Below are 56,839 nucleotides of genomic sequence, written 5' to 3' on the forward strand. Positions count from 1 at the left end.
CCTCGCGATGCTGCTGCTGGCCTTCGTGATGGGCGTCTTGATCATCATCCCGATCGGCGGCGCCGACATGCCGGTGGTGGTGTCGATGCTCAACAGCTACTCGGGCTGGGCCGCCGCGGGCATCGGCTTCAGCCTGAACAACGCGATGCTGATCGTGGCGGGCAGCCTGGTGGGCTCCTCGGGTGCGATCCTGAGCTACATCATGTGCAAGGCGATGAACCGCTCGTTCTTCAACGTGATCCTGGGCGGCTTCGGCGGCGAGGCGGCCACGGCCGGCGGCGCGGCCAAGGAGCAGCGCCCGGTCAAGAGCGGCAGCGCCGACGACGCGGCCTTCGTGCTCTCCAACGCCGAGACCGTGATCATCGTGCCGGGCTACGGCCTGGCGGTGGCGCGGGCCCAGCACGCGGTGAAGGAACTGGCGGCCAAGCTCACCGAGCACGGCGTGACGGTCAAGTACGCGATCCACCCGGTGGCCGGGCGCATGCCGGGCCACATGAACGTGCTCTTGGCCGAGGCCGAGGTGCCCTACGACCAGGTGTTCGAGATGGAGGACATCAACGGCGAGTTCGGCCAGGCCGACGTGGCGATCATCCTGGGCGCCAACGACGTGGTGAACCCGGCCGCGCTGCAGAAGGGCACGCCGATCTACGGCATGCCGATCCTGGAGGCCTACAAGGCCAAGACCGTGATCGTCAACAAGCGCTCGATGGCCGCGGGCTACGCCGGCCTGGACAACGAGCTGTTCTACATGGACAAGACCATGATGGTCTTCGGCGACGCCAAGAAGGCGGTCGAGGACATGGCCAAGGCAATCGATTGAATGTGATCTCGGAGTATGATGACCAATCGTAACTTTGAAATCTCGGAGCTTCCCATGAATGTGCGCGCCAAGAACGAGCGAAAGAGTCCTGACTCCTTCGCCGGGATCGCAGGCTCGGCAAAGTCCAGGGGAGCGAGTAACGAAGAAGCTGCCGACACGCCCCGCCGCGGCGAACTTCAAGATCGCATCGCCGAAGAACTACGCCGAGCATTGATGCGCGGGCAGTTTTTTCCCGGGCAGAAACTCTCGCTTCGCGGCCTTGCTGAACAGCTCGGTACCAGTGCGATGCCAGTTCGCGAGGTGCTCAGTCAGCTTACCGCCGCAGGCGTACTGGAAGCCCTTCCCAACAGGACAGTGCAGGTTCCGAGGATGACGGAACCGAAGTTCAAGGAACTGACACAGGTGAGGGCCCTGCTCGAGGGATATGCTGCCGAGCTGGCATGCGTGAACTGCACCCCTGCCTTGATCAAGAGCCTTCAGAAGATCGATGCGGACCTGACGAAGTTCAGCAAGGAACGCAACGTTCTCGGCATCCTGACGACCAATCAGGCGTTTCATTTTGGTATCTACGCTGCATCGCAGTCGGAGATCCTTCTTCCGCTGATCGAAGCCTTGTGGCTGCGCGCAGGGCCAGTCATGTACTTTTCGCTCAGTGAGCAGGCCCATATCTGGGATGCCGGCACCCATCAAGACATTCTTGATTGCATGCATGCAGGCGACGCCACCGGCACGCGTCGAGCAATTGAGCGAGACATTCATCGAACGTCGAAGTTGCTGATCACGAAGTCCGCGATATTCAACACTGGACTCGCCTCTGTCGCGAAGCTGCCGCAGGTTCAACGCGACAAGCGATCTACCGTCTAGGCCCGTCGCCTCCGCGAGAACCAAGCCGCCCCTCGGGGCGGCTTTTTTGTTTGCCGAGCAGTCGTAGGGCCGCGCCGATATGCAACGCAGTCGTGCGAAAGCTCACACCTCATTCCGGGCAACTGAGAGCTCCTGGACGCCCTCTCGATGCGCCCAAAGGCATCCATACTCTTGACATCAGGCATCTCGTAGATCACACTGTGTGATCACAACATAGGATGATCTTGATGCCAGCTATCCAGTCAGTTGAAACACTCGTCGTGCAACTACCTACTCGCCGAGAGCACAGATGGACGGGCCTGAACGAGCCTATCGGACGCTACCTTCTCGTCAAGCTCACTGACGACGCAGGCAATGTGGGATGGGGAGAGGCCCCGGCGCTCAAGGATTGGGGAGGCGAGTATCAGCGCTACTTCGGTGAATCCACGGCAACTACGGAGCTCGTTGTGAGCCGCTATCTCTCGAAGGCCATCATCGGCGTCGACGTACGCAACATAGTGGAAGTCCATGCCCGAATGGATAGCGTGCTCAAGGGCTATCCCTACGCCAAGGCAGCTGTCGAGTTCGCGGTCTACGACGCCGCCGCACGGAGCCTCAACGTACCCGTCTACACCCTTTTGGGCGGCAGCGTACGCAAACGCATTCCAGTCACGCACTCGCTGGGCCTCATCAGTGTGGCAGATGCTGAAGCCGAAGCAGCGAAAGTCGTGTCAGAAGGCATCAAGACGATCAAGATCAAGATCGGCGTGGATCCAAAGCGCGACGTAGAGGTTGTCCGCGCTGTGCGGTCTGCTGTCGGTTCGAAAGCCGAGATCTGTGTTGACGCGAATGAAGGGTACGAGACCGCAGGCCTTGCCATTCAAACGCTACGAAAGATGGAGCAGTATGAGCTGAAGTATGCGGAGCAGTTGGTCATGGGTATCGAGAAGCTCGCGCAGGTCGCGGCGGCGGTCGATGTACCAGTGATGGCCGACGAAAGCGCCTGGAACGCACACGATGTCATTCAGATCGTCGAGCGAAAAGCTGCGCAGATCGTTTCCATCTACACGACCAAGCCCGGTGGCCTCTATCGTGCGATGGAGGTTGCAGCTGTGGCGCGCGCAGCCGGCCTCATCTGCAACGTCAATGGCTCTGTCGAAACCGGTGTGGGCAACCGCGCGAATGTCCATCTGGCCGCCGCTGCTCCTGCAGTCACGCTCTCGTGCGTGGTTCCTGTGTCAACCAACGCAGTTGATCTTGATGGGCGTTCGGGAGGAATCTACTACACAGACGACCTTCTCAAGCAGTCCATGACCTTCAAGGACGGCGCGATCGAGGTCCCCGATGGCCCCGGGTTTGGCATCGACGTCGACGAAGCCAAGGTAGACAAGTACCGCATCAGCAACTAAGGAGTACGCATGTCCGCGAATTCACGCCTCGCCGAACTCGGCATTACCCTGCCCACGCCTGTCGCGCCCGCCGCCAGTTATGTGGCATACCTCCGCTCCGACGACTACCTCTTCATCGCTGGCCAGGTACCGATCACCGGTGGCGAGGTGAAGTACATCGGCCGCCTGGGTGAATCCCTCAGCCTTGAGGAAGGCGTCGCCGCAGCTCGACTTTGCGGCATCAACATCCTTTCGCAGGTGAGTGCTGCACTCGGTGGCGATCTCGATCGTGTTGTCTCCTGTATTCGCCTTGGCGGCTTCGTGAATGCAACACCCGCCTTCACAGAGCACCCCAAGGTCATCAACGGCGCCTCCGACTTGATGCTGGAGGTGTTTGGCCCGGTCGGAAAGCACGCACGTGCGGCCGTCGGGGTCGCCTCGCTTCCGCGAGGCGTGGGGGTCGAGGTCGACGCAATCTTCCGGGTGCGCTGACGCGTCGCTCAAAACCTGACAAGGACTTGTATGTCAACAGTAGCCGTACTTGGCGCTGGCGCCGGTGGCGCCGCGGCAGTTGCCGAACTTTCACAGCGCGGGCATAGCGTAAGACTTTGGAACCGCTCATCCGAAACCTTGAGGCCGTACAGAAGCATTGGTGGCGTTCGCTATGACGGGGTGCTTGGTACGGGCATTGCCATTCCGAAGCTGATCAGCGCGGACCTAGCGGAAGTCGTAGATGGCGCCGATGTGATTCTTATCTGTCTGCCAACCTTTTCGCATGCACCCATCGCGCGCGAACTGGCACGCATCAGATGCACCCTCCCCGTCGTTCTGAATCCCGGGCACACGGGTGGGGCTCTGGAATTCCGGCAGGCCTACGCAGCCATCCACGCCCAACCTCCTCCGATTGCGGAATTCTCGACCCTCACCTACGTCGCGAGGAAGTACGAAGCGGACAAGACATCAGTGACAGGGAAGGCAAACAGCGTACGCGTCGCATCGCTTCCAAACGGACAAGCAGCCCTGGAATACGCAAGGCAACTCTACCCTGGGGCCTCCGTCGTGTCCGACGTCTTGGCCAGCGATCTGGCCAACGTGAACATGGTCCTGCACTGCCCTGGCGCTGTGCTTGGTGCTGCCTGGGTCGAAGCAACCAGCGGGGACTTCACGTTCTACGTGCAGGGCATGACGAGCGGTGTCGCGCGGGTCATGTCGCAACTGGATGCAGAAAGAAGGTCGGTCGCAGCCGCTTTCGGTCACGACCTTCCCAGTCTCGTCGAAGAGATGCAAGCGATCGGGACCATTCCCAAATCGTGGAGCGATCCTCACGACATTGCAGGCGCTGTCTCTTCTGGAGAAGCCAACAGGAGAATCAAAGCGCCCGATTCCTTCGAGCATCGCTACTACTTGGAGGACTTTGGACATGGCCTTCTGCCTTTTCTGCAGTTCGCACAAGTCGCCGACGTGAAGACACCGGTGGCGCAGTCGCTCTATGAGCTTGCTACAGCCGCGACGGGCACCGATTTCGCTGCCACAGGACGAACCGCCGCGCGCATGGGCTTCGATGTCAACAGCTTTGATAGCCTGAGTCGCATCGTGCGTGGATGACAGAGCAACCTTTTTTTGTCAATGGAACCATACCCCATGAGAGAAGAAATCCGTACGAAGGTGGCCGCCGAGATCAAGCGCCGAGGGCTTGATGCGATCGTCACCACATCACCCGAGAACTTCGCGTACTTGAACGGCTTCACCGTTCCTTCGCAGTCGCTCCTGCGACACAGGCACGCGATCGCCATCCTGTCCGCCGACGGAGCGTTTTCCCTGCTCGTCGTCGACATGGAGGAGGCAACGGTCCGAGGCTTGGCGCCGAACACCCAGGTTGCTGTGTGGAAGGAATTCTCCGAGTCGGCGATGAAGCGCCTCACCGATGAACTCCGCACTCGAGGGCTTTCCAAGGCACGACTGGGCTTGGAGTTCAAGTATCTATCGGCTGGCGACCACCTGGAACTATCGAAGCTCTGTCCGTCTGCCACCTTCGAAACTTGCGACGAGTTGCTTCGCGATGCTCGGCAGATCAAGACCACTGGGGAGATTGATCTCATGCGACGTCTGGCGCGCATCTCGGACACGGCCATTCTCAGGGCCATGGAATCTGTCCGGGAAGGATCGTCAGAGTTCGACTTCGCGTCAGCACTCACCACGAATGTGTTCTCGCAGGGCGCCGAACAGTTCCGGCTCATGATCGTCGCGACCGGCGAGAGAAGTCAGCTTCCGAACGTGGGGCCCACGGGCCGGCGACTCCAAGCGCAAGATGTTTGTCGATTCGAGATCTTCTCCTTGATCTCGGGCTATCAGGTAGGGGTCTGCCGAACCGCCGTCGTCGGCACGCCACCGCCACATGCCGAGCGAATCTGGGCTCACTTGATCGACTGCAAATACATGGTCATGGACCTGGTCAAGCCAGGCGCAAGCTGCATCGAGATCTATCAGCGCTTCGCAGCGAAGCTCGCAGAGTTGGACCTCCCGCCGATCTCGTTCGTCGGGCACGGTGCCGGCCTGAGCCTTCATGAAGAACCTTACATGGGCCGCACTGCTGTGATCGGCAAGCAAAACGATGTGATCCTGCACGAGAACATGGTCTTGGGCATCGAGCCACTGTCGTACCGCACCGGCTATGGGTTCGGCATGCAGAACAAGGACGCCATCCTGATCACCGCCGACGGTTGCGAGCTGCTGTCGGATGTCACCGACACCGATCGGCTGTTCGTCATCAAGGCGGTCGACTAGGATCAGACCTGGCGTTCGAAGGCAGTCACCGCGAGGTGAGTAGCGAGAGGCGGTGGGGAGCGTCGATCCGCGCGAAGCTCCGGTCGCTCATGCCCGCTCGCAGAGCCAGGGCGGGTATCGACATATTTGCCCGCCATGTTCGCGAGGGCATGATCCTGCATCACGCGCACGCCTGAACGTTTGAACGTCTGCGCGGCCAGTGCGAGATGAATTGATGCTGGCCGCCCGGCCGGGCGCTTGGCGCATCGCGAGCTGGCGGGCCACGCGCAGCGCGAGTTCGCACCCATGATCCTCTTCCACCATCGCAATGGCGAGGTCCATGCCCACGGTAACCCCGCGGAAACGAGCCTTCACGTGGTTGGCGAGCGCTTCCACGCGGGCGCCCGGGTAGGACACTGCGAGGCGGGCAGCGGAATTCCAATGGGTGGCCATCCGCTTGCCCTCGAGGAAACCAGTGGCTCCGAGCACGAAAGTGCCGGTGCACACCGAGGCATAGCGCCGCAGGTGCGGGATTGGCGAAGCAAGTCGAGGCAGCTCGCTCCCACTGAGTCCAACGAATGAACTGATGAATACGGCTGAGCAGCGGTTGTCGTCCTCCTCTGCGCTTGATGAACTCACGCTGTGAGGCCGACTCCGGTCACTCCTTTAGCCCATCCGGGAGAATTCGGCATCGATGACCGGTTGCAAGGCAGTGCAGACATAGCCGTGTCAGGTGGCCCTGAAACGGCTAGGCAAGCGCCGGCGCCCATCGCGTGCTCTTTCGAAGGTCCGGTTCCATGGGTGTCGGAGCGGCGTTCCGAGCCCTATGGATGTCGTTGGGCGCGCCAAGCGCGGGACGTTGGCTTTGATAAGGAGTCTGCCGTTCGACGCGCGTGTCACTCGAAACAAGCCGTTGGGACATACGAGTGGATGTCAGGCTTCCCGGCCCCCGTCGTCGATCATCGCTCTGACCTTTCTGGACAACGCATCGACGTCAAACGGTTTCGTGATGACGGACATTCCGTGTTCCAAGTTTCCATTGCCCACAATGGCGTTTTCCGCGTAGCCGGTAACGAAGAGCACTTGCAGATCAGGTCTAAGCTGCCGGGCTCGGTCTGCCAACTGGCGACCGTTGATCCCACCAGGAAGACCAACATCGGTCAGAAGCAGTTTGACCTTGCGTTCCGAATCCAGGATGCGGTGGGCGTCTTCGGCGTTCGAGGCATGCAAGACAGCGTAACCTTGGCTCTTCAAGACTTCTACGACGAGATCACGGATGATGTCCTCGTCTTCGACGACCAGCACACACTCACCGTCGGAATGCGGCGCGTTGGAGTCGATGGGCACGCGCGCCGGATCTGCACCAGCCGCGCCGACCAGCCCTGGGACATACAGGCACATCGTCGTCCCGCGACCGACCTCCGAGTAGACTCGAACCTGCCCCCCCGACTGGCGAACGAATCCGTAGACCATGGATAGCCCCAAGCCGGTGCCTTGCCCCATCGGCTTCGTAGTGAAAAACGGATCAAACACCCGGGCAATCGTCTCCGGCGTCATGCCGCAACCGGTGTCCGAAACGCAGACGGATACATACTGTCCGGGCGGCAAGTCCCTCTCCGCGGCCGCTGCATCATCCAACCACTTGTTCGCCGTCTCGATCATGATTCGTCCGCCGTCAGGCGCCATCGCATCGCGGGCGTTGATACACAGATTGAGCAACGCGTTTTCCAACTGAGACGCATCGATCCTGGTCAGCCAGAGGCCGCCGGCGCCGACGACCTCGACACTCACGGACGGCCCCACGGTCCTGCGGATCAGGTCTTCGAGGTTGTTCACAAGACGATTGACATCCGTCGGCTTGGGATCAAGTGTCTGACGACGCGAAAAGGCCAGCAAACGCTGCGTCAGGGACGCCGCGCGCCTGACTGCGTCTTGGGTCATTCCGACATAGCGCAGCACGTTGTCGAAGCGCGCCTGCGATAGGCGCTTCTCCAGCACCTGCAAGCTCGTGCTCATGGCGGCCAAAAGATTGTTGAAGTCGTGGGCGATTCCGCCCGTCAGTTGACCAATGGCCTCCATCTTCTGGCTCTGACGATAGCGCTCTTCGACCTCCATCAACGCATCGGTGCGCTCCTTCACCTTTTGCTCGAGCGTCTCGTTGGCGGCGCGCAGGCGCAGCTCGCTGGCCTGAAGCTCGAGGATGCCGCGGGCTCGCTCCACTGCAAGCCTCGTACGCAGGGCGATCTCCCGCATGAAGGACGTCTCGGCCGCCGTCCACTCCCTGCGCTCGGCATGGTTGACGAACAGAACGGCGACAAGACGCCCTTGCTCGACCACCGGGACGTTCATGAAGGAACGCGCGCTTCGACTCTCCAGCGCCGCCGCGGCCGGCGCCGTTCGTGGATCTTCGCGGACATCCCCGATGTTGATGAATTCGTTCTTCTTGAGGCTGTCGATGAACGAGCCGTACTCACGCAGCGGCGTCACGCCCGCAAGCGTATCGACGCCTTCGGACGTCCAGTCGCGATCCACGTGCAATGTCTCGGTCGCCGGGTCGATCGTTCCGTAGCCTACCCGACTTACGCCGAGGGTCTCGCCGAGGACGCGACAGGCTGCAAAGCTGAAATCTTCAGCCTTGTCGAGCTCTTGAAATTCGTCGGTCAATCGGGCCAAGCCCAGGCGAAGAGAATCGGCATCCTTGCGTTCAGTGACGTCGTAGCCCTCGACAAAGATCCCAGTGATGGTGCCGTCCGCTTGCCTCAGCGGTTGATACACAAAGTCCACGAAACGATCGACGATGGGGCCGCCTTGGACGGCTTGAACGGCATACTTGGCGCCAAAGGCCGAGTACGGTCGACCTGAAACGTAGACCTCGTCAAGCAAGGCGCCATAGCCCTGCGCTTGCGCGTCAGGCAATGCTTCGGCAACTGTCTTGCCCAGGACCAGCCGATCGCCGACCAGGCGCAGGTAGTTGGGATTCGCCTGCACGATCACGTGAGTTGGCCCTTCCAGCAAGGCCATGAAACTGGGCGACTGTTCGAAGAGCATTCCCAGTCGCTCTGCGCGCGCCGCCCTTTGCGGGGCGGCTCGATCCGGGAAACCACCGACGCCTGATTTCGGTTCTGACATCCAAAGTGATCCTGGTCAGATGCGCTCTTATCGAGCGATTTGCCAGCACGGGCGGCCAGCACAGGTAGGCGGATCCGGGCGGATCCTCCTCAGCCATCCCATTTTGCACCGATCGGCAAGATTGGTGGCGGGCTGGACTTGCCTATGACTGCGAGCGCTTGCGTTGTGCATGCCCGTCTCTAGGGGCCCTGACTCAACCGACGCGCCCCCTGTTCCGGCAGGTGTTCGCAGCCTTGCCGATCAGATGCCACCAAGCCGCTAGACCTCAGTCGATGCGATCCGACAGGCGGTTGATTCCGAGGGCTCCTGTCGGGCTCGTTTGCCAGCCTCTGCAGCCTGCTCCACTGGTCATTGTTGAGCGGGAATTTCTGCGCCATATCGCGGGTTGAACCCGATGCGGTCGCCTTTGTCGATTCTGGGTGGTCGGTCCCATTCTCGTGCGCAACTTGACACGGGGCCGACGTTGGAGCGCGCAGAAGGTCGCAGGATGGAGCGGGGGCATGGGAAAGAGGTATGCCACGAGAGCCCGACAGGATTCGCGACAGTCACCGGCATCGAGGAACCTCCCTTGACGGGAGGGCGCCGAGGCAACCTCTACCAGCGCCGGATGACTGTCACTCCGCAGCATCGGGGCGATCGATGGGCCGCGTCTGTGCGCCAGCACACGGTTCTAGATCGAGTCACGACCATGGTCCACGCGCAGACCTGTTTGTGCGGTAGCGCACCACGTTGGCGAGTCAGGTGCCTATACTGGGTCATGGGCTGTGCGCGCACGAGCACGCCCCGGTCATCTCTCGAAACCAGCATCCGGAGGAAACGATGGCCCTTCACCCCGAACCTAGAAAGAACCGCCTGCTCGGCGCACTGCCCGATACCGAATGGCAGCGCTGGCTACCTCAGCTCGAAGCGGTCGAGATGCCGTTGGGCCAGGTGCTCTATGAGTCGGGCACCACGCTGAGCCACGTCTACTTTCCGACCACTGCCATCGTCTCGTTGTTGTACGTCATGGAAAACGGCGCCTCGGCGGAGATCGCCGTGGTCGGCAACGAGGGTGTCGTAGGCATCTCGCTGTTCATGGGGGGTGAGTCCACTCCCAGTCGTGCCGTGGTGCAAAGCGCAGGCCATGGTTTCAGGCTCAAGGCACAGGTGATCAAGGAGGAGTTCAACCGGGCCCCTGTCCTTCACCTCCTGCTGCGCTACACCCAGGCGCTGATCACGCAGATGGCGCAAACGGCGGTATGCAACCGGCACCACTCGCTGGACCAGCAACTGTGTCGCTGGCTGCTGCTGAGCCTGGATAGGCTGCAGGGCAATGAACTCGTGATGACACAGGAACTGATCGCCAACATGCTCGGCGTACGCCGCGAAGGCGTTACCGAAGGCGCACTCAAGCTGCAGAGGGCCGGGCTGATCAGCTATTCGCGGGGCCGCATTTCGGTGTTGGACCGGCAAGGGCTGGAGGGACGCTCCTGCGAGTGCTATGCGGTGGTCAAGAAGGAATACGACAGACTCCTTCCGGACAAGATCGCCATCTAGACGGGCAGAACGGGAGGGGTCGCGCATCAGCGACAAGCCTCAGCGTGAACGAGCATCATTCTTAGGACGCCGTCGCCAGTTGGTCTGTGCGCTGGCAGACAGTCGCACCGGACATTTGCGCGCAGAGTGGTTCGTCCCCATCACGGAGAGTTCCTTGGCCACGATCGAGAACCACCTCATCGAACTGCTCCCGCGCATCGACCGACGGCGTCTGCTGGACGTCTGCGAGCCGATCCAACTGGTCCTGGGCGACCGGATTCACGAGCCGGGGGCGGAGACCCGACACGTCTACTTTCCGGTCGACGGCTTCATCTCGTTGGTTGCACGGATCGACGAGCATCCCGGCCTTGAAGTCGGCATGGTGGGTCGCGAAGGGATGTTGGGCTCGAACCTAGCCCTGGGCGTCGCGATCGCGCCCTTGCGCGCGGTGGTGCAAGGCGCTGGCGCTGCCTGGCGTATCGCCGCATTGGACTTCCAGCGTGAACTGGCGCGCAACCAGCCACTGCAGAGGGTCTTGGCTCGCTACATTCAGGTCTCGATGTCGCAGCTGGCCACATCCGCTGCCTGCCTGCGTTTTCACCAGATCGGCCCGCGCCTGGCGCGTTGGCTTCTCATGAGCCATGACCGCGCCCACGCCGACAGCTTCCACGTCACGCATGAGTTTCTCGCCTACATGCTGGGCGTACGCCGGGTCGGAATCACCGAGGCGGCCGGTTCACTCCAGCGCGGCGGGCTGATCGAATACAACCGCGGCACCCTCAACGTTCTCGATCGCCCGGGACTCGAAGCCACGGCCTGCGCCTGCTACGCCGCGGACAAGAAGAGCTACGCGACACTGCTTTGACCCGATGCGGACATCCGGTGGTCGATGCTCGTGTCTGTGCGCTATCGAACCGACATGGGCGGTGCTGGGGCGTAGAAACGAGCATCGGGCTCAGGCCCTGTCACAGCAAGGTGCCATGGAATACGACCGCGACTCAAAGCGCCTCTTCTACCACGGGTGGGAGATTCGCAGCCACCTCACAAGCGCTTCCTTCGTCGGCACCGTGGCGGCCGGCGCGATGGTGTACTTCGAGGACGCATGCCAGTGCCACATCATCTCGTGCAGGCAGTTCTCCACCGGAGGCGATGCGATCCATGCGATCGAAATCAAGGCCTCGCTCTGGATCGACGAGCGCGAAAACCATCCCAGAACCTCCACCAGGATCTCCCATGTCGAACCCTCCCTTCTTTCATGACGCCTCGGGTGCCGTTCATTTCTGGGTGCCGATCGATGGCGCGCTCGTCGGCGCGAGCATCCGCAAGGAAACATTGCACTACTGCTATCGGTCGACCGCCGTCGACGACCAGCCGCTGGAGACCTACCAGCGCCACGCGCAGGAGATCGATGCGGCCGTGCGCCGGCGAGTCTCGGGTGGGTCTGTCGAACCCGTGATGGTGCGTGACTACGACCTCCACGAGGCAGTGGGCAAGGGGATCGAATAGTCCCCCGGGGCGCACGGCCACAGGTCCGAATCGACCCTTCAGTGACCGGACGCGCCCTCGGCACCTATGCCTGTCTCCGAGCGCACCTGCTGCGCCAGGAACCCCGCCCGGTCCTTGGCCGCGCGCGAGCTCTTGTCCAGAACGGAGAACAGCCAGATCCCGACGAAGCCGATGGTCATGGAAAACAGCGCGGGCGACTGGTAGGGGAACAGCGCGGAACCCTTGGCATTGCCCAGTGTCGCTTCCCACACGGCCGGCGACACGACGGTCAGCACCACCGACGAGACCAGGCCGAGAAATCCGCCGATGACGGCGCCGCGGGTGGTGCAGTCCTTCCACAATACCGACATCAGCAGCACAGGGAAGTTGGCAGAGGCGGCAATGGCGAAGGCCAGGCTCACCATGAACGCGATGTTCTGCTTCTCGAACACGATCCCCAGCACGACCGCGACGATGCCAAGCGCCACGGTGGTGATGCGCGACACCTTCAGCTCGGCCACGCTGTCGGCCTTGCCCTTCTTGAACACGGTGGCGTACAGGTCGTGCGACACCGCGGATGCGCCGGACAAAGTCAGCCCCGCCACCACGGCCAGGATCGTCGCGAAGGCCACCGCCGAGATGAAGCCGAGGAACACGTTGCCCCCCACCGCTTTCGCCAGGTGGACCGCGGCCATGTTGCCGCCGCCGAGCAGTCCCCCCTTGGCGTCGAGGAACTGCGGGTCGGTCAGCACGAAGGTGATGGCGCCGAAGCCGATGATGAAAGTCAGCACGTAGAAGTAGCCGATCCAGGTGGTGGCCCACAGGACGGACTTGCGAGCCTCCTTGGCATTGGGCACCGTGAAGAATCGCATCAGGATGTGCGGCAAGCCGGCAGTGCCGAACATCAGCGCCATGCCGAAGCTGATCGCAGAGATCGGGTCCTTGATGAAGCCTCCCGGCCCCATGATCGAGAAGCCCTCGGCGGCAGCGGCCTCGGGCGGCTTGCCCGCGGCGGTCGCGATGGCGGTCTTCACCTCGACTGCCTTCGCGAACATCGCCTCGGGGCTGAAGCCGAAGTTCCACAGCACCATGAAGGCCATGAAGGACGCCCCCGCGAGCAGCAGGCAGGCCTTGATGATCTGCACCCACGTGGTCGCTGTCATGCCGCCGAAGAGCACGTACACCATCATGAGTGCGCCGACGATGACCACGGCGATCCAGTACTCCAGGCCGAAGAGCAGTTTGATGAGTTGCCCGGCGCCCACCATCTGTGCGATCAGGTAGAAGGCGACGACCACCAGCGTGCCAGACGCAGCGAAGACACGCACCGGCGTCTGCTCGAAGCGGAAGGCCGCGACGTCGGCAAATGTGAACTTGCCGAGGTTGCGCAGCCGTTCAGCCAGCAGGAAGGTCACCACCGGCCAGCCGACCAGGAAGCCGATCGAGTAGATCAGGCCGTCGAAGCCGCCGACCATCACCGCCGCGGAAATGCCCAGGAAGGAGGCGGCCGACATGTAGTCGCCTGCGATCGCCATGCCGTTCTGGAAGCCGGTGATGCCACCGCCGGCGGTGTAGAAGTCGGCCGCGCTCTTGGTCTTGGCCGCGGCCCACTTGGTGATGAAGAGCGTGCCGACGACAAAGGCGGCAAACATTCCGATCGCCGTCCAGTTGGTGGGCTGCTTGTCCAGTTGGCCGAGATCGGCGCCGGCGGCCTGCGCAGTACCGGCCGCCAGCAGGAGCATCAGGCCCAGCGCCTTCGCAACGAGGGGGTGGCTCATTTCAGGGCCGCCTTGGCGATCTCGTCGGTCAGCCGGTCGTATTCACCGTTGGCGCGATGGACGTAGATGCCAGTGATGACGACGGTGAAGACGATGACGGCCAGCCCGAGCGGCATGCCGATCGTCGTGACGCCGCTGCCCAACCGTGTTGCGAGGAAGGGCTTGTCGAAAGCCACCAGCAGGATGAAGCCGTAGTACACGACCATCATCGCCGCGGTCAGCCACCAGCCGAAGCGCGAGCGTCTGGACTTCAGCGCCTGGTAGTTCGGGTCGCGCAGGATCCTCGACGTCAGATCGTTTTCCACGGGTCAGTTCCTTTCCATGAGCTGATCGAGGACGGCCGGGTTCTCCAGCGTCGAGATGTCCTGCGTGATCGCCTCGTCCTTGGCGATCGAGCGCAGCAAGCGGCGCATGATCTTTCCGCTGCGCGTCTTGGGCAGGTTGTCACCGAAGCGGATGTCCTTCGGCTTGGCGATGGGTCCGATCTCCTTCGCCACCCAGTTGCGCAACTCGGTCGCGATCTTCCTGGCGTCGTCACCGGTGGGACGCGGGCCTTTGAGGACGACGAAAGCGCAGATCGTCTCGCCCGTGGTCTCGTCGGGGCGCCCGACCACCGCGGCCTCGGCCACCAGGGCCGTGCACGACACCAGGGCCGATTCGATTTCCATCGTTCCCATGCGGTGGCCCGACACGTTGAGCACGTCGTCGATGCGCCCGGTGATGGTGAAATAGCCGGTCTCTGCGTCGCGGATGGCACCGTCACCGGCCAGGTAATAGCCTTGGAGTTCCGGTGGGAAGTAGCTGAGCTTGAAGCGCTCGGGATCGCCCCAGATGTTGCGGATCATGCCGGGCCAGGGTTTCTTTACCACGAGGAGCCCGCCTTGGCCGTTGGGCACGTCGTTGCCCGTCTCGTCGACGACCGCGGCCGCTATTCCAGGGAAAGGCAGCGTGCAGGAGCCCGGCACCAGCGGCGTCGCCCCGGGCAGGGGCGTGATCATGTGGCCACCGGTCTCGGTCTGCCAGAAGGTGTCGACGATCGGGCAACGACCGCCACCGACGTGCTGGTGGTACCACTGCCATGCTGCCGGGTTGATCGGCTCGCCCACCGAGCCCAAGATTCGCAGGCTGCCCAGGTCATAGCTGCCGGGATGCACGGCCTCGTTGGCCTCCGCGGCCTTGATCAGCGAGCGGATGGCAGTGGGCGCCGTGTAGAACACGCTGACCTTGTGATCCTGGATCATCTTCCAGAAGCGACCCGCATCCGGGTAAGTGGGCACGCCTTCGAACACGACCTGCGTCGCGCCGATCGCGAGCGGGCCGTACGTGATATAGGTGTGACCGGTGACCCAGCCGATGTCGGCGGTGCACCAGAACACGTCCTCGGCCTTCATGTCGAAGGTCCAGGTCGTGCTCACCGCCGCATGCACCAGATAGCCGCCGGTCGAGTGCTGCACGCCCTTGGGCTTGCCGGTCGATCCCGACGTGTAGAGGATGAACAGCGGATGCTCCGCGCCGACCCATTCGGGATCGCAGGTCTCGCCCTGCGCCTGCATTTCCTCGTGCATCCAGCGGTCGCGCGAAGCGTCCCAGGCGACCTGGCCGGCCGTGCGCCGGTACACGATGACGTCCTTGACCGACTCGCAGCCGCCGAGCGCCATCGCTTCGTCGACGATGGCCTTGAGCGGCAGTTGCTTGCCGCCGCGCAGTTGCTCATCGGCCGTGATCACCATCACTGCGCTCGCCCCCGCGATGCGATCGCGCAGGCTTTGCGCCGAGAAGCCTCCGAACACCACCGAATGCGTCGCGCCGATGCGCGCACAGGCCTGCATTGCCACGACCCCTTCGACGCTCATCGACATGTAGATGACGACGCGATCGCCCTTCTTCACGCCGCGTGCCTTCAGCGCATTGGCCAGGCGGCAAGTGCGCGCCAGGAGGTCGCTGTAGGTGACGCTGTTGATGCGGCCATCGTCGGCCTCAAAGAGAATGGCCACCTTGTCACCCAGGCCGCGCTCGACATGGCGATCCAGGCAGTTGTAGGAGGCATTGAGCGTGCCGTCCTCGAACCACTTGAAGAACGGCGCGTCGGTTTCATCGAGCGATTTCGTGAAGGGCGTCTTCCAGCTCACGAACTCGCGGGCCAGACGTGCCCAGTAGGCGCTGTGGTCGGCCTCGGCCTCGCCCACCAGCTTCCGATAGGCCGGCATCCCGCATACGTGCGCGCCCTTCATGGCAGCCGCTGGTACCGGGTATCTGGTCGCTTCTTCGCTCACTGCGTCTCCTTGCCTGGCAAGGCTTGCTTCAATCAGCCAAACGCTGAAGGTCCGCACGCCAACAGCCCTACCCTGCGCTCACGCGGCGCTTGGGTCTGTGCGCTAGCACACCAACGGGAGCGGCTTCCTCGGCGCCGCAGTGCCCTCGAACGACTCTTCGACACCTCCCTGGGGAGGGCCGCTCGTCCCAATGCAAGGTGACGCACGGACCGGGGCCGCCACGGCGACGCATCCCTCTCCCGCAAATGAACGCGCAGAGTGCCCAGATCTGTTGGCGCCGCGGTTGCGCAAGGCAAGTGACACTCACCAGTGTCTGAGTTGCAGCGGATGCTGCCTTTCGATGGCGCTCGGCCAACTCGCGCTGTCATGCCGAGTGCAGCCATACACCTTCGGCGTAGATACCAGAATCAACGGCCGGTTCCAGTGTGCGGATTCAACCGGTCGATGCAACACACTAGAAACTGCGTATGCAGAAGGAGTGTTGCAGATGAAGTATCGAACGCGGACCTACTATACGGACACCCAGATGTCCGAACTGCTGGGTGCGTTGCTGGTGCGCAGGTCCGACAGAACGGGTCGCGTCAGCAGGCGTGTCCCGGCGCTGTGGGCTACTGCGGCGCCACGCCCATTTCGCGGATCAGCGGTGGCACTACGGCCACTTCGGCCGCGTACTGCTGCGCGAACTCTGCGGGTGTATTGCCGAGCGCCGCAAAGCCCGCCTCCGCGAGGTACTTTTGCAACGCGGGTTCGCGCACCGCCGCCTGCACCGCCTGCGCGAGTTGGTCGCGAACCGCAGAAGGGACCATGGCCGGCGCCAGCAACCCGGCCCAGATCTCGTTGGTGAACACGAACCCTTTGAAGCCCGCCTCACTGAACGTCTGCACGTCGGGAAGCAGTGGCGAGCGCTTGGGCCCCACCACTGCCAGCGCCTTGATCTTGCCGTCGGCGATCAATGGCGCGGCGACGTTCGGTCCGGTGAAGGTCAAGCCGATCTGGTTTCCCAGCAGATCCTGAAGCGCCGGCGGCGAGCCGCGATAAGGCACCTCGGTGAGTTTCACCTTGGCTTGGCGTGCCATGGATTCCATGACCTGGGCCGGCAGCGTCCCCGGTCCCCACGAACCATAGGCGTCCGGCACGGTCCCGCCCTTGATGCCGGCAATGAGTTCAGGCAGGTTGCTGGCCTTCACGCTCGGGTGCGCCACGAGCACCGGGCCGTTGGAGGCTACCTTGCTGATGAAGGCGAAGTCCTTGCGCGGATCGTAGGGCAGGGACTTCAGCACCGCCAGCGCGCCGATCAGCGCATCTGCAGTGGTGAACAGCAAGGTGTAGCCGTCGGCACTGGCGCGCGCGACTTCCGCGGCAGCGATGGAGCCGACAGCGCCCGGCTTGTTGTCAATCACGATGGGTTGCCCCAGGCGCGGCACCAGGATCTCAGCCAGCTTGCGTGCGATGGCGTCGATGGGTGAACCCGCCGGCGACGGGACCAACCACCGCATCGGCTTGGCGGGGTACGGGGTCTGCGCGAACGAGGGAGGCAGGCCCAGCGCGAGTGACAGCGGAAGTGCGCTGCCACCCATGACGAAACGACGACGATTCAACATGTGCAACTCCATGTGGACGTCAGGCGAAGGGCCGGTAGCAGCGCGCGAGGAACTCGCCGACCACGCGGTTGAAGTGCTCGGGCTCTTCGAAATACGCCGAATGTGCGGACTGCAGGAACTCGTAAAGCTCTGCGCCGGGAATCAGCGTCGCCACATGGCGGTGGCTGTCGGGCGTGAGGAAAACGTCCAGGGCGCCGCCCATCATCAGCGTCGGCACGCGGTAGCCTTCGAAGTCTTGCGGGTGCAGCTTGACGTCGTCGTCCTGCATGCGCCGTGCGTTGAATGGCTGGTTCAGCAGGCGGATCTGGTCGTAGAGGAATTTCATGCTGGGGTTCTGTTCGATGAAGTGCGGCGCGAGGAAGCCGGTGGCAACGCCGCGGCCCGTGCGGTTCATGAAGCGCTCGCCGGACTCCCGGAGCACCTTCCAGTTCTGTTCCGAGTAGGCGGGCGTCGGCGTGCCAGTAAGCACCAAGCTCGCCACGCGATCGGGGTGGCGCGCCGCCAGCGGCAGGCCCGCCCACGCGCCCAGCGACTGGCAGACGAAGGCGGCCTTGTCGATGCCCTCGGCATCGAGGACGGCGCGCATGTCGTCGGGAAAGTACCTCGGGTGCACGTCTTCGACAGGGCACTTCGAGTTCTTGAAGCCGCGAAGGTCGACGGTGATCACGCGGTACTGCTTCGCGAAGTGCGGAACCTGCTGGAACCACGAGAGGGTGTTGCCTCCGCCTCCGTGCACGAAAACGATGGGGCGGCCCTCGCCGTGGACCTCGTAGTAGAGCTTCACGCCCTTGGAATCTGCATAAGACATGTCATGGCTTTCATGGTGGCTGTCAGTGCCTTGACTTTAGGGAGCGCACCCCGGGCGATGGGGGCGATAAACGGTCAACGTGGGTGCAGATTCAGACAATGCGCAGCGGCCAAGCGGCCAAGCGGGCTAAGCCGCTACGCGTCGTCGCCGAAGCGCTCCAGCTTCCAGCGCGCGCGCGGTGCGCGCGTCGTATAGCGGGTGCGATGCTCGATGGGGGTGAGGCCGAACTTGCCCTTGAACACGCGGCGAAAGGCCGAGACGTCGGCATAGCCGCAGTCGTGCGCAATCTCTTCCACAGAGCGGAGCGTCACTTCGAGCCACATTTGGGCCCGCTTCATGCGGATGTCCGTGAGGAAGTCGTGTGGCGACACGCCCAGGTGCTGTTGGAAGAGGCGCGCCAGCGTGCGCTCGCTGACCGCGGCATGTGCTGCCGCGTCCTTGATGCTGACGGGCAACTCGGCATGTGCCGCGATCCACTGCACCGCTCGAAACAAGGGGCTGTCACGCGTGATGCCACTCACTTTTTCCAGCGGCATCATCGAGGCGGCGAACTGCCTGGCCGGATCGAACAGCAGCTTTTCTCGTGCGGCATGCGCCACATCGCCCAGCCCCATGATGGCGGTGAGTTCAATCACGCATTCATGCACCGATGAGGGCGTGGCGGCCAACAGAATGCGGTCGGCTGCGCGCACGAATTCCTCGTTGGCAATCGCGACCTGCGGGTAGCTACGCGCAAACCCTGATTGGTAGCTCCATTGCACTGGCGCACGCCGTCCCTCAAGCAGTCCCGCGGCTGCCACCAGCCAGACGCCAGTGCCGACGGCACAGATGAAATGCCCCTGCGCCGCCGCGTCGCGCAGGTGCGCAACCGTCCGCGCGTTGGCTTGGACGCTGGCCGCGAGTTGCGGCAGGGTGACCATCTCCAGGGGCGGAACGAAGGTGGCGCGACTGAGCGGCTCGGCGATGGACCAACGCAGTTCATCTGCAGAGCGATGCACCCCGTCTTGTCCGGAGTGCGGCTGGAGATGCTCGCCGAACAGGCGCCACGCCACGGCGCCGTCAAACAAGCGACCGCTGCGGCTCCTGGCGATGGAATTGATGGCGCGGCACGTGTCGATGGCGCAGTAGACCGCGCCATGGAGAGCGTCCGCCGGCAGCAGCAGATCCAAACATACTGGCGGGTCAACAGGATGTTTATCCATGCGGCGCAAGCGTACCGCAAAGCGCCGCAGCGCCGCCGCCACCGGATGTGCCGGTGGCGGCCAAGCGTTGAAGCGTCCGCGCCAGTGACGCGGCGCGCAGCAGGTCCGTGAGTCCCGGGGGCGAGACCCTGCGCAAGCACTCCAGTTCAATCGTCTGTCCAGACAGCTTGATCTTCAGGGACATGCCACCGCGAGCATGCTGACTGCGAGGTCAAGTTCCTCACTTCGTCCCGTCGCTCGGTTCAGCTAGTGGCGATCGGTTGGTGCTCTCATGACGAGGGCATCAGGCCTTCGGCACTGCCCTGCCCACGCTTCCTTGGCGAACGCTGAGCCGCCGCGGCTATGGCTTGCGCGAGGGAGGCACGCGACTCGGCGTGCGTTGCTGCTTCCTTGGAGAGTTGCCCCCGTACCTCCGCAAGTTACGCGCCCAGCCCCCCTGTGCCTGCGTCTGCGCCAGCGCGACGGCTTGCGACTGCAACTCCCCGCGGAGCTTTTGCTCGAGTTGCTTCGCCTCCTCGAGCGCCACCCAATGGGGCTCCTTGTCGAGCCTGATAAACCTCTGCCAGGAAGCGCCGTTCGTGCGAAAGCTCTCGCGCCCCTGCCGCCATGTGTTCTCGCGATCTTGCAGCGCGCACTCAGCTTCGTGGCTCAAACCACGATGACGATGGGATATGGCCGCCCCCAAGACTGGCGCACTTGGACACGGGCGAAGGACCCTGTACGACAAAACCTACTGTCTCAGGATCGAATGGATCACCAAGGACGGCGTAGAAGTAGCGAGAGAACTCTGTTGCTACCCGGTCAATCGCATGAGCGCCAGCATGGGCCACCAAGGGCCTACTCTGTCGACGCCCGATCAGGGTTGTGAGGACGGCCGGATTCCCTGCCCCCGACGATCGCGCTATCTCAGGTTCAGATGGCAACTGTCAGCGCGGCGGCAGGTCGCGGGTTGGTGCGCAAGTACTTAGCAGCTTCACCACGGTCATAAAATCTGCCATTGAAGACGAATCCGGATTGGACTGAATCCTTCACCGAAACTACCTTTCCGGCGGCCGATCTGGCAACGACGAGTTCATCTGGCAGACCGTCAACCATGTGAATCGGAGCCGGCCGGCCATCGGCGAAGCACGAAGGATACACGCTGCCTGTCTCCATATTCCGGAACGCCGGCCGAAACCCGACGGATCTGTTGTCGGCGCTGACACCGCCACTGCCACGAAAATCAACGGTCTCTTGCTCGAGGATCAGTTCATTCATTTGGTCACCCCTCAGTCAATTGGAAACCGGCTTTGCATCTCGAGCTGGATCGTCTCCAGCAATCGACACGTTGAGGCAGATGGTACTTGTCTCGCCCTGTTCGCGGAAGTCACTTCACGGGCACGGCTGTGTTTCCGAGCTGGCAACAGCACTCTGAGTTTAGTGGCGATTGGCGCAGCAACATCTCGCTCGCGAACCTTCAGCCATCTTGAAATACCGAGCGCCTCACCCGTATGAATATTCATCCTTGATGTATTTGCGAGTGGCTGGCCCATGCAGGACTGCGTTCCGCCCCCTCGATCCTGGTTATGTACCGCCTCTTCGCCTCTGGTCGGCAGCCAAGTTCGAGATCAGCCAGGATTTTCGAGTCCCTCTTCGGAGTTCCCGCACGAATCCGCAGCTTGTCGACCTGGCACACCAATGCGATCGGCCCGCACGCGGGCACTATCAGAGAATGATGTGGTTGACGGGCTGCTTCAACGCAGGCAGATTGGTCTCGCCAATTACCTCTCTCAGCTCACGCTCGATCGTTCTTGAAATCTGCGTGATAGGGACGTCGTTGGCGCCGCCCTCGAACGGGTTTTCGGTGCTCTCGCCAACCTGCTCCAGCGAGGTGTACATCCATGAAATCGTGGCGCTGAATGGGATGACGAGCCACACCATGCTCCCCTGCATGAAGCCAGTGATCCCTTGATTGAGCAAGTCGAACTCCTTGAGGAGTCCGAAAGGCAAAAGCGCGCAGAATGCCCATACGAAGATGGTGTTGATAATTGCGTACTGTCGAGGGTAGGGAAAATTCTTTATTCTCTCAGCTCTACCTTGCTGCTCAATCAGGTCCTTCAGAATTTTGTTCAACTCGATATAAGATGTCAGAGAAATGCCATCGTTGTCCAGCATCCGCTTCAGGCCACGGCTCTGCAACCACAAAACCTGCGTAGCCTGGTTGCCGACCTTCAGAATTTGACGCAGCTCTGCTTCACTGAGGTATTTGCACAACTCTTCGTCAACGGATGTTTCCCGCTCCGGAATTCTGTAGGAGCGGGTGTATTCCGCGTTTGATGCCTTCTCCATCGACTCCCACGGCATTGGCTTCCGGAGCTCGTAGCGCAGGCAAGTCAGCCAGGCGATGTGGCGTTCCATCAGGTCGCGGGCATCGTCAGGTCGCAGCACGAACCCTTGGATGCAAATGCCCCAGAACCTGCTGCTGTTGAGGATTGACGTCCAGATCTGCTGAGCATCGGCAGTGCGGTTGTAGGTCTGGACATTCTTGAAGCCCACGATGAATGATGTCGCCGTTCCAAGGAGTCCGACGACGGTGAGAGGGATGGTGAGCCACCGAAGACCGATGACTTGGTAGAGGACCACGGGGATCGCCCCTACTCCCAGGAGCAAATAGATCTGACGCCGAGTCCATGCGATGAATTCGGAAACTTTATAGGTCTTTCCCAGATGCATGGTGATCTCCCAATAGGTCCTAGGCGCTCAGCGCCAGTTCTGTCGCCGGTCGCTATGGCATCTGCCGGGTCTGCCTGCCGGTCGATGTCTTCCTCATTCATTCAACTGGAGATGCTGTCAATGCAATCAACGATATGGGTCGCTGGCACGGAGCGGCATCCACACATCCACGACGCGCTCCCGCTCAACACGGGGATGTCAGTGCCCACCATCTCTGGACGGACGGCACGGGTCGCCAGGATCGTGGCTCCAAGAGCGTAGCGCTCGACCTGCCACGACGGTAGGGGGCCCGAAGGCACCGCGGTGTTGCCTGGCGCTCACCAATGCACTCGCGGGGCCATGGCTCGAGCTGCCCTGTTGCCGCGCTGACCGCCCGTATCGAGCCGGCGACGAAACGGTCTCGACGAACGACGGGGCGATTCACGGACTCGTGCATTCCAGGCAACGGCGCGTTGATCAATGGCGAGCTACCAAGCCCAGGCGCCGATGGCTAGCATCGAATCATCGAGAAGTCATTCATGAACACTATGAAAACGACGCGACGGCGCTTTATCAGAACCACTGCCACAGGCATTCTGGTGGCCAACGGACCGACGATGCGCACTGGCTTCGCGGCTGAGTTGGCGAATCACGGTGCATGGTTGCACAGACGCAACCTGAGGCAGGTTCAGGCCGGAGTTCTCGACGTCGGGTATTTCGACCTGGGCCGTGAGAACGATCCCGCGGTGATCTTGCTCCACGGATTTCCATACGCCGTTGACAGCTACGCCAAGGTAGCTCCAGACCTCGCTCGGCGCGGGTGCAGGGTCATCGTTCCCTACCTGCGCGGCCATGGATCGACTCGTTTTCTAGCCAGCAACACCCCACGCTCGGGTCAGCAAGGCGCAATCGGGACGGACCTGCTGGCCCTCATGGATTCGTTGAACCTTCGTCGGGCAGTGTGGGCTGGGTACGACTGGGGCGGGCGCGCAGCCTGCGTCGCCGCTGCGCTCTGGCCTGAACGATGTGAGGGCCTGGTCTCGGTGAACAGCTATCTCATCCAGGATATCGCGAGTGCCGGACGACCCGTTGCACCCTCCGTCGAAGCTGGAATCTGGTATCAGCACTATTTCTTGACCGAACGAGGGAGGCTGGGACTCGAATCCAACAGGCGCGAGATTGCCAGAACGATCTGGACTCGGAACTCCCCGCACTGGTCCTTCGATGATGCAACACTGGATCGCCACGTAGCCGCTTTTGACAATCCAGACTATGTAGAAGTGGTCATTCATTCCTACAGACATCGCCTGGGCGCAGCCGATGGACATCCTGCCTACCGGGAAGTAGAAGGCCGACTCTCAGCGCTGCCCGCAATCCAGGTTCCGACGATCACGCTGGATGGCAGCGCCGATGGTGTCGTTCCGGCCAATGATGGCCAAGCTTCTGCTGCAAAGTTCAGCGGGCCACGCATGCACCGCATCATCGAAGGCGCGGGACACAACCTGCCCGAGGAGGCGCCCGACGCGTTTGCCGATGCTGCCTGGGAGCTCTCACAGGCAGCTCATGAATGAAAGGAGAGAGTCGTGACCCATTCGTTCGGCAGCTCCGATCTTGCCCGGACGGAACTTGGCGCGACGTCGACCGCAGACGATGCGCTTTCCGGCGTCGACCTCCGAGGGATGCGAATCCTTGTGACCGGCGTATCGTCCGGCATCGGGATGGAAGCAGCTCGGTCGTTGGCCGCCCATGGCGCGCAGGTCGTCGGCACGGCAAGGGACATTGACGGCGCAGCGGCTGCCACTGCAGCAGTGCTTGCAGATGCCGCCGAGGGCGGAGGCCTGGAGCTCGTCGCGCTCGACCTGGCGTCGCTCGCAAGCGTTCGCAATTGCGCAGATGCCCTGGTCAAAGACGGACGCCGGTTCGATGTCGTGATTGCCAACGCAGGCGTCATGGCGACGCCCCTGGGCCGCACACCCGAAGGCTTCGAAACGCAGTTGGGTACAAACCACCTGGGCCACTTCCTTTTCGTCAATCGCACTGCGCCGCTGATCGTCAATGGCGGCCGCGTCGTGGTCTTGGCCTCTGCCTCGCATCGCTCGGCGGAATTTTCGCTGGACGATCTGAACTTCGAGCGCACAGCGTATGAGCCTCAAACTGCCTACGCGCGCTCCAAGACTGCAAACATCCTGTTCGCCGTCGAGTTCGATCGACGCCACAAGGTACGCGGTGTGCGTGCCGCCGCCGTGCATCCTGGGACCATCAGGACCGGTCTCGGTCGGCACATCGGGTTCGAGAAAATGGAACTGGCCATCCAGCGGATCAACGCCCAGTCTGAAGCGCAAGGGCTGCCGCCTCTCGAATGGAAGAGCGTAGCCCAGGGCGCCGCGACCACGGTGTGGGCCGGTGTCGTCGCAGGGTCGGCCGAGGTCGGCGGACGGTACTGCGAGAATTGCCACGTGTCTGAAGTGATCGATGCGCCGACAAGTCCCTTTGCTGAAGGCGTTCGTTCCTTCGCGCTCGATCCGGAGATGGCCAGGCTGCTATGGATTGCAAGCGAGGAACTGGTGGGTGAGCACTTTTGATGACTGCGCCGGTCATGCATCAGGTGATGCGTAGAACTCAACGAAAAAGCGCACCGGTCCCAGCGGCTCGATGTGGTGCAGCACATCCGGAACCACGATGCCCGGCGTCTGCGGCGTCAGCGTGACGTCCGTGCCCCATCGATCGACAACGTAGCGCAGTTGCCCTTCCAGGACATGGATCCGTGCCCACACACCACCCCGGGTTGAATGATCCTTGCGCAACGAGGCAGGGGCAGTGGTCTCGGTAAAAACAGGACTGGATCTGTAAGGCTTGTAGTGCTCGGGCAACTCGAACCTTTCGCAGCGCACGCACTGCAGGAACGCACCCATCTGGCTCGCTCTGCCTTCCCTGCTCAACACCCAGGGGCGAGACACGAGCGGCGGATTGTGCCGGACATGCTGGCGATGCCCACATTCCAGAATGGCCACCCAGTCCGACACCTCGTCTTGCGCGAAGCCAACGATCGAACGTTGCATCTCAATCTCCTGTTGCATTGCGACGCAGTCGCTTAGAAGTCTACGCGTGCCCCACGCGGATTCTCGAGTGCGTTCGCCATCGCGTGGTTGACGTCACGATGCCCAGCCTCGTCATCTCGCACGGCCAGCACCACTTCGCGCAATCGGGCGTCCTGGCCCAGGCCCCAGTACGCAATCGCCAGTCCAGGGGCGGGAAAATTCACGACCCTGCCTTCGTCGATCTCCTCCAGATAGCGTGTGTAGCTGACGACGGCCTCTTCCTCAAAGTAGCCCACCAACCGGTGTGCGGTGCGAGCCGAACATGCGTACAGCGCCAGGAAGAACACAAAGAACACCGCCTGAGTCAGCAGGACAACGACGCGTTCAAACCAACTTGGCTTCGCGATCTCCAAAAATGTCATCAAATGCATGCGCTCGTTCTCGGCTTCCGCCAGTAGCTTCTGAATCCAGCCGTCATCGTCGATCATCCAGCGCAGGCATCGCAGGTGGATCAGCATGCCGCCCACCATACCGGGCACGGCCGCGACCGTCTCCAGCACGATCGCTCGGTTCCCGTAGCGCTTCGCAAAAAAGGTGTCGGCCAAGAACCGAAGCGACCGCGTGATTCCCAGCGCCAGACGATCCGATATGCCATGAGGATCGTGATGCCGGCAGTGGCTGGATGGCGTGTCTTGCTGGGTGTTCATGGACGGTCTTCTGGGAGTTGAAGCAGGAGCCTGTCCGCTTCGGACGTCTCTTGGACGGATGGGTCTCGAGCCTGTGGGATGGAAGCGGGTGCGCAAGAGGAATGCTAGGGGGACGTGATCTATCTCGGAAGGTCCCTCTTTCTCACCTCAGCGTTTCTCTGAAAGCACCCAACGCGACGCGACTTCGAGGATTTGGTGTCTGCTCCTCAACACTGCAATGCCTTCGCCCTGTCTACCGGCCCGCCCGGGATCTCTCTACGCTTCCTGAGACGACAAACTGTGAGGTCCAATCATGACGAAACTTCTTGCGACTGCGCTGATTTCAATCGTTGCCGCATCGATGGTGGTCTACGCGATTCAACCGGTGGATGCCGCCGTGACGCCTCAGGCATCGATCGGCCTGGCCTTGAGTTCCTTCACCTCGACCGATCTTTCAATGCCGCCACCGCAGGAACCCTTCGACAACACGCCGATCACTCCTGTCGAGACCGTCGGCGCTGCTGCCTACGAGCCGTACTAGTAGCTCACCTCACAGGGGTTCGCAGTCGGAAGGCCAGGCGAGGAGACGACGAACATCACTTCCCACTGTGAAAGCCGACCTCGCGATCGGTAGCTGCTCTTTCAGCCCCGCGCAACAAAGGAGTCGGCGCGCGCCGCGTCGAGGACCGCTTCCAGATGCGTTCCCAGCAGTTCGAGCGGAGTGCACTCGCCGAGCCATGCGTTGGCCGCCACGAGCCAATGCGCAGCAGCCCATCCGTCGAAAGCCCCAGATAGCTCGGCCAGTAGGCGTCGCGTCGCCGTCGTTGCCCCGAGACTTTCGCGGTCCAGCTGAAACACAGGAATCCAGAGTGTCTGATTCCAATCGAAACACAGGATCTCACCCGCAGCAATCGAGCTCGACAGGCTGGCGTGGTCACCAGAGCACCTCGAAGCCATCAGATGGATCAGATCATCTCCTCGCAAGAGGCCGCCCGTCGCCCTGTATGCATTCAGTAGCGCAATGAATGCGGCGTCGCGCTGCGCCATCCCATCGACAGCGAAGCGTGTCGGAGCATCCTCACAAGGGACCGCCTGCGGATCATAGGAATGCTCGTCGGCCGCGTACGTCCAGGAGGCAGGTTCGAGCATAGGCATCGATTTCACCTGGGAGCGATCAGCTGCCATGGTCGACCACGTCAAAGCGCCAGAGCAGCCGGCTCAGGTAGTTCTTCCTCATGCGCACCGCAGGCGGCGTCGGGCGAGCCCGGCGCAGGGACGACGGCATTCCGACAGATCGATCTGCCGCTCGAGGTTGAAGACAGCGTCGCATGGAGACCTCTTTTTGGGCTAAACGACGTTCAGCATTTCGGCACGCCGACCAAGTTCGCCTGCCGCCTACGTCGCGGTAATCCAATGCTAGGTATCAGCCGCCTCACACGGTAGACAGCCATCGGTGACCACCGTGTTGCCGTATAGGCGACGGATGCCTCAATCTTGAAGGTCGAGCGGCTTCAGAACGGGCGGACGCTGGAGCTCGGTCGATGCGGCCGCCAGGATCTGCGCCCTCGTGCCGCCGCGCGGCGGATAGATCCGTTCGCGGTTGATCTCCTGCTTGGTGGCCTTGGCCTGCATGCCTTGCGACACGACGGTCCTGTCCCAGCCCTGGCTGTAGACCGCGTCCGCGGGGCCAAGGTCGATGATGTTGGTGTACCAGTCGATGTGCAGCGGCAGCATCTCGCGGCCGAACAGTTCGCACGCCGCGTTGTTGCCGGCGAAGCGGCCCATCGGGCGGGCGTGCTGGCACGACATCACCGAAGCGTGCTGGCCATCGATCAGCGCGTGCGCGACGTCGCCCGCGGCGAAGACATCGGGCACGCCCTGCACGCGCATGAACGGGTCGACGAACAGCCTCCCTTGCGCGTCGCGTTCCGCGGCGATCGACGCGGTCAGGCCATTGGCGCGCATGCCGGCACACCACACGACCGTGGCGGCCTCGATGCGCCGGCCGTCCGACAGCGTCAGGCCGTCGGCGTCGACCGTCGCCACGGTGGTCTCCGGAAGCAACTCGATGCCGAGCGTGCGGCAGGCCCGTTCGATGACGACCTGTGCGCCGCCGAGGTGGCCTGCAATCTTCCGCTGCCCGTCCACCAGCAGGACGCGGACCGGCTCCTTCGCAGCCGCGCGCGCGGCCACCGCCCGCAGGCGCTCCGGCAGTTCGCAGGCAAGCTCGACGCCCGTGGCGCCCGATCCGACGACGACCGCAGTGCAGAGACCCGGCCGCGCAGCCTGGGTGGCGAGGGCTTCCACGTGCGCCTTCAGGCGCGACGCTGCCGCGTGGGTGTCGACGTCGAACGACCACTCGGCGAGACCCGGCAAGGGCGGGCGCGCCACTTGGCTGCCGCTCGCGAGGATCAGCTTGTCGTACGGCAGCGCCCGCACCTGCCCCTGCGTGTCGACGCCCACCACGCGACTTTCGGTGTCGATGTCCACCACGTCGCCGACGACCAATGCGACGCCGATCGGGTCGAGCACCGAGCGCAGCGGCACCAGCGTCGCGCCGAGATCGTCCTCGTAGTTGCGCACCCGGATGCTGTGCTGGTCATCCCTGTTCACCAGCGTGATCCTCACCGGCCGATCGAGTTCATCCGCCACACGCGCGGCGGAGGCGGCACTCCACAGCCCCGCGAAACCGCCACCAATCACAACGATGTCTTTCACCTCAAGGTCCTTGCAAGAATTTCGATGCTCCGATAATGCGAGCAATCACTCGTATTCGCAACTCGCATTCCGGAATGTCCACGCGTACGCCGACCCAGCCCCGCAAGCTCCCGCGCCAGAGCCGTTCCATGGCCATGGTCGACACCATCCTCGAGGCCAGCGCTCGCGTTCTGAAGGCCCGCGGCTACGAAGGCATGACGACCAATGCCGTCGCGGAGTGCGCCGGCATCAGCGTCGGCTCGCTCTACCAGTACTTTCCGAACAAGGCCTCGCTGCTTGCGGCCCTGCATGCGCGCCACGCCAAGCAGATGGCGGATGCGATCGAACTCGTGCTCGCGAAGCCGCGCGACGACGGCCTCGCCGGCGCGGTGCAAGGCCTCATCCGCGCCGCGATGGCAGCGCACGAGGTGGAGCCCGAACTGCACCGGCTGCTCGAAAAGGAGCGGCCCTTGCTCGAGGAAAACATGGGCGCGGCGGGCGAGCGCATCCATCGGCATGTTGCGCAGTTGCTGGATCGCCATCGCGCCCAGATCGGCCATGAAGACCTGGAGCTCGCGGCCTGGCTCACCATGAAGATGACCGAGTCGCTGGTGCACGCCGCGGTACTCGAATCCGTGCACGGCCGCAACGCCGCCAAGGTGGAAGCCGCCATCGTGAATGGCGTGCTGGGGTTCTTGAGGTGCAATCGCTGATGCGCTGGCAGGCTCTGCTTGGTGCCAATCAGTCACCACTGTGAGTCCGCTTGCGGGCCTACCGGCTGGTGCCCTGTCTACCTACGATCAATGGCATACGGCGTTCTGCCGTGATCCGTGCCCGACGACCCTGGGTTGAACGGCAACTTTGCTGCCAGTCCCCTGGCTGGCTTGGCCCGCGCAACCGGGCCGCACTCTTGGAGATTTCGCCATGTTTTCCGTAGATGACACTTTGCATCCCACCACCCAGAGTCCCGACGATCTGGTTCCGTCGCGCTACGCGCTGCGGGTCGGCGAAATCGACGCCCTGGTGGTCAGCGACGGGGTGCTGCCGCTGCCCGCCTCGACGATGGCCACCAATGCCGACCCGGCCGACCTGGCCAGCTGGCTGGACCAGATGTTCATGCCGCCCGACAAGTTCGACTGGCCGCTGAACGTGATGGTGGCTCGCAGCGGCGACCAGACCATCCTGATCGACGCCGGGCTGGGTGGCCAGTTCTCGGGCTTCCCGCGCGCCGGGCAGTTTCCTCAGCGCCTGGCCGCGGCAGGGATCGAGCTCGAGTCCGTGACCGACGTGATCATCACCCACATGCACATGGACCACGTGGGCGGGCTGCTGGTCCCCGGGATCAAGGAGCGCCTGCGTCCGGACGTGCGCATCCACGTTGCCGCGGCCGAGGTCGCGTTCTGGATTTCGCCGGATTTCTCGCACACGGTCATGCCCAAGCCGGTGCCGGACGTGCTCCGCTCGACCGCCACGAGCTTCTACAACGAGTACCGCGACCGGCTGCGGACTTTCGAGGACAGGCATGAAGTTGCGCCAGGTGTGGTCGTCCGTCTCACCGGCGGCCACACCCCGGGCCACAGCGTGGTCGACCTGGTGTCCGGCGGTGAACGTCTGACCTTCGCCGGCGACGCCATGTTCCCCGTCGCATTCGACCACCCCGAGTGGCACAACGGGTTCGAGCATGACCCCGAGGAATCGGCTCGCGTTCGTGTCGGTCTTTTCAGGGAACTGGCGCAGACCCGCGGACTCTTGGTGGCCGCTCACCTGCCGTTCCCCTCCGTCGGCCGGGTGGCGATCGATGGCGACGCCTTTCGTTGGGTACCGGTCATCTGGGACTTCTGACCGCGGGTCGACGGCGCGTGTCAAGGCACGGGTTGCCTGACACGTGCAGCACTGCGCCATCGTTGAGTACGTCACGAACAAGGCCGCGGGCAAGCCGTGCCGGGCAACCGGATGCCTTTTTTGCCGGCATTCCAGATCCCGCCGAAGTGGCGGAACTCGTCAAGTACCTGAAGACGCTGCGATAGGCAGCAGCGCTGGGCGGCCGATGGGCCGCCCGGCCGCTCATCCCGCACCGCACCATCGCGGGAGGCCTTCGTCCCGCCGCGCGATCCCGCGCCCGGCTCCACCCGGCAGGCGTCGCCATCGTCGGGGCAATTCACAGACCTGGCGGCCGGTCTTTCCAAAATTACGCTCCGCTTCGTTTCGTATTCAAAATACAATTGTTCACCATCGTTCGCTTGAGCGAACGAGTGAGCAACCATGTCCAAACGCCAGGATTCCAACCTTCCCGCCGAGTCGCCCCTGGGCCGGCCTCGCAGCCCGGACGTCACGCAGACGGTCCGCGCCGCGGCGCTTGCCCTTGCCTTCGAAGGCGGTATCGGCCACGCCACGCTGGGGCGCATCTCTGAGCACAGCGGCGTGGCGAAGACGACCATCTACCGCCGGTGGCCCAATGCAGCCGCCATCGTGATGGACGCCTTTCTGGAAGACATCACCCCGCTCATCCGCTACCGCCGAAAGACCGACATTCGGGCAACCTTCATCGCCGCATTGGAAGAGCTTGCACATGCGCTTCGGGGGCCTCGTGGCGATCTGCTTCGCCACCTGCTCGGCGCGGCACAAAGCGACGCCGACCTCCAGAAGGCGTTCGTCGACCTGTGGATCGCACCGCGCCGCGCGCAAGCGAAGGAAGTCATCGCCGAGGCCAGGACGCGCTGCGAACTGCGCGACGACCTCGATGACGATGTCTTCATCGACACGCTTTTCGGTGCCGTGTACTACCGGCTGCTGATCCCGTATGCGGAGGTGACGGACCGGTATGTCGAAGCGTTGGTCGATCAGGCCCTGGCCGGCGCAACCTCGCGCGACCGCCAGACTCCGCCCCAGTTGGCGAGCCACGGAGGAGACACATGAGACGTCGCCCGGGTCATGAACGCTCCGATCCTTCCGCGCAGGCAGGATCCAACATCGCGTCTGCGATGCATCGCCCCGGTGCGCCACGCGTTGACGCAGACCCCATCGTTCCACAAGCGGAGCCTGACCCGACATCGGCGGAGATCCGCTGGTACTTCGGCTCTTTCGTTGTCTGGGAAGCGCAGCGCCGGCTCGAGCGCGCCGGCGAGGCTGTGCGAGTGGGGCCGCGCTCTTTCGACCTGTTGCTGCAACTGATCAAGCGGGCCGGCCAGTTCGTGAGCAAGGACGACCTGCTCTCGGCGGTCTGGGCCGGCGTCGTGGTCGAAGAGGCCAGCGTGCGCGTCCACATGTCCACGCTTCGCAAGGCGCTGGGCGAGCCGGGTGAGCGCGACGACTGCAAGGAGTGGATCTCCAACATTCCCCTGCGCGGCTACAGGTTCAACGCTCGTGTCCGGCGCGAGGCGGCCGACACCTCGATCAAGGCCGAGCCGCGACCACCCGCCCCTGCGTTCACCCCGCTGCCGGTGCGTCTGACCGAACTCGTCGGCCGCGACGCCGAGGTCTCGCGGGTTCTCGCGTCGCTGGAAAGCTGCCGCCTGGTCTCGATCGTCGGCTCGGGCGGCATCGGCAAGACCCGTCTCGCGATCCACGCGGCTGAGAGCCAGCAACGCATGCACGCCACGGAGGTCGCCTTCATCGATCTCTCGCCGCTGATCTCCGCGGATCACGTGCTCGGCACCTTGGCGCGCTCCGTGGGCGTGCCCGCCGACCTGCCCGACACCGTCGGCGCCATCACGCAATGCCTGATGGGACGCGACGTACTCCTGTTGATCGACAACTGCGAGCATGTGGTGGATTCGCTGACCTTGCCGATCACCAGCTTGCTTTCCGCGCTGCCCGGCCTGCGCATCCTCGCAACCAGTCGCGAGGCGCTTGGCGTGACCGGCGAGCATGTCTTGCGGTTGCAAGCGCTTGCGGTCCCGGATGCCGAACAGGTCTCGCTCGCTCAGGCAATGCACTGGCCCTCGGTCGAATTGCTTGTCGAGCGAGCCAAGGCGGCGGGTGCGGGTGGGTTCGACGATTCACACGGCCCCTTGCTGGCGAAGATCGTGCAACAGGTCGACGGCATCCCCTTGGCCATCGAGCTGGTGGCAGCGCGCCTGGGCGTGCAGCCCGTTGGCGATCTCGCGCGCAGGCTGGACGACCACATGCGTCTCTACGCCTTCAGCCGGGCCGCTCTCGCGCGGCACCGGACGCTGGCGGCAGCCCTGGACTGGAGCATCGCGCTGCTGAGCGAGGTGGAACTGCAGCTTTTTCGTTGGTTGTCGGTGTTCCGAGGGCGCTTCGATGTCGAATCCGCACTCGGCGTCAGCGCCGGCGGCATGGACACCGAGGTGGCTTTCGACGCGCTGATCTCGCTGGTCAACAAGTCGCTGGTCTTCTTCGACAGCAACGATGCAGTCGCACCCTATCGCCTGCTCGACACGACGCGAAGCTATGCCGCGGCGCTGCTTGCGCAAAGCCATGAGCGTCCGGCGCTGCTGCAGCGCCATGCGGTGCTCATGCGCGACCTCATGAAGGCCGCGGCGGCAGAACTTTCGGACCTGACGGAACAGGCCTGGGCCGACCGCCATGCACACCGACTGGACGATGTGCGCTTCGCGCTCGAAATCTGCCTGACGGAGCAGCCCGATGCGAAGATGGCCGCCTCGCTGGTGACGGCTTCCGCCCCGCTGTGGTTCCATCTGGCCCAGGTGGTGGAATACCGCGACAGGATTTCTGCGGCGCTCGAACTGGTGGACCGGCAAGCCGCACCGGACACCGAAGCGGCGACCTGGCTGAACACCGCCCTGGTCAGCGCTCTGCTCCACACCGGCAGGTCGACCCCCGAGTTGGGGGCCGCGGCGGATCAGGCACTTGCCGGAGCGCTCGCAGTCAAGGTGCCGGTGCTGGAACTGCAAGCCCGTTGGGGGCGGTGCACGCACGACATGTTTCGCGGCGCGTATTCGCCGGCATTGGAGCAGGCCCACACGCTCATGGCGGCTGCGCAATCCTGGTCCGACCCCGCCGCGCTCAATCTCGCTCACCGCGTGATGGCGATGGCGAACCATTTTTCTGGTCGCTTCGATGTGTCGAGGCAGCACAGCGAGGCATCGGTGCAGATCGGCGGTGGCCTCGGCCATGCCCGGGCGAACATGGTGGGCGTGAACGCCATCGTTGCCGCCAAGGCCATGCTGTGCCGGACTCTCTGGATGCAGGGGGAGACGGGAAAGGCGCTGGAAGAAGCCAGCGACGCGGTCACCCGGGCGCAAGCGGCCGGAAGGTCGGTGTCCCTGTGCTCTGCGCTGTACGGCGCCTGCCCGGTCGCCCTGTGGGCGGGCGAGTTCGAGCTCGCCGGCAGGTGGGTGAACCTGATGATGGACGAGGCGCAGCGCAAGGGCCTGGTGGGCTGGCTGCGCTATGCAGAATGGTTCTCCCAGGGCCTTCAACTTCACGTCGCACAGGATCGCAACCCTTTCATCCGCGAGGTGACCGGCCGCCTTGCAACCTATGACGCACCGCGCAGGGAGATGCTCGCGACCTTCTGCATCGACTGGGTCGACGACGAACTGATCGCACGTGCCTCGCGCGCACAAAGCCCCTGGATTGAAGCGGAGGTCTGGCGCGCTGCGGGCCGGCGCGCCGAATCGAGTGCAACGACCGACGAGGCAGAAGTCTTCTACCTGAGAGCCGTCGAGACCGCCAGGCAGCAAGGCGCCATCGCCTGGGAACTGCGTGCGGTGCTGAGCCTGGCGAGCATGTGGGCGAAGCTGGGCCAACTGGAGCGGGCCGGGAAGCTGCTGGATGAGAGCTGCGCCCGGGCGCCATCCGACGGCAAGAACGCCGCGTTGGCACAGGCTCGCCGGCTGCGCGACCAGATCGCTCATCGCTGATCCGCCCCGGCGCACAACCCGTCCAGCGCTTCGACCGCGCGCGCTTCCCAGGCGCGCGCGCCTTGCGAGCGCGCAAGCGCCCGGGCGCGCAGGTAGAACGTCTCGGCCTCGGCCGCGTTGCCCCGCTGTTCGAGGCGCCGCCCTGCGGCACGGAAAACCTCGGCGGCACTCCACTGCCCTTCGCCTCGGATCGCGCGGGCCACCAGGTCATCGTCCAACCATTCGTCGCAGAACGTGACCATCATCTCTCTGCGGGGTTCATCCATGGCCAGGACCCTGGGGGTCACGGCATCGATGTGCGCGCCCGGGTCATCGACCTCGACGAGCTTCAATGCATCGTCGTAGCAAAGGGCCCAGGCGTGCCAGTAGGCTAAGCCCTTGGATCGGGTCTCGTGCAGCATCGTGTCGATCCACGCGCGAGCCGCCATTCGTTCGCCGGCCCAGATGGCCATGGGACAGATCCAGAACAGCGCCACGCACACCGACAGCGTGTGCCCCAGCGCCTCGGCCTCATCCATGCACCGGATCGCAATGTCCATGGCAAGTCGGCTGTCGCCCTGGATCCACAGCGTCCTGGCGAGAATCGCCAACGCGGTGGTGCGCGCATCGGGCTGGAACGCGTTGGCATGGTTGTACCGGGTCGCATCGTCCACGTCCGCCGCCGCTTCGGCGTGCACCCTGGCCTCGGCGAACGCGCCGCAAAAATGACTGGCGAGCGCCAGCATCCGGTGCGACAGATTGCGCGTCACCGCGCTGGTCGAATGCCTTGCGAACTCGCTCAGGATCTCGGCGTGTCCCAACGCCGGCGCATACGCGCCGCGCGTGATGTTCAGCGCGCAAAGGCCCCATCGGGCCTGGAATTCAAGGGTCTTCACCTTGAACTCCAGTGCGCAGGCCAGCGCCCGTTCGCAGGCCAGCGTCATGTCCGGTACCGTGCCGCCGGTGTGCCACAACGCGTTGTAGAGCGCGATCTCCAGCCTTCCCGCCGTCAGGCGATCGGGCACCTTCTGGGCGTCGACATGGTCCAGCGCAGCGCGTACCCGATCGCGGTATTCGCTGACTTCGGACATCCGGAACCACAGCGGCGCGGACGCGACCGTGAGCGCGCCCGGAATCGTCATGTCCTCGTGATGGTCCATGCAGCTGTCCAGTGCGGCACGTACGTCGTCCAGACAGCCGCGGTAGCGCTGAGTCCAGGCATCGGCGTCCAGCGCGGCCAGATCCGCGGTGGCAATGCCCATGAGGTCGAGCATGAAGAGGGCATGGCTTTTCGCGACCGAGTCTCGCTCGCCCGCACGCACGAGCAGCACATGCGCATAGCTGCGGGTGGTGTCGAGCAGGCGGTACGGCGAATGCGCCGCCTGATCGGCGTCGTACACGACGAGCGACTTGCTGGCCAGGCCCAGCAAGGCGTCGGACGCCAGGTCCGGGTCAAGCGCGTTGGCTGCCACGCTCAGTGCCGCCTCGATGTCGAAATAGGCGCGGAACACGGACAGTCTACGAAACAGCAGCAGTTCGGCGTCGCTCAGCAGACTGATGCTCCAGTCCAAGGTCGCTGCGAGCGTGCGGTGTCTCGCAAGCACGGCGCGTCCGGCCGTCGAATGCAGGCGCATGTGGTCATCGAGCCTGAATGCCAGGTCGTTCACGGGCTGCGCCCCGAGCCGGGCTGCGACCAGTTCGATCGCCAGCGGGATGCCGTCCACCTGCTGGCAGATCCTTGCCAACGGACCGCTGCTGGCGTCGTCGAATGCGCCAGCACCAGCGGCCTCGGCTCTCTCGACCAACAGGCGCACCGCCGGCGAGCGCAACGCATGCGCCAAGGAACTGGGTCGATTGCTGTGAACCGCCAGGGGCATCAGGCGGAAGACATGCTCGCCCGCGACGCGAAGCACTTCGCGGCTGGTGGCAAGGACCTGCAGCCGGGGCAACGCTGCCAGGAATCTGTCCAGCAGCGGCGACAGCCTCTCGATGACGTGCTCGCAGTTGTCCACGAGAAGCAGCGCCGCTCCGCCTTGGAGGCTCTGGACCATGGCCTGTTCGACGTCCGGCACGCCGCCGCGCACGCCGATGGCGCGCGCCATCGTCGTCGGCACATGATCCTGCGAGGTCAGGGGCGCGAGGTCGACGAAGCGGACCTGGGTTCCCCGCAGGTCCCGGTAGCGCGCCGCGACGCAAATCGCTACGCTGGTCTTCCCCACGCCGCCGGCACCCGCGACCGTGACCAGCCTGCTTGCGGTCAGCATGGCGAGCAGGCGCTCCACCTCCACGTCCCGTCCCACAAGCCTGGAGAAGCGAACGGGCAACGCCGCGGAAGCGCCCCCAGCCTGCGAGGCATGGGTCGCTTGCGCGACGACGGCGGTTTGCACCAACTCTCCATGCACTCGCCCCAGAAAGCGATAGCCGCGCAACGGAATGTTGGCGATCCACTCCAGGCACCCGTCCTGAGCGCCCGGTGGCCCCAAGGCCTTGCGCAGGATCGACATGTGGACACGAACACTCGCCTCGTCGACCACCACGTCCGGCCAGACGGCTGCGAGCAGTTCGTCCTTGCTGACCACCTCGCCGGCGCGACTCACGAGCGCGATCAGCAGGCCGATGGCACGCGATCCAAGCCGCACCGGCTGCCCGTCGCGCTGCAGCTTCTGATCGCCTTCCCACAGGGCGAAGGCGCCGAAGCGCCACTGCCGGACCTCAGACACGGACCAACCCGCGCTGCGTCGCCTTGACGGCCACCTGCACCCTCGAACTGACCTGCAGCTTCTCGCAGATTTTGGAGACGTGGGTCTTGACGGTATGGGTGGAGATGTCCAGCTTGCGCGCGATTCCCTTGTTGCCATCGCCTTTCACCAGGAAGCGCAGCACGTCCTCCTCTCTGGCCGTGAGGTCCGTGCGCGGCGTGCCGCGATTGAAAAGGGTCCGCGTGCGACCGCACAGATAGACAGAGCCTCCGCCGGCGACGTGGCGGATGGCATCCATCAGTTCGGCCGGATTCGTTTCCTGGCGCAGAAAGCCATGCGCCCCGCTGTCGATGGCCCGGGCAAGCTCGACCTCCTTGTCGCGGTGCGTCACCACGATGATCCGTGGCACGGGAAGACCGGGGCCCCCATCGTGGAGTTCGAGTGTCGAGGCTAGAAGACTCAGTCCGCATTCGTAGTCGGCCACGATCACATCGACGACGCCTTCGTCGGCCTGCTGGCCTGCTCGCACCTCGAACCGAGGTTCCTGCCCGATGAGCGACACGAGTCCGGCCATGGCGAGCGGGTCTCCATGGCAAACGCGGATGCACAAGCTGGCGGACCTTGTCACGACGTCGCCTCCAGCAGCAGGCCGCGGCGGAATGCCTCGGCGATCACGGCGGTTCTGGTCGACTCGCCGAGCTTGCGCAGGAGCCCCTTCACGTGCGTCTTGACCGTGCCTTCGCCGATGCCCAGACGGCGGCCAATGTCCTTGTTGGCGAGCCCATGCGCAATGAGTCGGAGTACTTCCAGCTCACGAGCCGTCGGCACGGGCGCCGTCAGGTGATCCAGCAACGGGTCGGACACCGAATGGGACAGGTACCTGCGCCCCTCGGCGACGCAGCGGACCGCGTCCGACAACTCTTCGGCCGAGCAGTCGTGCAGAAGGTAGCCGCGCACCCCCGCGTCCACGGCACGGCGAATCTGCCACCCCGTGCGCTGGTCGGTGACGACGAGACACAAGTTCGACACCAGACCCTGGCGGCCGGGCGCGGCATTCGTGGCCGTGTGAATGCCTGTCGCATAGTCCGTGACCAGCACGTCGACAACGTCGTCGGCGGCGGCGCCCGATCGCACGACGAAGTCGGCGCGAGACCGCAGCAGCGATGCAATGCCGGCGGACACGTACGGGTCGCGATGCGCGACGATGACACGGATCTGCCTGGCTTGGGTCGGCTCGGTCATGGGCTCGGTCCTTCTGAAAGTCATGGATGAAGTCTGCGCAATCGGCGAACACGCCGCCAGTCAAGTCGTGTCAAGCCTTGTTATCGACCGGGACGCACCGGGGTCGACGGCGTGGCGTCCTCCGGGGCGGACGCCATCGGCGGATGCGCCACGTCCCGACAACGCCCGACCGCGCCGCAGAGCAAGACCACGGCGCTCCCGGATGTGGGCTCCAGCGCCTCGGCGGCGGCGACCACGGCGCCGGTGCCGACCGCGATCGTCAAGGCGACGGCGCACGCGACGCTCTTGAGCCACTCCATCAGGGCCGCTCCGCCGGTGCCTCGACCGAGTCGGCGGCTTCGACGATGAGTCGGCTGACCAGCTTCGGCCGAGAGGTCATGACCACATGCGAAGCGCCCTTGACGACGACCGTCTTCACCGCCTTCGCTCGCTCGGCCATGAATGCCAGCGCGGCAGGCGGAATGTTCTTGTCACGGTCGCCGTAGATGAACCATGAAGGAATGGTCTTCCAGGCGGCCGAAGGCGCCGCTTCGCCCAGCGCGCCCTCGGTGATGGGGCGCTGGGTCACCGCCATCAACTGGGCGGTCGCCGGTGCCACGTCGTCGGCAAACTGCTTGCCGAACTTGTCCTGCTGGATGTACAAGTCCTTGGCGCCGCCCGGCAAGACCACGGGCGCGGCGAGCGTCGGACCGAGCGTGCTGCCGGGAAACTTGCCCGACAGGTCGACGGCCGACTCGCCCACCTCGGGCGCGAACGCGGCAATGAAGACCAGCGCCTTGACGTTGGTCTTTCCAGCCGCCGCGGCAGAAATCACGGAACCGCCGTACGAATGCCCGACCAACACGACCGGCCCCGGGATCGAACCCACGATCGCGGCCACATAGTCTGCATCGGACTTCAGACCGCGCAGCGGGTTGGCTGCCGCGACGACGGAAAAGCTACGCGCACGAAGGTCGCGCGCAACCTCGTTCCAGCTGGCTGATTCTGCGAACGCACCGTGGACCAGCACGACGGTAGGCCGGGTCGGAGGCGCCCCCGATGTGGCCGCGCTTGCTGGCGACGAAAAATGCAGCGCCACGATTCCGATGGCGGCGAATGCACGTGCGAGGCTGGAGAACTTCTTCATATGGATTTCCTTGGAAAAATGGCCCGACTTGAAACGGACGGCCGGGCTCCGGTTCGCGAACATCAAGACACGGTTTGAATCCTAGGTTTCGCCTCTCGCTGGCGGTAGGCCTGCGGGCGGTATCGCCGTGTTGCCTGCGAGGCATCAATGCGCGAGTCGTCAGGCGCGCGGATGGAGAGGAAGCCACACGCTGAACTCGGCACCACGGCTCACCCCTGCGGAGGTCGCCTTCACGAAGCCACCGTGGGCGACTGCGAGGCCATGGACCAGCGCGAGGCCTGTGCCGAGCCCACCGCGCAACCCGCCGGCTTCGGCGTCGGTCTGGCTGAACAGGCCGAAGACGTCTGGCAGGAACGCGTGCGCCATGCCGCGGCCGCTGTCCGCCACGGAAAGCCTGGCAAAGCCGCTCTCCGAGGACAAGCGCACCAGCACCTCCGCCCCAACAGGCGAAGATTTCATGGCGTTGTCCAGCAGATTGCCGACGATCTGCTCCAGCGGGATCCGATCGGCATGGCAGATCAGCGGATCGGTCGCCTTCCTCTCCGCGCGGATGCGGCCCGAAGCCCAGCGCTCGCTCGACGCAGCGACGAGGTCGAGCACCAGCGCGCCGAGGTCGACCTCGCCGCGGCGCGGGGCCGGTTTGCCGGTACCCACGGGCGAGGAGCCCGACGGGTTGGCGCTCATCTGGAGAACGTTCCGAGGCTGCCTCAGTGCGTGCGACATCACAGCCAGCGCCCGGGTCGCACGGCGCAACATCGTTGCGCAGCGCGTGTCGCGTGGGGTCTCCGGGGCCGATTGCGTGCCCCACATGGGATAGAGCTTCACGAGGAATCCGTGCTTCTTGATGTGGCGCCCCTCCGCTTCATCGCGTCGGGGCGCCTCGTGGATGAACGACGTCGCTCTTGCGACTGGCCCCGATCGTAGGCAGCCGTTCGCCCTGGCAGAAGATCGCCGCGACGACGCACCGTGTTGCCGGCCGAACACCAATCACCACGAGCCGCCGATGGACGCATCGACCGCGATGGCTGTCACAGGACGTCGTGCTGGTTCGTCTTGTATCTACTGGCCTCACGCGCCTCACCCCTTTCACTGGATCGTTGAATGAAAACCTCTGCATTCGAGGCATTTCCCATCGCGGGCGGCAGCACGGCCATCGGTCGTACCGCGTCTCGCCGGTCCGAGAGACGGCGTGTGAAGGCCGTCGCGAGCGGGCTCCGCGTCGGCCTGAATCGAACACGAGCGTCGCGGAGGCCGGCGAGTGGCTGATGTGGACGACATCGCGGTCCGCGCCTGTCCGTCGGAAGGGCATGCCGGCACCTCGCAGGCATCGAGCGAAGTCCGCTGGCGCTTCGGCGCGTTCGTCCTCTGGGAGGCCCAGCGCCGGCTCGAGACGCTCGGGCGAAGGGTGCACCTGGGCTCCCGCTCGTTCGATCTGCTGCTGCAGCTGCTCCGGCGCGCGGGCGAAGTCGTGGGCAAGGAGGAACTGCTCGCCATCGTCTGGGCCGGGGTGGTGGTCGGGGAGTCCAGTGTCCGCGTCCACATCTCCACGCTGCGCAAGGCCCTGGGCGAGCCGGGGGAGGGTGACAACTGCAAGGAGTGGATCTCCAACATTCCGCTGCGGGGCTATCGTTTCAACGGCACGGCGTTTCGCGACGAGGTCGGCATCCCGGCCCACGACCGCCCATCGACCCCGACCCTGCCCTCGCCTTCGTTCACGAAGTTGCCGGAGCGCCTCACACGGCTCGTCGGCCGCGATGGCGACATGGCGCGCATGCTGGCGGCGCTCGCCACCCGGCGGCTGGTCACGATCGTCGGTGCCGGTGGCATCGGGAAGACCCGTGCCGCCACCTGGGCGGCGGAGTGCCATGCAGAGCGCACGGGCATCCTGCTCGCCTTCATCGACCTCTCGCCGCTGGTTACGCAGGCGCACGTCGCGAGCACGGTGGCGCGGTCGCTCGGCGCACCGGCGGACGCCACCGACACGACGCTGGCCATCCTCCAGCGCCTGGCAGGCCGGGATGTGCTCCTGTTGATCGACAACTGCGAGCACGTGCTGGATTCGCTGACGCCGCTCGTTGCCGAACTGCTCGGTGCCCTGCCCGGCTTGCGCATCCTCGCAACCAGCCGGGAGGCCGTTCGGATCGAGGGAGAGCACGTCGTCCGGCTGGCACCGCTCGCGTTGCCCGGCGCCGAATGCGCCGGCTTGGCCGAGGCCATGGCTTCGCCTGCCGTCGAGCTCCTGGTGGAGCGTGCAATGGCCGCGGGGGCGCGCACGTTCGAAGAATCGGACGGCCCAAGGCTCGCCGCGATCGCGCGCCAGGTGGATGGCATCCCGCTGGCCATCGAACTGGTCGCGGCACGGCTGGGCGTGCAGTCGATCGCGGACCTGGCGCTCCGGCTGAACGACCACATGCGGCTCTACTCCGCAGGCAGCAGGTCCGTGCTGCCCCGACACCGAACGCTCGCGGCAGCGCTGGACTGGAGCATCGCATTGCTGGACGATGCGGAGCTGCGGCTCTTTCGCCGGCTCTCGGTCTTCCGGGATCGATTCGACGTCGAGTCGGCGCTCAGTGTCACCCGGGCAGACATGGACGCCGAGATAGCCTTCGATGCGTTGATCTCGCTCGCCAACAAATCGCTGGTGTCCTTCGACAACAGCGACGCCGTTGCCCCCTACCGACTGCTCGACACGACGCGGAGCTACGCCGCCCGCCTGCCTGGCGTCTCCGAAAAGGGCGCCGCGCCGGCCATAACAAACCTTGACCGCGCTTAACTGGCCTCGGCATGGCTTTGCGCGCAGAGTGGCCACTTCGCTTTCATGAGGGATTCGGGACACCTGGATCCCTCCAACCGAGAAGCCGCCAAATGACAAGCTCTGCCCTCCCCTCACCGCCGGCCGTCCCCCTCGCGCCGCGCGCAGACCCGCTGGCCTCCAGCTTTGCCACCAGCTATGCGGGGGTTGTCGCCTTCATCGCCGTCGTCGCGGAAGGCAGCTTCGCGCGCGCCGCCGACCGCCTGGGCATCGGCCGATCCGCCGTGAGCCGCAGCGTCCAGAAGCTGGAAGACCAGTTGAACGTCCGGCTCTTCCTGCGCACCACGCGGAGCACGACGCTGACGCGCGAAGGCGACCTGTTCTACGCCAATTGCCACACCGGGGTCGACCGCATCGTCCAGGCCGTCGAGGAGATGCGCGATCTCCGGCAAGGCCCGCCGCGCGGTCACCTGCGCATCAGTGCGGCGGTCGGGTTCGGCCGCCGGGTCGTCGCCCCCCTGCTGGGCGAATTCCGCGCTACCTACCCGGACGTCACCATCGACCTGCTCCTGAACGACAAGCCGACCGACTTCACGTCGGACCGGGTCGACATCGCGTTTCGCAACGGCCGCATGGAAGACGCCCAGATCATCGCCAAGCAGATCATCCCCATGCAGCTTCTGCTCTGCGCCTCCCCCTCCTACCAACAAGCCCACGGACTGCCCGCCACCGTGGAAGCGCTGGCCGGCCACGAGTGCATCAACTTCCGATTTTCATCCGGTCGAATTTTTGAGTGGGAGTTCAAGGTCGCCGGGCAGTTGCGCAAGTTCGTCCCCGCGGCCAAGCTCACCTACAACGACGCGGACCTGGTGCTCCAGGCCGTGCTCGAAGGGCATGGCATCGCCCAGTTGCCAGGCTACCTCGCCTGCGAGTCGCTGAGAACGGGCGCGCTGGTCCCGTGCCTGACCCAGTACGCGCCCGACGACAGCGGTCACTACATCTGCTACCTGAGCCGGCAGCACCTGCCCTCGCGCATGCGGGCGTTCATCGACTTCATGACCCTGAAGATCCGGGCCGCCGACCTGGACTGCCTCACCGACCTCGGCCCAGTGTCGCAGGCAGACACCGACATTGGTGCCGAGGCGACAACAGCATGAGTCCCTGCGCGGACCTACCCCCGTGTCCTTGGCGAACCTAGCATTTGAACCGTTCCACGGCCCGTTCTCAGAGCTCTCACACCGTGGTCCGACGCTTCACATTCAACCGCAGGAAACCATGAAGACCACACAGAACCCCTCGCGCCGACACCTGATTGCGACCGGCGCTGCCGTCGCCACAGGAACCCTCGCGTTCGGCATGCACGAAGCCGCCGGCGCAGCACCCCTCAACCGTTCGACCCAACCTCGGAGCCATTCCATGACAAGCAACACCATCACCACCCCAGACGGCACGCAAATCTACTACAAGGACTGGGGCGACGGTCCGGTCGTCACCTTCTCCCACGGCTGGCCGCTCAATGCCGACGCATGGGATGGGCAGATGCACTTCCTGGCGCGCAACGGCTTCCGGGTCATCGCACACGACCGGCGCGGCCACGGCCGGTCGACCCAGTCGTCGTCGAACAACGACATGAACGGCTATGCCGACGACCTCGCCGTGCTCTTCAACGCGCTCGACCTGAAGAAGGTCACGATGGTCGGCCACTCGACCGGCGGCGGCGAGGTGGCCCGCTACATCGGGCGCCACGGCTCCCAGCGCGTGGCCAAGGCCGTGCTCATCGGCGCGGTGCCGCCGATCATGGTGAAGTCCGCGGCGAACCCGGAAGGGCTGCCCATCGACGTGTTCGACGGGCTTCGCGCCGGCGTGGCCAGCGACCGCTCGCAGTTCTACAAGGAATTCGCCCTCCCGTTCTACGGCGTCAACCGCCCGGGCGCGAAGGTGTCGCAGGGCGTGCTCGACCAGTTCTGGCTCTGGAGCATGCAAGTCGGCCAGAAGAACGCCTACGAGTGCATCAAGGCCTTCTCCGAAACCGACTTCACGGAAGACCTGAAGAAGATCGACGTGCCGACCCTGATCATGCATGGCGAGGACGACCAGATCGTGCCCATCCACGATTCCGCGAAGAAATCCGTCCAGCTCATCAAGGGGGCCAAGGCGATCTACTACCCCGGCGCGCCGCACGGGCTCACGACCACGCTGCAAGACAAGGTGAATGCCGACCTGCTTGCATTCCTGAAGAGTTGAGCCGCGAACAGGACCGACCGACCTCCATCTTGCACCATGCTGAATCTATTGCTGCAAACCACGATCGAAGGTGATCCGGACGACTGGAACATTGCGCGTTTCAGTCGCCTGGGTTCGTTCCTCTCGCAGCTGCACGACGACGACGGCCGGCCCGCCTTCCGGGTGACGGCGCGCGATCGCACGCCGCGCGCTGCTCCCGACCCCGTGCTTTCGAACCTGGATGAATCGGACTTCGACCAGCTCTGGCTCTTTGCCGTCGATACCGGCGACGGCCTGACGCCGGAGGATTGCGCGAGCATCAGCCGGTTCCGGCGTCGGGGCGGCGGCCTCATGGTCACGCGCGACCACATGGACCTGGGGAGTTCGATCTGCAACCTGAGCGGCGTCGGGGCCGCACATCACTTCCACAGCCGCAACTGCGAGCCCGATGCGGGCCGCCAGTGCGTCGACAACCCGTTCTCCTCGCATATCTCCTGGCCCAACTACCACTCGGGCGCGAACGGCGACTACCAGCGCATCCGCTCGGTCGGCAGCATCCATCCGGTGATGCGGGACAGGCGCTCGGCAACCGGCGTGATCCAGTACCTGCCCGCGCATCCGCACGAAGGCACCGTCAGTGCACCGCCCGGCGACTCGAGCGGCCGCGTCGTCATGGAAGGACAGAGCTCCGTGTCGGGCAGGCGCTACAACATCGCAGTCGCGTTCGAACACTCCGAGCATGGCGGCCGGGCCATCGCGCAGTCGACCTTTCACCATTTTGCCGACTACAACTGGGATCCTTCGGCTGGCTGTCCTTCCTTTGTGACCGAGCCCGCCGGCGATGGGATCGTCCGCTTCTCCGAAGCGCTGCGCTCCACGAAGCAGTACGTACGCAACATCGCGTTCTGGCTCAACGCAGAACAGCTCCCCTGAGGAAGCACCATGCACGACCCATTCCGGATCACCACCGCCGGGGGCAGCTTCACCGCGTACGTCGCCCGCCCGCAGAAGCTCCCGGCGCCGGCCATCGTCGTCGTTCACGAAGTCTTCGGCGTCAATGCCGACATGCGCCAGTCCTGCGATGAACTCGCGGCGCAAGGCTACCTGGCCATCTGCCCCGACCTGTTCTGGCGGATCGCACCGGGCGTCGAACTCTCCGACCGCACGGAGGCGGAACGCGCCCAAGGCCTCGCGCTGTACGACGCCTTCGACCTCGATGCCGGCGTGGACGACATCGTCGCCACCCTGCAGGCCGCTCGGGCCATGCCGGACGTCACCGGCAAGGTCGGCGTGGTCGGTTACTGCCTCGGCGGCCTCCTGGCCTTCCTCACGGTCGCCCGTGCGGATTGCGACGCAGCGGTGGCCTACTACCCCGGCAACGCCGACAGATATGCCCGGGAGGCGAGCCGGATTGCCAGCCCGCTGATCGTTCATCTCGCGGAAAAAGACGAGTACATCCCGACGGATGCGCAACGGGAGATTTCGTCTGCCTTGAAGGAATGCCCACAGGTGCAGGTCTACAGCTACCCAGGTCGTGGCCACGCCTTCGCCCGACACCTCGGCATCAGCTACGACGCCGAAGCGGCAGCCTTGGCCAACGGCAGGACTGCGGCTTTTCTGGCACTTCATTTGCAGAGGCTCTGAGGCCACCGCAAAGTCTCCCTGTCTCACCACCCACCAAAGGAAACACCATGAGCTCCCCCCGCCTTCCCTGGACCCAGATTGCCCCGAAACCGTACCAGGCCATGGCCAGCGTCGGCGCGGCCATTGCCAAGTCGACGTTGGGCCCCAAACTCACCGAGTTGGTGGTCACGCGCGTCTCGCAGATCAACGGCTGTGCGTTCTGCCTCGACATGCATGCGCGTGAACTGCGTCGGCTCGGCGAAAGCTGGCAGCGCATCAACAGCGTCGCAACTTGGCGCGAAGTGGATTTCTACGACAAGCGCGAGCGTGCCGCGCTGGACTGGGCCGAATCGCTCACGCGCATTTCCCTTCCGCATGGCGATCACGACAGCGCATTCGAGGCACTGAAATCGCAATTCGACGACCAGGAGATCGTGGAGCTGAGTTGGGCCATCGCGAACATCAACGCCTGGAACCGCATGGCCGTCGGCATGAAGGCACCGCCCTCCGATCAGCCGTTGAACTGAGCGAAGTCAACCGACCGGCCGCTGCGGCGCGAGATGTCCACCCGCCGGCCATCCGTTCTCGGCGGATGCGGAGGCCGAGGAGACCGGACTGGGCAAGTTCCAGCTGGCGCCGCGCTCGGGCGGCTCGCGCTGGCTCGCGGACGAACCGGCGGCGGCGGGTGGACTCGGTTCGGGCCCGACGCCCTACAACCTGTTGTCATCCGCGCTCGCCGCCTGCACCACCATGACGCTGCGCCACTACGCTGACAGCAAAGGTTGGCCCGTCACGCGCATCCTCACGGCGGTAAGCCATCGAAAGGACAAGTCAACCTCCCCGACCGATGTCTTCAGCCGGCAGGTGTCCATCGACGGCGCGATCACGCAGGAGCAACGCACACAGTTGCTGGGAGTGGCGCAGCGATGCCCTGTTCACCGCACGCTCGAGTCAGGCGTGCGGTTCGAGGCGGTGGAAAGCGAACCCCCAGCATGAGCGCGTGATTGGTGCACCGCGGACAACACCGTGATCCATCGCACAGGCCTACCGCGCTGCACCACCTGATCCTACGATTCATCGATCGCATCAACGAAGGCAGACCATGATCAGGATTTCAAGAAGCATCGGGCTGACGCTGCTGTTCGCCGCAGGCGCGGCGTTGGCACAACACACCGCTTCGCACCCCGCACCCAAGGACGCCCAGGTGACCCCGCTCCTGACCCAGGAGATGAAGGACATCCCCGGCAAGGAAGTGCTGATGATCACTGTGGTCTACCCGCCGGGCGCCGCCGATCCGGTGCATCGCCACGATGCCCACAGTTTCGTGTATGTGCTCGAGGGTTCGATCGTGATGGGCGTGAAGGGTGGCAAGGAAGTCACGCTGAAGGCCGGCGACACCTTCTACGAAGGTCCCGATGACATCCATACCGTTGGCCGCAACGCGAGCAGAACAAAGCCTGCCAAGTTCGTCGTCACGCTCGTGAAGAACAAGGGCGCCGAGTTCTTCATTCCCGTGAAGTGACCCACCGTTTGCTTTCCACCCGTCGCTACGAAGATGACGGGTGTCAGATCGCCGAGGCGGCTGTAATGAGGCGTGCACTTTCCGCCCGTTCGTGCATGGGACAGACTCACGTCGGCGCGGTGTCCCCGTGTAAATCCGACCAGCAACACGGCGACGCGACGGGTGGAAGGCATTCCTGCTTCCGGCTACCGGACGCTGACCGAACAAAGCGCGACAAACGCCTGCGGGCACCAAGGAGCAATTGCCATGATGATCTCTGCCTGCATCGCCCGTTCCCAGGCGAAGGTGCGTCTATGACCGCCAACTGCACCCATCTGGACCAGGTCCGGCCGGTCACGCCGGGCACGGCCGGGTGCGAGGAATGCCTGCGTTCCGGCGGCCGCTGGGTGCACCTGCGCATGTGCCTCACCTGTGGCCATGTCGGATGCTGCGATTCGTCGCAGGGAAAGCACGCCACCGGACACTTCCACGAAACCGGTCACGCCGTGATGCAGTCCGCGGAGCCCGGCGAGTCCTGGCGATGGTGCTATGTCGACCAGAAGCTGGTCTGAGCGTCGAGTGCAAAGCGGTGGCGCGCCCCCGCAAAGTCAACCTCCCGCCGTTCGGAGCCCTTCCATGTGCTCGCCACTTTCAGCCTTCGACCATAACGACGCTGCCGATGCGGTGTTCGACGCCACGGGCATCGGCGCACGCGCCAAGCGCGCAGGCGACCTTGCGCCCGACGCCATATTGCCGGATGCATCGGGCCGACCTGTTCGCCTGTCGGACGAGTGGCGCAAGGGACCGCTCGTACTGGTCTTCTACCGCGGCGGATGGTGCAGCTACTGCAGCCTCCAGTTGAGGTCTTGGCACCAGCAAGCAGACGACCTGGCACGACTCGGTGCGACTCTTCTGGCGATCTCCCCGCAAACGCCCGACCATTCGAAGCGGACGGCCGAGGACAACCATTTCACCTTCACCGTGCTCAGCGATTCCAACCTCGAAGCCGCCAATGGCTTCGAACTGGCTTTTACGCTTCCGCCCGAACTCGTGAGTTTCTACGGTTCGGTGGGAACCGACATTCCCGTCCTGAATGGCAACGGCCTGTGGGTGCTGCCGGTTCCTGCGACGTACGTGATCGATGAAGACGGCCTCATACGGTTCGCCCACATCGAGGAGGATATTCGGAAGCGCGCCGAGCCGGGCGACGTGCTGCGCGTCATCGAAGACCTGGTCCGTACCCGCCGTCTTGCGGGGGAATGCGGCAGCTAGCGCCTGCCGATGGCGGCGTGCGAGTCGCCCGCCATGCCATGACGGGCGACTCGCGATCAATTCCGAGAGACTTGGGGTTTTAGTCGGGCGTTCCCTCGGGAACTGGCTTGCGGCGATTTTTGGGCTTGCGTGCGTCGCGCGTCTGATGGCGCTTTTCAGCCGGCAACGGCGGCCGCATCGGTTCCGATCGTGTCGCCTGTCGATGAAGCGGCCAGAAGATTCCAGGGCGCTGACGCGCTGGCCTTCACTTTCGACGGGTGCCAGTTCGCAAGCATGCCGAGTCCCCGAGCGGATTGTTGCGCGATGGGCAACACCGTGGGGTCCCATGCATGGCTACCGGCGGCGACCGCCAAAACCTACGCTATGTCCTGTCCGCGCGATCTTCGCAAACGGGCTCTGAGTCCAGGCATCCCGCCACCCATTCCAGGAGTTAGTCATGACCCAACGCATCAACTATGTCGAACAATCGCCCGAGCTCTTCAAGAAGTTCGTCGAGTTCCTCAATGCCATCAAGGAAGGCGCGATCGAAGAGCCGATCCGCAATCTCGTTGCGATCCGCACTTCCCAGCTCAACGGCTGCACGTTCTGCCTCGACATGCACGTCAAGCAGGCCAAGATCCAGGGCGAGCGCGAACTGCGCCTGTATCACCTGGCCGCATGGCGCGAATCGACACTGTTCATTCCGCGCGAGCGTGCGGCGCTGGCCTGGACCGAAGTGCTGACCAAGCTCCCGGAGCAAGGTGTGCCCGACGACATCTACGAGCGCGTCCGCACGCAGTTGTCGGAGAAAGAGATCTCCGACCTCACCTTTCTCATCATGTCGACCAATGCATGGAGCCGCCTGAACATCGGCTTCAAGAGCGTGCCCGGCTCCTCGGACAAGGTCTTCGGCCTGGACAAGGCGAAGCTCGCCTGATCCGCGTCGCCAGGACTCACCCTCGTCACCCATCCGGCCCTTTGCGGGGCCAACAGGAAAATCACCATGAAGATCGTTGTCATCGGCGGCTCGGGCCTCATCGGCTCGAAGGTCGTCATCAAGCTCCGCGAAGCCGGCCATGAGGTCGTGGCCGCATCGCCCGCGTCGGGCGTCAACACCATCACCGGCGAAGGCCTGGCCGAGGCCCTCCAGGGCACGCAGGTGGTGCTGGACGTGGCGAACTCACCTTCGTTCGAGGACAAGGCGGTGCTCGAATTCTTCGAAACCTCGGGGCGCAACCTTCTTGCCGCCGAGGCCGTGGCCGGTGTGAGGCACCACGTCGCGCTGTCGGTCGTCGGAACGGATCGCCTCTCGGAAAGTGGCTACTTCCGCGGCAAGATCGCGCAAGAAAAGCTGATCCGTGAATCGAAGATTCCCTACACCATCGTCCATTCGACCCAGTTCTTCGAGTTTCTCGGCGGCATTGCGCAATCGGGCACCGACGGCGACACCGTGCGTCTCTCACCGGCCTTCGTGCAGCCGATCGCATCGGACGACGTCGCGGCCGCCGTGGCGGACTACACCCTGGGCAATCCGGTGAATGGGGTGGTCGAGATCGCCGGCCCCGAGCGCGTGCGCCTGTCCGATCTTGTCCAGCGATTCCTTGGCAAGACCAATGATCCGCGCAAGGTCGTCCAGGACGTGCACGCGCGCTACTTCGGTGCGGAACTGAAGGACGAAACGCTGGTGCCCGGCCCCAATCCGCGCATCGGCGCGCTCGGTTTCGACGCGTGGTTCGCGTTGCCCAAGCCGGCACACTGATCCGCAACCCCCCACGGCCGCATCAGGATGCGGCTGTGGGTTCTTGGCCCCAGGCCTTCCTCGTCATATCTCGGCAACACATGCCCGACAACCCCGTGCTTTCCACACTCGCCTCAACAAACCTGGCCGACGTCTGCCGCGGGCGCTACGTCGTTGATCCCGTGCACTCGCAGGTGCTGTTCAGCGTGTCGCACTTCGGCATCTCGACCTATTTCGGAGAATTCTCCGGGCCGTGCGGCACGCTCGACATTCCACTCTCTGAACACGACGGCACCACCCGGCTCGCGGTGTCCGTACCGGTAGCCAACGTGAAAACGACCAGCCGTATCCTGGACGACGAACTCAGGAGCCGCGACTGGCTGGATGGCGAGCAGTTTCCATTGATTGCGTTCGACTTCGCGGCGCCTCTCTCTCTCGCCGCCAATTCGTTCCAGGTGGTCGGCGCGCTCGCCCTGCACGGCGTGACGCGCGACGTCACGTTCGACGTGAGCTTCGTCGGGGCCGGCATGAACCCGGCGAAGCAGGTCTACACGATCGGCTTCGACATCCAGGGCCGCATCCGCCGCAGCGACTACGGCGTGACTGCTTCGCTGCCGATGATCGGCGACGAGCTCCGTCTCGTCATCAGCACGGCTTTCGAACTCGAAGTCGCTGCCGCCTGAGCGCACCTTTCCCAAAAACCACTGAACAGAAGCCTGGAATGCCCACTCAGATCGATGCGGCCAGCGTCTGCGCAGCAACTGCAGCGCCATCCAGCCCGCTGCAGCCGCCCCCCGTCGCGCTGCTCGACAAGTACAAGGGGCAGGATTTCGAGCCGATCTATTCGACGGTCGTGACGGTGAGTGGTGGCGAGGCGGAACACGGACGTGCTTCGGGCGTGGCCCGATCCGACGACGGCAACCTGGACGTGAATCTGAGGCTCCCGACCGCGCTCGGCGGTGGCGGTGGTGGAACCAATCCGGAACAGCTGTTCGCAGCGGCCTACGCCGCGTGCTTCCACGGGGCATTGAACCTGTTGGCGGCGAAGAAGAGGATTCCCGTTCTCGCAGCCACCGTGCAGGTGTCCGTCGCCTTTGGCCGCGATCCTGTCGACGGGCTTTTCATGCTCACCGCCGATGTTCGTATCCACTTGCCTGACGTCGAAAGAAGTGTGGCCGAGGAGTTGGTGCGCAGTACGGAGAGATTCTGTCCGTACGCGAAGATGGCCCGAAACGGCATCACCGGCATCGTAGCGCTGGCGACTTAGGAATACACATGCCGGCGCCACGTTTCGTTGGCGCTCCCTTCCCTGCGTTGAGAAAGTCCACGCATGCACGCCAAGGGCTCCGGGGCGTTCGGCACCTTCACCGTCACGCACGACATCACCAGGTTCACCCGCGCCAAGCTCTTCAGCGCCGTGGGAAAGAAGACCGAGATGTTCGCCCGCTTCACCACCGTGGCCGGCGAGCGCGGCGCCGCGGATGCCGAGCGCGACATCCGCGGCTTTGCGCTCAAGTTCTACACGGAGGAAGGCAACTGGGACCTGGTGGGCAACAACACGCCCGTCTTCTTCCTGCGCGATCCACGCAAGTTTCCGGACCTCAACAAGGCCGTGAAGCGCGACCCCAGGACCCACATGCGCAGTGCCACCAACAACTGGGACTTCTGGACGCTGCTGCCCGAAGCGCTGCACCAGGTCACCATCGTGATGAGTGACCGCGGCATCCCGGCGAGCTACCGCCACATGCACGGCTTCGGCTCGCACACCTACAGCTTCGTCAACGCTGGCAACGAACGCTTCTGGGTCAAGTTCCACTTCAGGACGCAGCAGGGCATCAAGAATCTCACGGATGCGCAGGCCGCCACCACTGTGGGCGCGGACCGCGAGAGCCATCAGCGCGACCTGTACGACGCCATCGAGGGCGGCGACTTCCCCAGATGGACGCTGTACGTGCAGGTGATGCCCGAAGCCGAGGCGCAGAAAGTGCCGTACCACCCCTTCGACCTGACCAAGATCTGGCCCAAGAAGGACTACCCGCTGATCGAGGTGGGCGTGATGGAACTCGACCGCAACCCCGGGAACTTCTTTGCCGACGTCGAGCAGAGCGCGTTCGCGCCAAACAACCTGGTGCCCGGCATTGGCGTGTCACCCGACAAGGTGCTGCAGGCGCGCCTGTTCGCGTATTCGGACGCGCAGCGCTACCGCCTGGGCGTGAACCATCACCAGATTCCGGTGAACGCCGCGCGCTGCCCGGTGCACAGCAACCACCGCGACGGCGCCATGCGCGTGGACGGCAACTACGGCGGCACGCCGCACTACGAACCCAACAGCTTCGGCCGGTGGCAGGAGCAGCCCGAGCATCGCGAGCCGCCGTTCGCGCTGCGCGGCGATGCGGACTTCTGGAACTTCCGAGAGGACGATTCGGACTACTACGAGCAACCAGGTGACCTGTTCCGCCTGATGGCGCCCGAACAGCAACAAGCGCTGTTCGACAACACGGCACGCGCCATGGGCGATGCGCCGGCGTTCATCAAGCGCCGCCACATCGACAACTGCACGAAGGCCGATCCGGCCTACGGCGCGGGGATCGCCAAGGCGCTGGGTCTGTGAGGGCCCTCTCTGCCCGCCGCGTCAGGACAGCCTTTCGAGTTCCGTGGCCAGGAACTCGATGAAGAGCCTCGCACGCGCCGGCGTCTGCCGCCCGAAGGCATGCAAGGCCGAGATTGTCACGAGCGGCAGCCGCTGCAGCGGCAGGACGGGCACCAGTCGGCCCGCGTCGATGTCCTCTTGCACGAACAGGCGCAGGATCTGTACGACGCCAAGATCGCCCAGTGCCGCGATGCGCAGCGCGACGCTGTTGTCCGTATCGAACACACCGGCGGGATTCAGCACGCTGCCGTCCGCAAAGCGGATCGGAAACGCCTTGCCGCCCAGCATGTAGCGCACGTGCGCATGACCACGCAAGGCATCGATCGATCCGGGCGTTCCGCGAAGTGCCAGGTACTGGGGGGACGCCACCAACACGAGGGGCAGGTCGGCAAGGCGTCGAGCGGTGAGATCGGAGTCAGCGACCTCCCCTGCCCGAATGGCGATGTCGTAGCCCTCGCGGATCAAGTCGACATGCCGGTCGGCGAGGCTCATCTCGAGCTTCAGGCCAGGATGCCTCGGAAGGAACATGCCCACCACGGGCGACAGAAGGATGCGCCCGAGGTCCCCGGGGGCCGTGATGCGCAGCACGCCCTGCGCGATGCCGTCGGCTTGCATCACCTCGCTGGCGTCGTCGAGCGCACGCAACAGCGGCGCGATGCGTTCGTAGTAGGCGGCACCTTCCTGCGTGAGGGACAGCGCCCGCGTCGAACGCTGGAAGAGCCGCACACCGAAGCGTTGCTCCAGCCGCGCAACGCCTTTGGAGACCGCCGAAGGCGATGTGCCCAACGTCCGTGCGGCCGCACTGAACGAGCCCGCCTCGACGGAACTCGCGAAGGCCACCAACCCGGGCGCGTGATCTAAGACATTCATTGAGGACTCCTGGGCACAAGTGATTCCGTTTCATCTCACTACTCAACGCAGCCTGGCGAACCTAAATTGAAGACTTCCCTCTCAGTCAAACAAGGAAAACCTCATGAAGAAACTCTCTGGCAAAGTGGCCGTTATCACGGGCGGCAACAGCGGCATCGGCCTGGCATGTGCCCAGATTTTCGCGGCGGAAGGCGCTCGCGTCGTCATCGTGGGACGACGCCAGGACGCGGTGGATGCCGCGCTCGCGAGCCTCGGTGCGGACGCCATGGGCTTCGTCGGTGACGTGGCCGATCTTGCGATGCACGACCGGTTGCTCGCCGCAGTGAAGGCGCGGTTCGGCGCCATCGACATCTACGTGGCGAATGCCGGAACGGCCATTCTCGAGCCGTCCGCCGCCGTCTCCGTGGACAACTATGATCTGCAGTTCGCCACCAACACGCGCGCGGTGTTCTTCGGCGTGACCAAGGCGCTTGCGTTGATGCGCGATGGCGGCTCGGTCATCCTCACGAGTTCGATCGCAGGCAGCAAGGTGATGGACAACCACGCGGTCTACGCAGGCAGCAAGGCCGCCATCGAGGCCTTCGCGCGCAATTGGGCGCTCGAACTCAAGGCCCGCCGCATCCGGGTCAACGTGCTGAGCCCGGGCCCGGTCGACACGCCGATCCTCGCGAAGTTGGGCATCACGGAATCCGCACGGCCGGAGTTCGACAAGAGCATGGCTGCGGCGATCCCGTTGGGGCGGCTGGGCCAGCCGGATGAACTGGCGCACGCCGCGCTCTTCCTGGCAAGCGACGACAGCGTGTTCGTCACCGGCATCAACCTCAAGGTCGATGGCGGCATGGCGCTGACCTGAGACCACACCGCGCTCGGACCCCTCGCCCTTCCCTTCAGGCCCGGGCCGTCCGGCGTGGAGGGAGAAATCCCTTCGCGTTGGCAAGGTCGGGCCACGGGAGCACGGTTTCGCCGGCGACCTTCCACTCGCCGTCCGTCCGCCGGAGCCGCAACTCATAGAGCGCCGGATCGGCGTCCTGGCTCATGCGTCGAAAGAGGATCGCGGTTGCTTCATCTCCCTGCTCCTCGATATGCAGAACGCGCTTTTCCGTCGACAGCGGCTTCTCGCCAGCGTCGCGACGGCTTCTGAATTCGGCCATCATTTCCGACTTCGAGAAGCGGGCCACGTCTCCTTGCGGCGTCAGCACCAGGAATCCGAGGTCTTCGGTATAAAGCGCTTCCATTTGATCCATCCGATAGTGACTCCCGGTATCGGCGAGCACGTCGATGAAGGCCATGATTTCTGGATTGTGAGACTGAGGCATGAGGGCTTCCTTGGGCTGAGCTGCGACAGAGCGCCAACGCAGGGGCTTGCGATGGAAGCTCGATGGCATTCATCGTAGGATTGGCGTCCAGGCTTCGGTAGTGCCGCCCAAGGACGCGCGCTGATTCCGGTTGGGCACCAATGCCGCGTGGCTCATGCGGCAGTTTGGGCCCGCGGCCATGCCTTCTGGCGCCATCTCTTGAGCGGCGCGTCCACCAGATGAAGGCAGATCGCCGCCATCGTGAACGAAAACACGATCGTCGCGCATAGCGTGACCCACCCGGGCTGTGAATTGCGCAGCAGCAGGGCTAAAGGGAAATGCCAGAGATAGATGCCATAGGACAGCCTACCAACGTAGGCCGCGGGCCGTGACGCGAGGAATTTCATCTTCCCGTGCTCCGCCGCATGGCAGACAAGCACGAAGGCGGACAGCTCCGCCAGCGTGATGCGCAGCGTGACCGCCTCTATCTGGTCGCTCGTCGGCAGGGAAGGCAGGGTCATGAGGACCACCAGCGCGATGCACGCCGCCGTGAGTGCGTGCCTCGAGACCCTGAACCGGGTGAGCGCCGCGATGGCCCCGAGCAGGATGCCGCTCATCCGCGTGTCGAAGCAGAAATACGCCTGCGACCAGGTCCAGTTCAGGGCCACGAAGTACCGCCATGCGGTCACGGCAAAGAATGACGACACCAGCCAGGCGACGGGATGCCGCGTCCGCAACAACAGCGGCAGCGCAAGGGGCCACAAAAGGTAGAACTTTTCCTCGACGCCCAGCGACCATGTGTGGCCTATGGTGTAGGCGATCTCCCAGAAAGCCAGGGCATAGTCGTAGACGTAGAGTGCGGCGAGGACAGCGGACAGCCACCGGTTGTCGTCTGGCCAGAGCATCGGGGCCAGCCCCAGGTAGACCGCCACCATGAGCAACAGGGTCGGATAGAGCCGCAGCGCCCGCCGGGCGTAGAAGCGACCGACCTCGATCCCGCCCTGGCGGTACTCCGCCGACAGCAGCGAGGTGATGAGGTAGCCAGAGAGGACGAAGAAGACGTCCAGCCCGACGAATCCGCCGCGCGCGCCGGGGACGTCGCAGTGGAACAGGAGGACGGCGAGGATGGACAGCGCCCGAAGACCATCGAGCGCCGGGTTGTACTGCATGTGTGTCTGTCCCCTGTCAGCGGATCGTCAGCGGATCCGGCCGGCACGGCTGCAGGATCGTCGCGCCACACACTGGGTAGCTTGCCGGCCCCTTGACGTCCTTCAATACGCCGAGCCGCACGACAGAATCGTATCTGGCGTTGTGCAGCACATGG

General features: G+C 64.2%; 55 protein-coding genes and 1 pseudogene (1 of these 56 cut by a window edge). 33 read left to right on the forward strand and 23 right to left on the reverse strand.

The window, feature by feature from the left end; genetic code table 11:
* From QTI33_RS14945 to QTI33_RS14970, 6 genes are all read left to right on the forward strand, one after another.
* A partial coding sequence (locus tag QTI33_RS14945; protein ID WP_286506856.1) for an NAD(P)(+) transhydrogenase (Re/Si-specific) subunit beta occupies positions 1-820 on the forward strand: 820 nt, incomplete at its 5' end.
* A gap of 18 nt (positions 821-838) precedes the next feature.
* On the forward strand, positions 839-1,684 hold the full coding sequence (locus tag QTI33_RS14950; protein WP_286506857.1) for a GntR family transcriptional regulator: 846 nt from the start codon (positions 839-841) through the stop codon (positions 1,682-1,684).
* 227 nt (positions 1,685-1,911) lie between these two features.
* Positions 1,912-3,072 (forward strand): mandelate racemase/muconate lactonizing enzyme family protein, encoded by a 1,161-nt coding sequence (locus QTI33_RS14955; protein WP_286506858.1) that lies wholly within the window; start codon positions 1,912-1,914, stop codon positions 3,070-3,072.
* Between the two features lie 9 nt (positions 3,073-3,081).
* Entirely contained in the window at positions 3,082-3,543 is a 462-nt protein-coding gene (locus tag QTI33_RS14960) for a RidA family protein (protein ID WP_286506859.1), read from the forward strand.
* 30 nt (positions 3,544-3,573) lie between these two features.
* Positions 3,574-4,656 carry an NAD/NADP-dependent octopine/nopaline dehydrogenase family protein gene (locus QTI33_RS14965; protein WP_286506860.1) on the forward strand — a complete coding sequence of 361 codons (1,083 nt, stop codon included), beginning with the start codon at positions 3,574-3,576 and terminating at the stop codon, positions 4,654-4,656.
* A 36-nt stretch (positions 4,657-4,692) separates the two neighbouring features.
* On the forward strand, positions 4,693-5,835 hold the full coding sequence (locus QTI33_RS14970; RefSeq protein WP_286506861.1) for a M24 family metallopeptidase: 1,143 nt from the start codon (positions 4,693-4,695) through the stop codon (positions 5,833-5,835).
* A gap of 912 nt (positions 5,836-6,747) precedes the next feature.
* On the opposite strand, the gene QTI33_RS14975 is transcribed toward QTI33_RS14970, so the two are convergent.
* On the reverse strand, positions 6,748-8,943 hold the full coding sequence (locus tag QTI33_RS14975) for a GAF domain-containing hybrid sensor histidine kinase/response regulator (RefSeq protein WP_286506862.1): 2,196 nt from the start codon (positions 8,941-8,943) through the stop codon (positions 6,748-6,750).
* Positions 8,944-9,762: 819 nt separating this feature from the next.
* On the opposite strand from QTI33_RS14975, the gene QTI33_RS14980 reads away from it, so the two are divergent.
* The 4 genes from QTI33_RS14980 to QTI33_RS14995 all read left to right on the forward strand — a co-directional run bounded on the left by QTI33_RS14980 (position 9,763) and on the right by QTI33_RS14995 (position 11,964).
* The gene (locus QTI33_RS14980) at positions 9,763-10,479 is read left to right on the forward strand and encodes a Crp/Fnr family transcriptional regulator (RefSeq protein ID WP_286506863.1); all 717 of its coding nucleotides are present in this window, start codon (positions 9,763-9,765) and stop codon (positions 10,477-10,479) included.
* Between the two features lie 154 nt (positions 10,480-10,633).
* The gene (locus QTI33_RS14985) at positions 10,634-11,323 is read left to right on the forward strand and encodes a Crp/Fnr family transcriptional regulator (RefSeq protein ID WP_286506864.1); all 690 of its coding nucleotides are present in this window, start codon (positions 10,634-10,636) and stop codon (positions 11,321-11,323) included.
* A 115-nt stretch (positions 11,324-11,438) separates the two neighbouring features.
* Positions 11,439-11,717, forward strand: a complete 279-nt coding sequence (locus QTI33_RS14990) for a hypothetical protein (RefSeq protein WP_286506865.1) — start codon at positions 11,439-11,441, stop codon at positions 11,715-11,717.
* The gene (locus QTI33_RS14995) at positions 11,692-11,964 is read left to right on the forward strand and encodes a DUF1488 family protein (protein ID WP_286506866.1); all 273 of its coding nucleotides are present in this window, start codon (positions 11,692-11,694) and stop codon (positions 11,962-11,964) included. The genes QTI33_RS14990 and QTI33_RS14995 overlap by 26 nt, the downstream gene beginning before the upstream one ends.
* Before the next feature lie 38 nt (positions 11,965-12,002).
* Here the strand turns inward: QTI33_RS14995 and QTI33_RS15000 are convergent, their stop codons facing one another.
* The 8 genes from QTI33_RS15000 to QTI33_RS15035 form a co-directional block, all read right to left on the reverse strand.
* Complete coding sequence (locus QTI33_RS15000; RefSeq protein ID WP_444814845.1) at positions 12,003-13,721, reverse strand: cation acetate symporter; 1,719 nt, start codon at positions 13,719-13,721, stop codon at positions 12,003-12,005.
* Positions 13,718-14,026, reverse strand: coding sequence for a DUF485 domain-containing protein (locus tag QTI33_RS15005; protein WP_286506867.1), 309 nt, complete (start codon positions 14,024-14,026; stop codon positions 13,718-13,720). Before QTI33_RS15005 ends, QTI33_RS15000 begins: the two co-directional genes overlap by 4 nt.
* A 3-nt stretch (positions 14,027-14,029) precedes the next feature.
* On the reverse strand, positions 14,030-15,952 hold the full coding sequence (gene acs / locus QTI33_RS15010) for an acetate--CoA ligase (protein ID WP_286507279.1): 1,923 nt from the start codon (positions 15,950-15,952) through the stop codon (positions 14,030-14,032).
* A gap of 650 nt (positions 15,953-16,602) precedes the next feature.
* Entirely contained in the window at positions 16,603-17,595 is a 993-nt protein-coding gene (locus tag QTI33_RS15015) for a Bug family tripartite tricarboxylate transporter substrate binding protein (protein ID WP_286506868.1), read from the reverse strand.
* A 19-nt stretch (positions 17,596-17,614) separates the two neighbouring features.
* Positions 17,615-18,403, reverse strand: coding sequence for an alpha/beta fold hydrolase (locus tag QTI33_RS15020; RefSeq protein WP_286506869.1), 789 nt, complete (start codon positions 18,401-18,403; stop codon positions 17,615-17,617).
* 134 nt (positions 18,404-18,537) lie between these two features.
* A complete protein-coding gene (locus tag QTI33_RS15025; RefSeq protein ID WP_286506870.1) occupies positions 18,538-19,647 on the reverse strand; it encodes a GlxA family transcriptional regulator in 1,110 nt (369 codons plus the stop codon).
* A gap of 870 nt (positions 19,648-20,517) precedes the next feature.
* The gene (locus QTI33_RS15030; RefSeq protein WP_286506871.1) at positions 20,518-20,862 is read right to left on the reverse strand and encodes a hypothetical protein; all 345 of its coding nucleotides are present in this window, start codon (positions 20,860-20,862) and stop codon (positions 20,518-20,520) included.
* Between the two features lie 447 nt (positions 20,863-21,309).
* Complete coding sequence (locus QTI33_RS15035; protein ID WP_286506872.1) at positions 21,310-22,317, reverse strand: bestrophin family protein; 1,008 nt, start codon at positions 22,315-22,317, stop codon at positions 21,310-21,312.
* A 518-nt stretch (positions 22,318-22,835) separates the two neighbouring features.
* Between QTI33_RS15035 and QTI33_RS15040 the strand changes: the two genes are divergently transcribed.
* Positions 22,836-23,867, forward strand: a complete 1,032-nt coding sequence (locus QTI33_RS15040; RefSeq protein ID WP_286506873.1) for an alpha/beta fold hydrolase — start codon at positions 22,836-22,838, stop codon at positions 23,865-23,867.
* Between the two features lie 12 nt (positions 23,868-23,879).
* Entirely contained in the window at positions 23,880-24,878 is a 999-nt protein-coding gene (locus tag QTI33_RS15045; RefSeq protein WP_286506874.1) for an SDR family NAD(P)-dependent oxidoreductase, read from the forward strand.
* Positions 24,879-24,890: 12 nt separating this feature from the next.
* Here QTI33_RS15045 and QTI33_RS35160 read toward each other — a convergent pair whose 3' ends face one another.
* Positions 24,891-25,355: a DUF3565 domain-containing protein gene (locus QTI33_RS35160; protein ID WP_353506339.1), complete on the reverse strand. Its 465-nt coding sequence runs from the start codon at positions 25,353-25,355 to the stop codon at positions 24,891-24,893.
* Positions 25,356-25,387: 32 nt separating this feature from the next.
* On the reverse strand, positions 25,388-26,041 hold the full coding sequence (locus tag QTI33_RS15060) for an alternative oxidase (RefSeq protein ID WP_286506875.1): 654 nt from the start codon (positions 26,039-26,041) through the stop codon (positions 25,388-25,390).
* 292 nt (positions 26,042-26,333) lie between these two features.
* Here QTI33_RS15060 and QTI33_RS15065 point away from each other — a divergent pair, with 292 nt between their 5' ends.
* Entirely contained in the window at positions 26,334-26,561 is a 228-nt protein-coding gene (locus tag QTI33_RS15065) for a hypothetical protein (protein WP_286506876.1), read from the forward strand.
* A gap of 101 nt (positions 26,562-26,662) precedes the next feature.
* Here the strand turns inward: QTI33_RS15065 and QTI33_RS15070 are convergent, their stop codons facing one another.
* The gene (locus tag QTI33_RS15070) at positions 26,663-27,205 is read right to left on the reverse strand and encodes a hypothetical protein (RefSeq protein ID WP_286506877.1); all 543 of its coding nucleotides are present in this window, start codon (positions 27,203-27,205) and stop codon (positions 26,663-26,665) included.
* A gap of 303 nt (positions 27,206-27,508) precedes the next feature.
* Positions 27,509-28,738, reverse strand: coding sequence for an NAD(P)/FAD-dependent oxidoreductase (locus tag QTI33_RS15075; protein ID WP_286506878.1), 1,230 nt, complete (start codon positions 28,736-28,738; stop codon positions 27,509-27,511).
* Between the two features lie 74 nt (positions 28,739-28,812).
* Here QTI33_RS15075 and QTI33_RS15080 point away from each other — a divergent pair, with 74 nt between their 5' ends.
* The 4 genes from QTI33_RS15080 (at position 28,813) to QTI33_RS15095 (ending at position 34,566) form a co-directional block, all read left to right on the forward strand.
* Positions 28,813-29,430, forward strand: coding sequence for a TetR/AcrR family transcriptional regulator (locus QTI33_RS15080; RefSeq protein WP_286506879.1), 618 nt, complete (start codon positions 28,813-28,815; stop codon positions 29,428-29,430).
* A gap of 211 nt (positions 29,431-29,641) precedes the next feature.
* Positions 29,642-30,559, forward strand: a complete 918-nt coding sequence (locus tag QTI33_RS15085) for an MBL fold metallo-hydrolase (protein WP_286506880.1) — start codon at positions 29,642-29,644, stop codon at positions 30,557-30,559.
* Between the two features lie 420 nt (positions 30,560-30,979).
* Positions 30,980-31,633, forward strand: a complete 654-nt coding sequence (locus tag QTI33_RS15090; RefSeq protein WP_286506881.1) for a TetR/AcrR family transcriptional regulator — start codon at positions 30,980-30,982, stop codon at positions 31,631-31,633.
* On the forward strand, positions 31,630-34,566 hold the full coding sequence (locus QTI33_RS15095; protein ID WP_286506882.1) for an ATP-binding protein: 2,937 nt from the start codon (positions 31,630-31,632) through the stop codon (positions 34,564-34,566). The genes QTI33_RS15090 and QTI33_RS15095 overlap by 4 nt, the downstream gene beginning before the upstream one ends.
* Here the strand turns inward: QTI33_RS15095 and QTI33_RS15100 are convergent.
* From QTI33_RS15100 to QTI33_RS15125, 6 genes are all read right to left on the reverse strand, one after another.
* Entirely contained in the window at positions 34,557-37,265 is a 2,709-nt protein-coding gene (locus QTI33_RS15100; protein WP_286506883.1) for an ATP-binding protein, read from the reverse strand. The genes QTI33_RS15095 and QTI33_RS15100 overlap by 10 nt on opposite strands.
* Positions 37,258-37,818: a LuxR C-terminal-related transcriptional regulator gene (locus QTI33_RS15105; protein ID WP_286506884.1), complete on the reverse strand. Its 561-nt coding sequence runs from the start codon at positions 37,816-37,818 to the stop codon at positions 37,258-37,260. Before QTI33_RS15105 ends, QTI33_RS15100 begins: the two co-directional genes overlap by 8 nt.
* Before the next feature lie 50 nt (positions 37,819-37,868).
* On the reverse strand, positions 37,869-38,486 hold the full coding sequence (locus QTI33_RS15110; RefSeq protein ID WP_286506885.1) for a response regulator transcription factor: 618 nt from the start codon (positions 38,484-38,486) through the stop codon (positions 37,869-37,871).
* Between the two features lie 80 nt (positions 38,487-38,566).
* Entirely contained in the window at positions 38,567-38,785 is a 219-nt protein-coding gene (locus QTI33_RS15115) for a hypothetical protein (RefSeq protein ID WP_286506886.1), read from the reverse strand.
* Positions 38,785-39,612: an alpha/beta fold hydrolase gene (locus tag QTI33_RS15120; RefSeq protein ID WP_286506887.1), complete on the reverse strand. Its 828-nt coding sequence runs from the start codon at positions 39,610-39,612 to the stop codon at positions 38,785-38,787. The genes QTI33_RS15115 and QTI33_RS15120 overlap by 1 nt, the downstream gene beginning before the upstream one ends.
* Positions 39,613-39,771: 159 nt before the next feature.
* Positions 39,772-40,437 (reverse strand): sensor histidine kinase, encoded by a 666-nt coding sequence (locus tag QTI33_RS15125; protein WP_286506888.1) that lies wholly within the window; start codon positions 40,435-40,437, stop codon positions 39,772-39,774.
* 442 nt (positions 40,438-40,879) lie between these two features.
* Between QTI33_RS15125 and QTI33_RS15130 the strand changes: the two genes are divergently transcribed.
* From QTI33_RS15130 to QTI33_RS15200, 15 genes and pseudogenes are all read left to right on the forward strand, one after another.
* Complete coding sequence (locus QTI33_RS15130) at positions 40,880-42,385, forward strand: ATP-binding protein (protein WP_286506889.1); 1,506 nt, start codon at positions 40,880-40,882, stop codon at positions 42,383-42,385.
* A 92-nt stretch (positions 42,386-42,477) separates the two neighbouring features.
* The gene (locus tag QTI33_RS15135) at positions 42,478-43,521 is read left to right on the forward strand and encodes a LysR family transcriptional regulator (RefSeq protein ID WP_286506890.1); all 1,044 of its coding nucleotides are present in this window, start codon (positions 42,478-42,480) and stop codon (positions 43,519-43,521) included.
* Positions 43,522-43,639: 118 nt separating this feature from the next.
* A complete protein-coding gene (locus QTI33_RS15140) occupies positions 43,640-44,608 on the forward strand; it encodes an alpha/beta fold hydrolase (protein WP_444814850.1) in 969 nt (322 codons plus the stop codon).
* A gap of 36 nt (positions 44,609-44,644) precedes the next feature.
* Positions 44,645-45,520 carry a hypothetical protein gene (locus tag QTI33_RS15145; RefSeq protein WP_286506892.1) on the forward strand — a complete coding sequence of 292 codons (876 nt, stop codon included), beginning with the start codon at positions 44,645-44,647 and terminating at the stop codon, positions 45,518-45,520.
* A 9-nt stretch (positions 45,521-45,529) separates the two neighbouring features.
* Positions 45,530-46,231, forward strand: a complete 702-nt coding sequence (locus QTI33_RS15150; RefSeq protein ID WP_286506893.1) for a dienelactone hydrolase family protein — start codon at positions 45,530-45,532, stop codon at positions 46,229-46,231.
* A 47-nt stretch (positions 46,232-46,278) separates the two neighbouring features.
* Positions 46,279-46,737 (forward strand): carboxymuconolactone decarboxylase family protein, encoded by a 459-nt coding sequence (locus tag QTI33_RS15155; protein ID WP_286506894.1) that lies wholly within the window; start codon positions 46,279-46,281, stop codon positions 46,735-46,737.
* A gap of 103 nt (positions 46,738-46,840) precedes the next feature.
* On the forward strand, positions 46,841-47,206 hold the full coding sequence (locus QTI33_RS15160; RefSeq protein ID WP_286507281.1) for an OsmC family protein: 366 nt from the start codon (positions 46,841-46,843) through the stop codon (positions 47,204-47,206).
* A gap of 106 nt (positions 47,207-47,312) precedes the next feature.
* A complete protein-coding gene (locus QTI33_RS15165) occupies positions 47,313-47,732 on the forward strand; it encodes a cupin domain-containing protein (RefSeq protein WP_286506895.1) in 420 nt (139 codons plus the stop codon).
* A gap of 293 nt (positions 47,733-48,025) precedes the next feature.
* Entirely contained in the window at positions 48,026-48,283 is a 258-nt protein-coding gene (locus QTI33_RS15170; protein WP_286506896.1) for a ubiquitin carboxyl-terminal hydrolase 14, read from the forward strand.
* 64 nt (positions 48,284-48,347) lie between these two features.
* Positions 48,348-48,983 carry a peroxiredoxin-like family protein gene (locus QTI33_RS15175; protein WP_286506897.1) on the forward strand — a complete coding sequence of 212 codons (636 nt, stop codon included), beginning with the start codon at positions 48,348-48,350 and terminating at the stop codon, positions 48,981-48,983.
* A 436-nt stretch (positions 48,984-49,419) separates the two neighbouring features.
* On the forward strand, positions 49,420-49,899 hold the full coding sequence (locus QTI33_RS15180) for a carboxymuconolactone decarboxylase family protein (RefSeq protein ID WP_286506898.1): 480 nt from the start codon (positions 49,420-49,422) through the stop codon (positions 49,897-49,899).
* Between the two features lie 66 nt (positions 49,900-49,965).
* The gene (locus tag QTI33_RS15185; RefSeq protein ID WP_286506899.1) at positions 49,966-50,721 is read left to right on the forward strand and encodes an SDR family oxidoreductase; all 756 of its coding nucleotides are present in this window, start codon (positions 49,966-49,968) and stop codon (positions 50,719-50,721) included.
* Between the two features lie 80 nt (positions 50,722-50,801).
* Complete coding sequence (locus tag QTI33_RS15190) at positions 50,802-51,383, forward strand: YceI family protein (protein ID WP_286506900.1); 582 nt, start codon at positions 50,802-50,804, stop codon at positions 51,381-51,383.
* A gap of 38 nt (positions 51,384-51,421) precedes the next feature.
* Positions 51,422-51,967, forward strand: a complete 546-nt coding sequence (locus tag QTI33_RS15195) for an Ohr family peroxiredoxin (RefSeq protein WP_286506901.1) — start codon at positions 51,422-51,424, stop codon at positions 51,965-51,967.
* A 60-nt stretch (positions 51,968-52,027) separates the two neighbouring features.
* Positions 52,028-53,311 (forward strand): annotated as a pseudogene (locus QTI33_RS15200) (catalase); the annotation flags it as partial.
* A 21-nt stretch (positions 53,312-53,332) separates the two neighbouring features.
* On the opposite strand, the gene QTI33_RS15205 reads toward QTI33_RS15200, so the two are convergent.
* Positions 53,333-54,220 carry a LysR family transcriptional regulator gene (locus QTI33_RS15205; protein ID WP_286506902.1) on the reverse strand — a complete coding sequence of 296 codons (888 nt, stop codon included), beginning with the start codon at positions 54,218-54,220 and terminating at the stop codon, positions 53,333-53,335.
* A gap of 103 nt (positions 54,221-54,323) precedes the next feature.
* Here QTI33_RS15205 and QTI33_RS15210 point away from each other — a divergent pair, with 103 nt between their 5' ends.
* Positions 54,324-55,073 carry an SDR family NAD(P)-dependent oxidoreductase gene (locus QTI33_RS15210; protein ID WP_286506903.1) on the forward strand — a complete coding sequence of 250 codons (750 nt, stop codon included), beginning with the start codon at positions 54,324-54,326 and terminating at the stop codon, positions 55,071-55,073.
* 34 nt (positions 55,074-55,107) lie between these two features.
* Here the strand turns inward: QTI33_RS15210 and QTI33_RS15215 are convergent, their stop codons facing one another.
* The 3 genes from QTI33_RS15215 to QTI33_RS15225 form a co-directional block, all read right to left on the reverse strand.
* Entirely contained in the window at positions 55,108-55,509 is a 402-nt protein-coding gene (locus QTI33_RS15215) for a hypothetical protein (RefSeq protein ID WP_286506904.1), read from the reverse strand.
* Positions 55,510-55,688: 179 nt separating this feature from the next.
* The gene (locus tag QTI33_RS15220) at positions 55,689-56,684 is read right to left on the reverse strand and encodes an acyltransferase family protein (protein ID WP_286506905.1); all 996 of its coding nucleotides are present in this window, start codon (positions 56,682-56,684) and stop codon (positions 55,689-55,691) included.
* Between the two features lie 16 nt (positions 56,685-56,700).
* On the reverse strand, positions 56,701-56,839 hold the 3' portion of the coding sequence (locus QTI33_RS15225) for a CocE/NonD family hydrolase (RefSeq protein ID WP_286506906.1). Its footprint extends 1,742 nt past the window's final position; only the last 139 of its 1,881 coding nucleotides appear in the window; its start codon lies beyond the right edge, outside the window; it ends in the stop codon at positions 56,701-56,703.

This window comes from Variovorax davisae (assembly GCF_030316845.1).
In the GTDB taxonomy this organism is placed as follows: Bacteria; Pseudomonadota; Gammaproteobacteria; order Burkholderiales; family Burkholderiaceae_C; genus Variovorax; species Variovorax davisae.

What these genes read in the sequence shown, in the direction of transcription:
- QTI33_RS15195 (WP_286506901.1), top strand. Translation starts at nt 51,422, where the DNA reads ATGCCCACTCAGATCGATGCGGCCAGCGTCTGCGCAGCAACTGCAGCG.
- QTI33_RS15175 (WP_286506897.1), top strand. Translation starts at nt 48,348, where the DNA reads ATGTGCTCGCCACTTTCAGCCTTCGACCATAACGACGCTGCCGATGCG.
- QTI33_RS15000 (WP_444814845.1), bottom strand. Translation starts at nt 13,721, where the DNA reads ATGAGCCACCCCCTCGTTGCGAAGGCGCTGGGCCTGATGCTCCTGCTG.
- QTI33_RS15140 (WP_444814850.1), top strand. Translation starts at nt 43,640, where the DNA reads ATGAAGACCACACAGAACCCCTCGCGCCGACACCTGATTGCGACCGGC.
- QTI33_RS15110 (WP_286506885.1), bottom strand. Translation starts at nt 38,486, where the DNA reads ATGACCGAGCCGACCCAAGCCAGGCAGATCCGTGTCATCGTCGCGCAT.
- QTI33_RS15220 (WP_286506905.1), bottom strand. Translation starts at nt 56,684, where the DNA reads ATGCAGTACAACCCGGCGCTCGATGGTCTTCGGGCGCTGTCCATCCTC.
- QTI33_RS15120 (WP_286506887.1), bottom strand. Translation starts at nt 39,612, where the DNA reads ATGAAGAAGTTCTCCAGCCTCGCACGTGCATTCGCCGCCATCGGAATC.
- QTI33_RS15210 (WP_286506903.1), top strand. Translation starts at nt 54,324, where the DNA reads ATGAAGAAACTCTCTGGCAAAGTGGCCGTTATCACGGGCGGCAACAGC.
- QTI33_RS15105 (WP_286506884.1), bottom strand. Translation starts at nt 37,818, where the DNA reads ATGGCCGGACTCGTGTCGCTCATCGGGCAGGAACCTCGGTTCGAGGTG.
- QTI33_RS15035 (WP_286506872.1), bottom strand. Translation starts at nt 22,317, where the DNA reads ATGCATCTGGGAAAGACCTATAAAGTTTCCGAATTCATCGCATGGACT.
- QTI33_RS15165 (WP_286506895.1), top strand. Translation starts at nt 47,313, where the DNA reads ATGATCAGGATTTCAAGAAGCATCGGGCTGACGCTGCTGTTCGCCGCA.
- QTI33_RS14960 (WP_286506859.1), top strand. Translation starts at nt 3,082, where the DNA reads ATGTCCGCGAATTCACGCCTCGCCGAACTCGGCATTACCCTGCCCACG.
- QTI33_RS15085 (WP_286506880.1), top strand. Translation starts at nt 29,642, where the DNA reads ATGTTTTCCGTAGATGACACTTTGCATCCCACCACCCAGAGTCCCGAC.
- QTI33_RS15070 (WP_286506877.1), bottom strand. Translation starts at nt 27,205, where the DNA reads ATGGCAGCTGATCGCTCCCAGGTGAAATCGATGCCTATGCTCGAACCT.
- QTI33_RS15135 (WP_286506890.1), top strand. Translation starts at nt 42,478, where the DNA reads ATGACAAGCTCTGCCCTCCCCTCACCGCCGGCCGTCCCCCTCGCGCCG.
- QTI33_RS15190 (WP_286506900.1), top strand. Translation starts at nt 50,802, where the DNA reads ATGCCCGACAACCCCGTGCTTTCCACACTCGCCTCAACAAACCTGGCC.
- QTI33_RS15215 (WP_286506904.1), bottom strand. Translation starts at nt 55,509, where the DNA reads ATGGCCTTCATCGACGTGCTCGCCGATACCGGGAGTCACTATCGGATG.
- QTI33_RS15185 (WP_286506899.1), top strand. Translation starts at nt 49,966, where the DNA reads ATGAAGATCGTTGTCATCGGCGGCTCGGGCCTCATCGGCTCGAAGGTC.
- QTI33_RS15150 (WP_286506893.1), top strand. Translation starts at nt 45,530, where the DNA reads ATGCACGACCCATTCCGGATCACCACCGCCGGGGGCAGCTTCACCGCG.
- acs (WP_286507279.1), bottom strand. Translation starts at nt 15,952, where the DNA reads ATGAAGGGCGCGCACGTATGCGGGATGCCGGCCTATCGGAAGCTGGTG.
- QTI33_RS14990 (WP_286506865.1), top strand. Translation starts at nt 11,439, where the DNA reads ATGGAATACGACCGCGACTCAAAGCGCCTCTTCTACCACGGGTGGGAG.
- QTI33_RS35160 (WP_353506339.1), bottom strand. Translation starts at nt 25,355, where the DNA reads ATGCAACGTTCGATCGTTGGCTTCGCGCAAGACGAGGTGTCGGACTGG.
- QTI33_RS14965 (WP_286506860.1), top strand. Translation starts at nt 3,574, where the DNA reads ATGTCAACAGTAGCCGTACTTGGCGCTGGCGCCGGTGGCGCCGCGGCA.
- QTI33_RS15145 (WP_286506892.1), top strand. Translation starts at nt 44,645, where the DNA reads ATGCTGAATCTATTGCTGCAAACCACGATCGAAGGTGATCCGGACGAC.
- QTI33_RS15090 (WP_286506881.1), top strand. Translation starts at nt 30,980, where the DNA reads ATGTCCAAACGCCAGGATTCCAACCTTCCCGCCGAGTCGCCCCTGGGC.
- QTI33_RS14955 (WP_286506858.1), top strand. Translation starts at nt 1,912, where the DNA reads ATGCCAGCTATCCAGTCAGTTGAAACACTCGTCGTGCAACTACCTACT.
- QTI33_RS14950 (WP_286506857.1), top strand. Translation starts at nt 839, where the DNA reads ATGACCAATCGTAACTTTGAAATCTCGGAGCTTCCCATGAATGTGCGC.
- QTI33_RS15180 (WP_286506898.1), top strand. Translation starts at nt 49,420, where the DNA reads ATGACCCAACGCATCAACTATGTCGAACAATCGCCCGAGCTCTTCAAG.
- QTI33_RS15155 (WP_286506894.1), top strand. Translation starts at nt 46,279, where the DNA reads ATGAGCTCCCCCCGCCTTCCCTGGACCCAGATTGCCCCGAAACCGTAC.
- QTI33_RS14980 (WP_286506863.1), top strand. Translation starts at nt 9,763, where the DNA reads ATGGCCCTTCACCCCGAACCTAGAAAGAACCGCCTGCTCGGCGCACTG.
- QTI33_RS15065 (WP_286506876.1), top strand. Translation starts at nt 26,334, where the DNA reads ATGACGAAACTTCTTGCGACTGCGCTGATTTCAATCGTTGCCGCATCG.
- QTI33_RS15095 (WP_286506882.1), top strand. Translation starts at nt 31,630, where the DNA reads ATGAGACGTCGCCCGGGTCATGAACGCTCCGATCCTTCCGCGCAGGCA.
- QTI33_RS15170 (WP_286506896.1), top strand. Translation starts at nt 48,026, where the DNA reads ATGACCGCCAACTGCACCCATCTGGACCAGGTCCGGCCGGTCACGCCG.
- QTI33_RS15115 (WP_286506886.1), bottom strand. Translation starts at nt 38,785, where the DNA reads ATGGAGTGGCTCAAGAGCGTCGCGTGCGCCGTCGCCTTGACGATCGCG.
- QTI33_RS15060 (WP_286506875.1), bottom strand. Translation starts at nt 26,041, where the DNA reads ATGAACACCCAGCAAGACACGCCATCCAGCCACTGCCGGCATCACGAT.
- QTI33_RS15040 (WP_286506873.1), top strand. Translation starts at nt 22,836, where the DNA reads ATGAACACTATGAAAACGACGCGACGGCGCTTTATCAGAACCACTGCC.
- QTI33_RS15205 (WP_286506902.1), bottom strand. Translation starts at nt 54,220, where the DNA reads ATGAATGTCTTAGATCACGCGCCCGGGTTGGTGGCCTTCGCGAGTTCC.
- QTI33_RS14970 (WP_286506861.1), top strand. Translation starts at nt 4,693, where the DNA reads ATGAGAGAAGAAATCCGTACGAAGGTGGCCGCCGAGATCAAGCGCCGA.
- QTI33_RS14995 (WP_286506866.1), top strand. Translation starts at nt 11,692, where the DNA reads ATGTCGAACCCTCCCTTCTTTCATGACGCCTCGGGTGCCGTTCATTTC.
- QTI33_RS15015 (WP_286506868.1), bottom strand. Translation starts at nt 17,595, where the DNA reads ATGTTGAATCGTCGTCGTTTCGTCATGGGTGGCAGCGCACTTCCGCTG.
- QTI33_RS14975 (WP_286506862.1), bottom strand. Translation starts at nt 8,943, where the DNA reads ATGTCAGAACCGAAATCAGGCGTCGGTGGTTTCCCGGATCGAGCCGCC.
- QTI33_RS15020 (WP_286506869.1), bottom strand. Translation starts at nt 18,403, where the DNA reads ATGTCTTATGCAGATTCCAAGGGCGTGAAGCTCTACTACGAGGTCCAC.
- QTI33_RS15030 (WP_286506871.1), bottom strand. Translation starts at nt 20,862, where the DNA reads ATGAATGAACTGATCCTCGAGCAAGAGACCGTTGATTTTCGTGGCAGT.
- QTI33_RS15080 (WP_286506879.1), top strand. Translation starts at nt 28,813, where the DNA reads ATGTCCACGCGTACGCCGACCCAGCCCCGCAAGCTCCCGCGCCAGAGC.